The sequence below is a fragment of the Pseudomonas khavaziana genome (assembly GCF_036704165.1).
Classification (GTDB): Bacteria; Pseudomonadota; Gammaproteobacteria; order Pseudomonadales; family Pseudomonadaceae; genus Aquipseudomonas; species Aquipseudomonas khavaziana.
In genome coordinates this window covers 1,511,645-1,569,315 of sequence record NZ_CP129946.1, presented here as the reverse complement: position 1 = coordinate 1,569,315, position 57,671 = coordinate 1,511,645, and the positions used below count along the sequence as shown (strand labels likewise).

Below are 57,671 nucleotides of genomic sequence, written 5' to 3'. Positions count from 1 at the left end.
ACAGAGCCACTGACTGCAAGCCGCCCTCCCCGCCACCGTAGTTAAGCAACAGGCATTGTTCACCCACCGTAGGGATGCGGGTTTCGGTTTGTGCACCGGCACTGGGGTTGAAAAAGCGGATCGCCGGGGTAAGCAAATCACCGTGGCTGACCTTGCAGGTATTGCTGGCAGCATCGACCTGCTGGCAAACGCCAATCCGGCAGAAGCTTTCAGCGCGGCGGTAAAGGTCTTCGAGTTGGGTTTCCATTTCCGCCAGGCGTTCGACGATCGGTCCCAATTGCATGCGTAACAGCGCGTCGAACATGGGCTACTCCGCCAGTGGTTTGTATTGGGCCGGGTCGTCGATATTGGAGACGTCCCAGGTGCAGGCAAACAGCGGCTGGCCTGTAGGATCTTCAAGCAACGGCGGCCCCAGATAGAGGGTTTGGGTGAAGGAGACCGTCCAGGTGTCGTAGTCCGCATCAAGGGTGCTGCGCACAGCCGGAGCGGCAACAATATTTGCGGGCAAATCGCACTGTGCCTGGGGCAGGTTCCAACGGTTATCCAGCACAAGGTCCATGAGTTGGCTGGCCAGGTCGCAGGCATCGAACGGCAATGCACCGGGGGCGACCATGGCCCTGAGTGAAATGCTCAGCACGTGAGCCTTGCGCCCTTCGCGAGAGCGAATGCCCGGGCCATTGCCTTCGACGGTGACCTGCACACCGGTTTTTTCAGCGTCGCCCTGGAAGTCCTGATGGCTGCCGACCTTGAGGTCCGGGAAGGCTGCATGAAGCGCAGCGCCCACGGCCTGGGGCAGTTGGGATGGCTTTTCGATAAGCGTCATTTTGAGTAGCGTCCTTGCAACAATTACTGCGGGTCCTGGCCGGAGCCTTGGTTGATCCCGATGCGCTTGGCCGCCCACCGCTCATAAAGGCCGATGGCCACATCAGCACCGGCCATAGCGGTGAGGCAACCAATGGCGCCGGCGGTCCAGATCGACATGCCGGCCGCGTAGCACAGCATCAGCGCCGAAACCCCGCAGACCATGCAGGCCCCGGAGCGCAGCGCCAGACGACGGATCAACGACCAACCACGGGCGCCTTCTTTGTCGGCGCGCCACATTTCTCCCGACACCCCGCCGATCACGGCCAAGACGATCACCAGCCAGATAGGCATTTCCGCTAACGCTTGCTGTTCATTTGTCATGTCACGCCTCCTGGCTGAGCAATTAATAATCCATATTTCATTTACACATGCGTCGATAGGTAGGCATTCCAAAAAGCCCGGTTGCCCGGGCTTTTCAGTAATGCTGTCCTCGAACTTTCGGCGCTACTGGCGCGGTACGGTCCTTTCCTCAATGTTTTTCCGACCACGATCCCTGTCTGCCGGATAACTGCTTCTGGTGCTTTACGCTGCACACCCGGGTCAGTTGCCAACCCTCTGAACCGTCAAGGCCGGTTCATCGCTGCCTGTTTTTGAAGCGTTGAAACTAAAGAGCGTCGGCATCCTTGCCGGTGTTGCCTGGCATCCCTGCCATCGCTTCGATAGCGTCCTTGCCGATGTTGCGTGCCTTCCTTGTCTTCCTTGGCAGCATCCTTGCCGCCTCCACCAGGCCTTGTTGGCTGGCTTGAGGTGAAGAATATGCATGTATGCATATGCAGTCAATGCACAAATGCATTTATTTTTGCTATGGAAATGCACGGATGCATTCGAAGCCTTGCGGGCTTGGGGTTTGGCGGTTTTCTGCGGGCGAAAAAAAACCCGCTCATGGGCGGGTTTCGTCTTACGCGAGGAGGTTAACGGGCGTACATGCCCCACCAGAAAACATGCCCGAGGATGCTGATCTGCTCATCCTGGATATCCTGGAAACTGTAGTCCTCATCCGGATGCTCATCACGGTTGAAACTGCGCAGGCGGATTCCCGAAGGCAGGCGGTAGAGCTGTTTGACCCGAAGTTGGCCGTTGTGGTTGATGGCATACAGATCACCATCGACGATATCGCCGATACCGCTCTTACCGGCATTCACCCCAACCGTGGCGCCGTCGCGCAGTACCGGCAACATGCTGTTGCCGCGCACCGTCACGCACTTGGCCTGGTCGAACTGCACGCCGTTATGCCGCAGGCTGCGCTTGCCGAACCGCAGGCTGGCCTTCTCGCTTTCCTCGATGACGAATCTTCCTGATCCAGCAGCCAATTCAACCTCGCGCAGAAAGGGGATCGACACCTCGTCATCATTGACGGGAGTGTCATCGTCCCACAGGCTTATATCCTTGAGTTCCGAATGCATCGGGTCGCGCCCGTCATCGCGCAACCCACCCACCGCAGCGCGCCCGCGCAGTTGGTCGGTGCTCACGCGAAAATACTCGGCGATGCGCGAGATGTGTTTATCCGACGGATCAACGATCTTGCCGCTGAGGATCCGGGACAGGGTGGATTGAGGCACGCCAGTGCGCCGATGAAGCTCCGTAGGGGAGATTCGGTCGCGATCCAGCAGCTCTCTTAAGACGATAGAAACGTTGCGTTTTTGCATAACGCGGATAGTGACGGGAGTTTTCGGAGTTGGCAAATGCTAATTTGCATATTTATGCATTAAACAGCCAATTCTGTTTACCATGAAACAAAATACTGTATATGCAAACAGTCAATTACCCACTACTCTTGCGGGCGGGCTGATGTCGAGATGCCACGGATATCAGCGTCCCTTGCTTATCGACAATTCAGGGGCTATGTATAAAACTCGTCAATCACCTAGCCAGCAACGACGGAGGTGCTCATGGCTTATTCAGCGCTAGCTGTTGCTAACGCCTTCATTGAACGCGCGAAGGAAGGCAAGGTTTCGGGCCTGACCCCGATGAAGCTGCAGAAACTGCTGTTCTATACGCAGTCCTGGCACTTGCGCGAACGGGACCAGCCCCTTATGGATGACCACTTCGCCCGCTGGCAATATGGCCCGGTCATCCCGTCGCTTTACCATGAGTTGAAATCCTACGGTAATCGCCCGGTGACATCGCTGCTCAGCAACCTGAAGCCCGACGCCGAAGACATTGTCTTCGTGACACCGAGGGTTCCTGAGAGCGATACCTACACCCACCGCTTGATTGACCGGATCATTAACAAATACGGCAAATGGTCCGGCACCCAACTGTCCAACCTTTCCCACGAGGAGGGCACAGCCTGGGCCCTCAAGGGCGCAGACGGTTCCGCCATCGACTGGGAAGACATGGCAACACTCATTCACCCAAAGAGCCGCATCCGTGAGTGAAGAACTCGACAACCTGGAACTCACCCTGCCCCCCGCAGCAGGGCCTGACCAGGACACCCAAGCCGGTGGCGAGCAAGCCATAGGCACCGACGATGAAAGAAGCCAGAACCTCAAAGACCAGAAGGCCGAAAGGCAACTGCGCAAGAAATATGCGGGGCGTGCGTTTTGGTTCGCTGCCTGCGGGGTGATCTTCTGGGCGGTCTTGCTGGTGTGGAATGGGTGGTCGACGTATTACTCGGGTAAAGCGCCGTTCTCGGACAATGTATTGATTGCCATCACTACGGCGACTTCAATCAATTTGTTTGCGGCGTTCCTTGGGGTGATCAGAGGGTTGTTTCCGGCCAGTGGGCGTAAATCCAAATAATCTGTTCCTTCCCCGATACAACCATCTACTCTTGACCAGCTTGCGTTGGGCTGCGCAGCCATCCCAATTTAATAAGGATTAGATATGCTGCGCAAAAGTCAGATCATCACCATCCCTGCACTGCTCGGAACGATATTTTTGCTCACTGGTTGTCCACCGCCAGCCGAATTCACACAGTGGCAGCGCACGTCCACAACAGTCGATGGCGTAAAGGCTGCGATGGCGGAATGTGGCGACCCTGTAGGCGGTTCACTGACTCGCTACCCCATAAACGAAGAAGTGATCCATTTTCAGTGTATGCAGCGCCTCGGTTTTACCCGTAAAGACGATTTCAAATTCTGTGAAATCATGAAGGACGTTCCGGCCTGTGTAGAAGAAAGAATAGGTCGTCCACTGAGTCTGTCCGAGCTTGAAGCGCTGCCGTTTGGCGATGATGAAGGTTTTTATCCAATAAAACCTGACTCTGGCCGGTACGAGAGTATGCAGATCACCTGGCGAAAAATAGGTGCATCACCGCACTTCTCGGTGCAACTGGCTAACGATAAGGAAGCGCTGCCGGTCATGTACGCCTGCGGATACCCGAAACCGCTGGGGTCAAACCTGGCCGTCGCCAGCATCGGGCGCACAGCCAAGGCGCAACGCTGCATGATTGATCATGGCTTTGAACCCAAGCATGAAATGACGCTGGTTTGCCTGCCTTATCCACAAGTGACGGGCTGCAAAAACAACGCTGAGGCCCCGATCAGCGCTATAAACCGCTGACTTGGGGGTGTTGCTGTCTGAACGGTTAGCGCGACATGAGCCCCCCACCCCGACCTCGCGTGTCAGCCTTGCCGTCATCGCAAAAAATGCTGAGCCAAGCGCCCCGTTTGCCACATCACTTTCAACAAATTTGCCTATTACCCGCTGAGAGAAAACACTGCGTCCTCTCACACCCCCGACGATGCAGCAGTAAGGGCTGGAAGTGGTCTCAGACCAAGAAACGCAAGGGCCACGCCAATTTTCTGTTTAAAACCAAGGCATCGAATAGGATGCTTGAGGGCTCAAGAATCCGCGCAAAAATGGCGTGGTGTTAGACAGATATTTCCCTTAATGATCTGCGGGGAAGGTGCCGGGTTGGGTGTTGACGCATCCTGCCCGGCCGCTCCTTTTACTTCGATGTAGAAACTTCTTTTACGTAATCCTGACAGGCCCGTAAGGCGATCAATCCTTGATCAGCCGAACCTCGCATGGTCGCGGCCCGGCTGCGTTTGTAAGCGACATACGAATCTCGTTGCGGGCCTTGAGCAATTCGTCGGTAGAGCGGTATTCCAATGTGCGGTCGCTGTAGAGCACGGTCTTTTCAGCGCGTGCGATGGAGCTCAATGGCTTCGAGGTGCTCTGGCGTGAAGGGAGTTGAACAATGCTTCTAATAATCCGGGGGAATAACAAAGAGTGCTAAGAATCATAAAAAACTGTCATTTCCGACAGTTACAGATTCTATACAAATCATGCCAACTAACACTCACAACAAAAACCACCAATAAAAAATTCCGCAATATGTGAGGAGATTTAAGATGACCTATGTAGTGACTGACAACTGTATAAACTGCAAATATACCGACTGCGTTATGGTATGCCCGGTAAATTGCTTTCACGAGGGTCAAAATTTTATAGTAATAGATCCTGATGAATGCATTGAGTGCGCTGCGTGCGTACAAGAATGCGCAGCGGGTGCTATTTTCCGCGAAGACGCACTACCTCTTGGAATGGAAAATTTCAAAAAACTCAATGCGGAATTAGCTAGGGACTGGCCCAAAATCACCAGAAACAAACCTGCACATCCAGATGCCAATCGATGGGTATATATGGATAACAAACTTCAACATTTAATACGTTGACATAAGGAAACCCACCTTTCGTCTGCTTATCGTCTATTAAGATCGCCGCTACTGGAGCTACGACGCTGTAAGAGTGAACTTGCGCGTGCAGGCACGGCAACCACAACTGCCTGCACCTGTTGCGACGGACGGTTCAATACTGGCGTAGTTCTTTCGTTATCGTCGACAACGCTCACTCTGACCCGATGACCAAGGAGACGGACCGTTATGCCTGGGCTTCGCATTACTTGCAGGAAATAGTCAAGGCGGTAGTTGATGATGTGGTGAAGGTGTTGGATTCGCCGGTTAATACTCAGTAAGCCGCGAAAATAGAAAAGGCGGGTAACCGCTAACCTCTGGCGCCGCCGCCCCTTTAGTGAATGATATCGGGGCGGCACCGCTTTTGCTTTTTACCTACCCGTTTGCGACCTGCGTCCCCCCGACCTCGCGTGTTAACCTTGCCGCCATCGCAAAAAATGCTGGGCCAAGCGCCCCTTTGCCCCATCACTTTCAACGAATTTGCCTACTACCCAATGAGTAAAAACACTTCAGACCTGTCCTCCCACACCCCGATGATGCAGCAGTACTGGCGCCTGAAAAACCAGCACCCTGATCAGTTGATGTTCTATCGCATGGGCGACTTCTACGAGATCTTCTATGAAGACGCGAAGAAGGCCGCCAAGCTGCTGGACATCACCCTGACCGCGCGCGGGCAGTCGGCGGGGCAGTCGATTCCGATGTGTGGGATACCTTATCACTCCTTGGAAGGCTACCTGGTCAAGCTGGTCAAGCTCGGCGAGTCGGTGGTGATCTGTGAACAGATCGGTGACCCGGCCACCAGCAAAGGGCCGGTGGAACGCCAGGTGGTGCGCATTATTACCCCGGGCACGGTGAGTGATGAGGCGTTGCTGGATGAGCGTCGCGACAACCTGATCGCTGCGGTATTGGGTGATGAACGGCTGTTCGGCCTCTCGGTGCTGGATATCACCAGCGGCAATTTCAGCGTGCTGGAGATCAAGGGCTGGGAGAACCTGCTCGCGGAACTTGAACGTATCAATCCGGTGGAGTTGTTGATCCCGGATGATTGGCCCAAGGACTTGCCAGCCGAAAAGCGTCGTGGGACCAAGCGTCGTGCGCCGTGGGATTTCGAGCGTGATTCGGCGCTGAAGAGTCTGTGCCAGCAGTTCTCGGTGCAAGACCTTAAAGGCTTTGGCTGCGAAACCCTGACATTGGCCATCGGCGCCGCCGGTTGCCTGCTCAGCTACGCCAAGGAAACCCAGCGCACCGCCCTGCCGCACTTGCGCAGCCTGCGTCATGAGCGTCTGGACGATACCGTGGTGCTCGATGGCGCCAGCCGTCGCAACCTGGAATTGGACACCAACCTGGCCGGCGGGCGCGATAACACCCTGCAATCGGTGGTCGACCGTTGCCAGACCGCCATGGGCAGCCGCTTGCTGACCCGTTGGCTGAACCGTCCGCTACGGGACTTGACCGTGCTGCAAGCGCGTCAGACGTCTATTACCTGCCTGCTGGACGGCTATCGCTTTGAAAAGCTGCAGCCACAACTGAAAGAAATCGGCGATATCGAACGTATCCTGGCGCGGATCGGCCTGCGCAATGCGAGGCCCCGCGACTTGGCGCGCCTGCGTGATGCCTTGAGTGCCCTGCCGCAGTTGCAAGTGGCGATGACCGAACTGGACACGCCGCACCTGCAACAGCTGGCGGTGACTGCCGGCACTTACCCGGACCTCGCAGCACTGCTGGAAAAAGCCATCATCGACAACCCGCCCGCGATCATCCGTGATGGCGGCGTGTTGAAAACCGGCTACGACAGTGAGCTGGATGAGCTGCAATCCCTGAGCGAAAACGCCGGGCAGTTCCTTATTGATCTGGAAGCCCGCGAAAAAGCGCGCACCGGCCTGGCGAACCTTAAGGTCGGTTATAACCGGGTGCACGGCTACTTCATCGAGCTGCCGAGCAAGCAAGCCGAGTCGGCGCCTATCGACTATCAACGCCGCCAGACCCTCAAGGGCGCCGAGCGTTTTATTACCCCTGAGCTCAAAGAGTTCGAGGACAAGGCGCTGTCGGCCAAGAGCCGCGCCCTGGCCCGGGAAAAGATGCTCTACGAAGCCTTGCTCGAGGACCTGATCAGCCGCCTGGCGCCATTGCAGGACACTGCCGCCGCCCTGGCGGAGCTGGATGTACTGAGCAACCTCGCCGAACGAGCGCTGAACCTTGACCTGAACTGTCCACGATTTGTCAGCGAGCCCTGCATGCGCATTGTGCAGGGCCGACACCCAGTGGTGGAGCAGGTATTGACCACGCCGTTCGTCGCCAACGACCTGTCGCTGGACGACGATACCCGCATGTTGGTGATCACCGGTCCGAACATGGGCGGTAAATCCACCTACATGCGTCAGACCGCCTTGATTGTGCTGTTGGCGCATATCGGCAGCTTTGTGCCGGCAGCCAGCTGCGAGCTGTCCCTGGTAGACCGCATCTTCACGCGGATCGGTTCCAGCGATGACCTGGCCGGCGGCCGTTCGACCTTCATGGTGGAAATGAGCGAGACCGCCAACATCCTGCACAACGCAACCGAACGTAGCCTGGTGCTGATGGATGAAGTGGGCCGCGGCACCAGCACCTTCGACGGCCTGTCCCTGGCCTGGGCGGCGGCCGAGCGCCTGGCGCATTTGCGCGCCTATACGCTGTTTGCCACCCACTACTTCGAACTGACGGTGTTGCCGGAAAGCGAACCGTTGGTGGCCAACGTGCACCTCAATGCCACTGAGCACAATGAGCGCATCGTGTTCCTGCACCACGTGCTTCCAGGGCCAGCCAGCCAGAGTTACGGCCTGGCCGTGGCGCAGCTGGCCGGTGTGCCGAACGACGTGATCATCCGCGCCCGTGAGCACCTCAGCCGCCTGGAAACCACGGCCCTGCCCCATGAAACGGTGGTCGCCAGCCCGGCCAAGGCCAGCAAGAAACCCGCCGCGCCGCACCAGAGCGATCTGTTCGCCAGCCTGCCCCATCCGGTACTGGATGAGTTGTCCAAGCTTGACCTGGATGACTTGACACCGCGTAAAGCGCTCGAAATGTTATATGCACTGAAGACTCGGATATAACGCAGACGCTTGCAAGCTGGTAGACTCTCGCGCGGTTTGGGATGCTGTGGGCTTTTAGCCTGGCCTGCAGACTATCGCTCCCAAACCTCGCGAGCCCCGCCGGAAGGGGTTTCGCTGCCGCCGCCTGAGGAGAAAATTAGAAATGACCTTCGTCGTCACCGACAACTGCATCAAGTGCAAGTACACCGACTGCGTAGAAGTGTGTCCGGTGGACTGCTTCTACGAAGGCCCGAACTTCCTGGTTATCCACCCGGATGAGTGCATTGACTGCGCCCTGTGTGAGCCGGAATGCCCGGCCGTCGCGATTTTCTCCGAGGACGAAGTCCCGGCGGAGATGCAGGAGTTTATTCAGTTGAACGTGGAGCTGGCGGGAATCTGGCCGAATATCACTGAGAAGAAAGATCCGCTGCCCGATGCCGCGGAGTGGGATGGCAAGAAAGGTAAGATTGCAGACCTCGAGCGCTGATAGCGTCGTCGCCCTCTAAAAGGCCCCTTGCGGGCCTTTTTGCGTTTCTGAAGGACGCGTTTTACTTTTCTGCAGACGAAAAAAGGGGCGGTATGACCCGCCCACATTTTTCCCTAGTCCCTTTATTCCTTTTCATCATCCTGATGAATCGCATCCTGCGACGTTCCTTCAAACCATCGTTCCTTGATGGCCGTGTCAATCCGTGGACACAGGACTGATCTTAGAGGGTTCAATGAGAAGTTCAACGTGATCCAACGTGCGAACTGACACGCGCTTACAGCAAAATTAATATAAATAATTGTTATATTTCAATTAGATAGAAAAAACTCGCACGTATTTGAGACGTACATACCCAGCAAAAAAACCAAACACTTACGAGAAAGTAAGCAAATGCTTACACGCCCAATTGGGTAATGCGCGAAGTAGCGTCCTTGACCTGTGAGCGGGCGAAAAAAAGCCCCGACAATGTCGCAATGCCGTTCAGTTAAGCGTATACCGCCCTCTGTAGGAGCGAGCTTGCTCGCGAAAAACGTCAACGATAACGCGTGCTTCCTGAATGAACGCGGCGCCTATGAGTTTTTCGCGAGCAAGCTCGCTCCTACAAAATGCCTTAACTGAACAGCATTACCGACAATGTCGAGGCTTTTGTCCGTCGACTGGATCAGTCGTCGCTGACCGTAATGGTTGGCATCGCAGGGGCAGCCGCTTCTTGTAGGACAATGCGCGCGCCCACATGACGAGCCAGTTCCTGATAGATCATCGCGACCTGCCCATCGGGCTCGGCCGCTACAGTGGGTTTGCCGCCATCGGCCTGTTCGCGGATATCCATCGACAGCGGCAACGAGGCGAGCAGTTCGACACCGTATTGAGTCGCAAGCTTCTCGCCACCGCCCTCACCAAACAGATGCTCGGCATGACCACAGTTGGAGCAGATGTGTACCGCCATGTTTTCCACAACGCCCAGCACCGGAATATTGACCTTGCGGAACATCTCCACGCCTTTCCTGGCGTCCAGCAGCGCCAGGTCCTGAGGCGTGGTAACGATCACCGCCCCCGCCACCGGGACTTTCTGCGCCAGGGTGAGCTGGATGTCACCAGTGCCTGGCGGCATGTCGATCACCAGGTAGTCGAGGTCGCCCCAGGCCGTCTGCGTGACCAGTTGCAGCAACGCACCGGAGACCATCGGCCCCCGCCAGACCATCGGTGTGTTGTCATCGGTAAGAAAGGCCATGGACATCACTTCCACGCCCAGCGACTCGATGGGCACGAACCATTTCTGGTCCTTGACCTTAGGCCGCGTGCCTTCGGCGATACCGAACATCACGCCTTGGCTCGGCCCATAGATATCGGCATCGAGAATGCCCACCCGTGCACCTTCCCGGGCCAGGGCCAGGGCCAGGTTGGCCGCGGTGGTGGATTTACCCACGCCGCCCTTGCCGGAGGCCACCGCCACCACGTTCTTGACATTGGCCAAGCCTGGGATCTGCGCCTGAGCCTTGTGCGGCGCGATTACACACCGGATGTCGACCTTGGCCGAACTCACGCCGTCCAGGCCCTCGATACCCATTTGCAGCATCTGCGCCCAACCGCTTTTGAACAGGCCGGCGGCATAGCCCAGCTCCAGTTGGACCGACACCTGGTCACCCTGGACCTCGATGGCACGTACGCAACCGGCACTGACCGGGTCCTGGTTCAAATAAGGGTCGGTGTACTGGCGAAGAACGGCTTCCACCGCTGCGCGATTGACGGCGCTCATGGGCTACTCCCGAAAAAAGACTGACTGAAACAGGCGGCTATCCTAACCGTTCCGGCCGCCGAACGGCATGCTTTCTAAGCGGCCGAAAATTCTGAAACAGCCTCACGGGGTGAAATAAATTTCCCGGCGCTTTATAGTGGCCGACCTCCGTTTCATCAAGTAGCCGAGCCCCATGTCCGAGCCACGCAAGATCCTCGTCACCAGCGCCCTGCCCTATGCCAATGGTTCCATCCATCTTGGCCATATGCTTGAGTACATCCAGACCGATATGTGGGTGCGCTTCCAGAAGCATCGCGGCAATCAATGCATTTATGTCTGCGCGGACGACGCCCACGGTTCGGCCATCATGTTGCGCGCCGAAAAGGAAGGCATCACCCCGGAACAACTGATCGCCAACGTGCAGGCTGAACACAGCGCCGACTTTGCCGAGTTCCTGGTGGACTTCGACAACTTCCACTCGACCCATTCCGAAGAAAACCGCGAGCTGTCGAGCCAGATCTACAAGCGCTTGCGTGACGCCGGGCACATTGCCACGCGCTCGATCACCCAGTATTTCGACCCGGACAAGAAAATGTTCCTGGCCGACCGTTTCATCAAGGGCACCTGCCCGAAATGCGGCACCGAAGATCAGTATGGCGACAACTGCGAGAAGTGCGGTGCCACCTACGCGCCGACTGACCTGAAGAATCCGAAATCGGCCATTTCAGGTGCCACCCCGGTGCTCAAGGATTCCCAGCACTTCTTCTTCAAGCTCCCGGATTTCCAGCAGATGCTGCAAACCTGGACCCGCAGCGGCACCCTGCAGGACGCGGTGGCCAACAAGATCGCCGAGTGGCTGGATGCTGGCCTGCAACAGTGGGACATCTCCCGCGATGCGCCTTACTTCGGTTTCGAGATCCCGGACGAGCCGGGCAAATACTTCTATGTGTGGCTGGATGCGCCGATCGGCTACATGGCCAGCTTCAAGAACCTGTGCGACCGCACGCCGGAGCTGGACTTCGACGCGTTCTGGGCCAAGGACTCCACCGCCGAGCTGTACCACTTCATCGGCAAGGACATCGTCAACTTCCACGCGCTGTTCTGGCCGGCGATGCTCGAAGGCTCGGGCTACCGCAAGCCAACCGGCATCGCAGTGCACGGCTACCTCACGGTCAACGGCCAGAAGATGTCCAAGTCTCGCGGCACCTTCATCAAGGCGCGCACCTACCTGGATCACCTGTCGCCGGAATACCTGCGCTATTACTACGCCTCCAAGCTGGGCCGTGGTGTCGACGACCTGGACCTGAACCTGGAAGATTTCGTACAGAAGGTCAACTCGGACCTGGTCGGCAAAGTCGTCAACATTGCCAGCCGTTGCGCCGGGTTTATCCACAAGGGCAACGCCGGAGTAATGGTGGCGGAAAACGCCGCGCCGGAACTGACTGAAGCCTTCCTGGCGGCCGCACCAAGCATTGCCGAGGCCTATGAAGCCCGTGACTTTGCCCGCGCCATGCGCGAGATCATGGGCCTGGCCGACCGTGCCAACGCCTGGATCGCCGACAAAGCGCCCTGGTCGCTGAACAAGCAGGAAGGCAAGGAAGCTGAAGTCCAGGCGATCTGCGCCACTGGCGTCAACCTGTTCCGCCAGCTGGTGATCTTCCTCAAGCCGGTGCTGCCATTATTGGCCGCCGACGCCGAGGCGTTCCTCAATGTGGCTCCCTTGACCTGGGCCGACCATGCCACGTTGCTCAGCAACCATCAGTTGAACGCGTTCAAGCCGCTGATGACCCGTATCGACCCGGTGAAAGTCCAAGCCATGACCGACGCTTCGAAAGAAGACCTGATTGCCAGCCAGACCGATACCGGGCAATCCTCACCTGCGGGCAATGGCGAGCTGGCCAAGGACCCGATTTCCCCGGAAATCGATTTCGACGCCTTTGCCGCCGTGGACCTGCGCGTAGCGTTGATTATCAAGGCCGAAGCCGTGGAAGGTGCCGACAAGTTGCTGCGCCTGACGCTGGACATCGGTGACGAACAGCGCAACGTGTTCTCCGGGATCAAGAGCGCTTATCCGGACCCGTCCAAGCTCGATGGTCGCCTGACCATGATGATCGCCAACCTCAAGCCACGGAAAATGAAGTTTGGCATTTCCGAAGGCATGGTGATGGCGGCCGGCCCCGGCGGCGAGGAAATCTACCTGCTGAGCCCGGACAGCGGCGCCAAGCCGGGTCAACGTATCAAGTAAATCCTGTAAAATGCCCCGCCGTTTCAGCGACGGGGCTTTTCAGCTTGCCCACCTCACAGGGCCGGGCGTCAACGCTATGATCAACGCATGAACCTCATTCAACGTATCGACGCGCTGCTACCGCAGACTCAATGCGGCAAGTGCGGGCACCCGGGGTGCAAGCCTTACGCCGAGGGCATCGCTGAAGGCGAGGCAATCAACAAGTGCCCGCCGGGTGGGCACGAGACCATCGCCGGCCTCGCCCACTTGCTACGCGTGCCGGTGCTGGACCTGGATACCAGCCGCGGGGAAGCCCCGGCCCAGATCGCCTATATCCGCGAAGCCGAATGCATCGGTTGCACCAAGTGCATCCAGGCTTGCCCGGTAGACGCGATCGTTGGCGCCGCCAAATTGATGCATACAGTGATAATCGACGAGTGCACCGGTTGCGACCTGTGCGTTGCACCCTGCCCTGTCGACTGTATTGAAATGCGCCCAGGGGTCGGCGTCATGCCAATAGTGGGTGGCCTGGCGGCCAACGATCTCGAGCGCCATGAACGTGACCTCAAGCGTGATCGGGCACGCAGGCGCTATGAACAACGCAAAGCGCGCCTGCACCGGGAAGAAGAACACAAGCTCGCTGAACGCCTGGCACGGGCCAAGCGCTCGGCGCCGATGGACGCGATACCTGTAGATGACCGTCAGGTTGTTCAGGATGCGGCAATCAAGAAAGCCAAGATCACCGTCGCGATGAGCCGCGCCCAGCTGTACAAATCCTTAAAGGCGTTTGGCCATCCACCGACTTTTGAGCAGCAGTCGCAACTGATCGTCCTGCAACGGCACTTCGAAGCCGCGGAGCAGGCACTGGCTGTGCTTGAGGTTGACAGCCCGCCAGCGATAGCAATATCCAAGGATCCAGCGCTCAAGCGTGCCAAGATCCAACTGGCCACGCGTCGCGCTGAATTGAAAAAGGCGCAGGAACAACGTGCTGACACTCTGCAACTGGCCATATTGAGTGCCGCGCTGACCGCCGCCGAGCACAGCCTGCATGAAGCCGAAGCCGCCTCCGAGCAACCGCGACCGTCTTTGCAGCGTATAGAAAAACGCCCTATCGACAGCCAACTGCGCCGGTTGAAAACCGCGTTGGCCTACGCTCGCGCAGATGTCAGCAGGTTACAACGCCAACCGGCCCTATCTGTAGATGAATTGAACGCCGCACGGCGTAGGCTGGACGAGGCAGAGCGGCAGCTGCAAGCCCATAGACCAGGCTCAGAATGAGTCAGGGGCGGTTGCTAGTCGACATGGCCGCCATCACATTGATACCTGCCAGGTTTAGGCCTGGGCTTTTTAAATGACGTAGACCACCCGCAAGGAATCGCTCTGCCCATGAACGCCGCAAAACGCCTGGAAATTTTCCGCAGGTTTCACGAAGAAAATCCGGAACCCAAAACCGAGCTGGCCTACTCCTCGCCGTTCGAATTACTGATTGCGGTGATCCTGTCGGCCCAATCCACCGACGTTGGCGTCAACAAGGCGACGGCCAAGTTGTACCCGGTGGCGAATACCCCCGCAGCGATCTATGCCCTCGGCGTGGAAGGCTTGTCCGAATATATCAAGACCATTGGCCTGTACAACAGCAAAGCCAAGAACGTGATCGAAACATGCCGCCTGCTGTTGGAGTTGCACGGTGGCGAGGTACCCCAAACGCGGGAAGCCCTTGAGGCCTTGCCGGGCGTAGGGCGTAAGACGGCTAATGTCGTGCTCAATACGGCATTCCGGCAACTGACCATGGCGGTGGACACGCACATTTTCCGCGTCAGTAACCGAACCGGTATTGCACGCGGGAAGAATGTGGTCGAGGTGGAAAAACAACTGATGAAGTTCGTACCCAAGCCGTATCTACTCGACTCCCACCACTGGCTTATCCTGCACGGGCGCTACGTTTGCCAGGCGCGCAAGCCACGCTGCGGCAGCTGTCGTATCGAAGACCTGTGTGAATACAAGGACAAGACGTCCGACGATTGAGCAATCATTAGGTTTCTTGATCAGTCGATTGAAAAAATCTTTTTTACCCACCCGCGGATTATCGCTATAAGGAGCCCCAACGGCAGTCTTAGCCTGGAGTTAACCTTATGAGCACTGGCAAAGAACAACTGGAAGTGGACGACGACCTCGTTGAGTCGGACGACGACGTGGGAGAGGCACCTGTGGCAGAGGTGGCCAAGACCAATTTGAGCAAACGCCGCACTATCGACAATCTTCTGGAAGAGCGACGCTTGCAAAAACAGCTGGCCGATTACGACTTCGATTTCTGATCGAGGCGTCAACGACCGGAAGCCTCCCTGACGGAGGCTTTTTTCTGCCGGTTACACGGGTGTATGAGCGGTGCAATGCCCTCCTAGACCAGTCCGTTGCGCTGGGCCAGTTCGATCAGGTCCACCAGGGAGCGGGCATTGAGCTTGAGTAGTAGGCGAGTCTTGTAGGTACTGACGGTTTTATTGCTGAGGAACATGCCGTCGGCAATTTCCTTGTTCGTTTTGCCACGGGCCAATTGTTGCAGCACCATCATCTCTCGACCTGACAGGCGTTCGACCATATCGGCTTCACTGGCGTTGCCCATGGTTGAGCGCACCGAGTTCAGCGCCTGGTTCGGGAAGTAGCTGTAGCCGGAAAGCACCGCCTTGATGGCACTCAACAGCTCTGTCAGATCCTGCTGCTTGCACACATAGCCCGCCGCCCCCGCCTGCATGCAGCGCATGGAAAAATGGCCGGGAGCCTGTGACGTCAGCACCAGCACCTTGAACGATACAGCCTGCTTGGTTGAAGCCAGCCGGCAAATTACTTCCAGGCCATCGAGCTTGGGAATTCCTATATCCAGTATGACAATGTCCGGCATATGTTCCCGTGCAAGTTGCAATGCATCGACACCGTTATCAGTCTCGGCAACGACCTCATAACCATGACGCTCCATTAGCATGCGCACAGCAAGACGAATGACGGGATGATCATCCACGATCAGCACTTTATTCATGAGAAAGTCCAATTTCGCTGTTCGAATTATTTAGAGCAAGCACAATAGCCTAGTCGATTACTAGTTGGCATAGCATTCACCCCCGAGCAACAGTAGGCAGAGACCCAACCCACAAGAAGATAGGAATTAGCCTACAAAAAATCGCCAGCTTAGAGGTGTGTGGTTTTATGCTTCCTTTCAGAACTTTCTCGGCACATACATATTTTGAGTGAAATATCCTTGCCACAAACCACAAAAGGTAAACGCACCGCACATGACTTTCAGGAAACGCCCCTTGTTTCTCACGAAGGCGCATGCAAAGTGACGCGCACACTCCATTTACGCTAGTTCCATTTAACATATTTACATACACTCAAAATTCCTACAGAAAATTCAACAATCCACATACCATCAGCACTTATATGAGTGAATTTTCTGTCAGAAATAGTTCCTCTTCAGATGTAAAAAATGATTCACCCCAAAAAATAAAAAGACAACAACCGAAATCATCCTTGCAAGTTGCGGAAAAACTTACAAAGGCTAAACGCCAATAAACATCAACACCCACTTTAACGCTTGCCTACCAATATCCAGGCAAAAAAAATGGCCCCTTGAACAAGGGGCCACTTTCACAACACGTCTAACAATCAGAACAACGAGCGGCCCTTGTTGGCAGCAATACGCATGCGCAGTGCGTTCAACTTGATAAAGCCGGCCGCATCCGCCTGGTTGTAGGCCCCGCCGTCTTCTTCGAAGGTGGCGATGTTGGAGTCGAACAGCGACTCATCGGACTTGCGGCCCGTAACAATCACATTGCCCTTGTACAGCTTCAGGCGTACGACGCCATTCACGTGAGCCTGGGAAGCGTCGATCATCTGTTGCAGCATCAAGCGCTCAGGGCTCCACCAGTAGCCGGTGTAGATCAGGCTGGCGTATTTAGGCATCAGCTCGTCTTTGAGGTGGGCCACTTCACGGTCCAGGGTGATGGACTCGATAGCGCGGTGGGCGCGCAGCATGATGGTGCCGCCTGGGGTTTCGTAGCAGCCACGGGACTTCATGCCGACGTAGCGGTTCTCGACGATGTCCAGGCGCCCGATGCCGTGCTGGCCGCCGATCCGGTTCAAGGTTGCCAGTACGGTGGCCGGGGTCATTTCAACGCCGTCCAGCGCCACGATATCGCCGTTACGGTAGGTCAGTTCCAGGTATTGCGGCTTGTCAGGAGCGTTCTCCGGGGAGACGGTCCATTTCCACATATCTTCTTCATGCTCGGTCCAGGTGTCTTCCAGCACACCGCCTTCATAAGAAATGTGCAGCAGGTTGGCATCCATCGAGTACGGCGACTTCTTCTTGCCATGGCGTTCGATCGGAATGCCGTGCTTTTCAGCGTAGTCCATCAGCTTTTCACGGGACAGCAGGTCCCATTCCCGCCACGGCGCAATCACTTTGACCCCTGGTTTGAGTGCGTAGGCACCCAGTTCGAAACGGACCTGGTCGTTGCCCTTGCCGGTGGCGCCATGGGAAATGGCGTCGGCGCCGGTTTCGTTGGCGATCTCGATCAGACGCTTGGCGATCAGCGGACGTGCGATGGAGGTACCCAGCAGGTACTCGCCTTCATAGACAGTGTTGGCGCGAAACATCGGGAAGACGAAATCGCGGACGAACTCTTCGCGCAGGTCGTCAATGTAGATCTCTTTCACGCCCATGGCTTGCGCCTTGGCACGTGCAGGTTCGACCTCTTCGCCCTGACCCAGGTCAGCGGTGAAGGTCACCACTTCACAGTTATAAGTATCCTGCAGCCACTTGAGGATCACCGAAGTGTCCAGGCCGCCGGAATACGCGAGAACGACCTTGTTTACGTCGGCCATGCCATCACTCCACGGGGTTGTACGGAAAGGCGACGATTCTACCGATCAAAACCGTGAAATTACAGGGGCGCGACAGCAAATGAAGATAAAGCGACAGATTATGTTGAGTAGGCGACCGATAGTCGCACCTTATGATGTGGCTGCAGGATTGCTCGGCGCAGTGGCCTGGGATGCCGGTTTCTCGGGGGCCGCTACCCGCTCGAGCTGGATATTCACACGACGGTTGCGGGCGCGGTTGGCCGCATTGGTGTTGGGCGCCAAAGGATAGCTTTCGCCATGGAACCGCAGGGTTATCTGCGATTCTGCGATGCCGTTGGCCTTGAAATAGTCCATCACCGCCAAGGCGCGCCGGCGCGAGACATCGCGATTGGTCAGTCGGTTGCCACTGTTATCCGAATGGCCGTTCAACTCGACGTGATTGACCGTAGGGTCGGCTTTCATGAATGCAAGAATCACCGACAGCTTCTTCTTGGCAGCCGCGTCCAGTTCGATGCCGCCACCAGGAAAGCCGATTTCAGTCTGTTTGACCTGGTCATAATTCATTGGCAGCAGCTTGGTGGTGCACAACTGATAGTCGTTGTAGGCCTTGTTGAACTTCACCGGCAGCAGGCGAATTTCCGAATAACCGTCCTCACGCCCGTAATGCCGTACGGTCGGGCTACGCCCTTCGAGCAGCCCGGTGAACAGACGCCCGGCCTGGGCCTGGGAGCTGTTGAACAATACGTCACCACTGCCGACACGTACGGCGCCGAGATTGATATCCCCTCGACCCGGCTGCCAGGGCGCAGCAGCAGCCAACAAAGTCGCCGAGCCTGCGCCGAACGAACCGTTATAGGCCTTCAAGCGAAACGTCGCCTGTTCACCGGCGCGGCGCACGAATTCGCCGGAGCCGAAATCAGTGATCGGCTGGGTCAGGCGGCACTCGAACTGGTCACCCTCTACCTTCCACTCAATATTCTCCAGGCGGGTCTGGAACGTGAGGGCCATTGCAGGCAGGCTGGCGAACACACTGAGCAGGGCTAGGTAATGCTGGCGCACGGGAGGCTCCACTGGTTTCTACAACACTTCAAAGCGTCATACATCGTTAAGGCATACCCGGGGATATCGGTCGCATCCGGCAAAACTTGATAGCGAGTGCCTGCAAGAGTCTTTTCCGGTAGCATTCCCACCAGATTGACCCGCCTGGAATCCCCAATGTCCGACCGCCTGACCCTGCTGCGTCCCGACGACTGGCATATTCATCTTCGCGATGGTGCTGCGTTACCCCAAACCGTGGCCGATGTGGCGCGCACGTTTGGCCGTGCCATCATCATGCCTAACTTGGTACCTCCGGTCCGCAATGCCGCAGAAGCCGACGCCTATCGCCAGCGCATCCTCGCTGCACGACCGGCCGGCAGCCGCTTTGAACCGTTGATGGTGCTCTACCTGACCGACCGCACCCAGCCTGACGAAATTCGTCAGGCCAAGGCCAGCGGCTTCGTACACGCCGCCAAGCTGTACCCGGCCGGCGCGACTACCAACTCCGATTCCGGCGTGACCAGCATCGACAAGATCATGCCAGCCATTGAAGCCATGGCCGACGTCGGCATGCCATTGTTGATCCACGGGGAAGTCACCCGTGGCGATGTGGATGTGTTCGATCGCGAGAAAATCTTCATCGACGAGCATATGCGTCGTCTGGTCGAGCTTTTCCCGACGCTCAAGGTAGTGTTCGAACACATCACCACCGCCGACGCCGTGCAGTTCGTCACCGAGGCCTCGGCCAACGTTGGCGCGACCATCACTGCCCATCACCTGCTCTACAACCGCAACCACATGCTGGTGGGCGGGATCCGGCCGCATTTCTATTGCCTGCCGATTCTCAAGCGCAATACCCACCAAGTGGCTTTGCTGGATGCCGCCACCAGCGGCAGCCCCAAGTTCTTCCTCGGCACCGACTCCGCTCCCCACGCACAGCACGCCAAGGAAGCCGCGTGCGGGTGCGCCGGTTGCTACACCGCGTTTGCCGCCATCGAGTTGTATGCCGAGGCGTTCGAACAACGTAATGCCTTGGATAAGCTCGAAGGTTTCGCCAGCCTCAATGGCCCGCGTTTCTACGGCCTGCCGGCAAATACCGACCGCATCACCCTGGTTCGTGAAGACTGGACCGCCCCTGCCAGCCTGCCATTCGGCGAGCTGACCGTTATCCCGCTGCGCGCCGGTGAAACACTGCGCTGGCGCCTGCTGGAGGAAAGCAAGTGAGTGAAGACCATTACGACGACGAACAAGAGCACAGTGGCGGGGGTTCCCGTCACCCGATGGCCGAGCGGTTTCGCGGCTATCTGCCAGTTGTCATCGACGTAGAAACCGGTGGTTTCAATTGCGCGACCGACGCCTTGTTGGAAATCGCCGCTACCACTATCGGCATGGATGAACACGGTTTTGTGTTCCCGGAACATACCCACTTCTTCCGCGTCGAGCCATTCGAAGGCGCCAATATCGAAGCGGCAGCCCTGGAGTTTACCGGCATCAAGCTCGACCACCCGCTGCGCATGGCGGTGAGCGAAGAAGCGGCGTTGACTGATATCTTCCGTGGTGTGCGCAAAGCGTTGAAGGCCAATGGCTGCAAACGCGCGATCCTGGTGGGCCACAACAGCAGCTTCGACCTGGGCTTTCTGAATGCTGCCGTGGCGCGACTGGACATGAAGCGCAATCCTTTTCACCCGTTCTCCAGCTTCGACACCGCCACCCTTGCCGGTCTGGCGTATGGCCAGACCGTGTTGGCCAAAGCCTGTCAGGCCGCCGGTATCGACTTCGACGGCCGTGAGGCTCACTCGGCCCGCTACGATACCGAGAAGACTGCCGAGCTGTTCTGCGGCATCGTCAATCGCTGGAAGCAGATGGGCGGCTGGGAAGACTTCAACGATTGAAGTTGAACCCTGCACATAAAAAAACCGGCCCTCTCAGGCCGGTTTTTTTGTACCGTGAAACTGGCGCTTACAGCTTGCCGGCGTTCTCGGTCAGGTAAGCAGCAACACCTTCTGGCGAGGCGTTCATGCCCTTGTCGCCTTTTTTCCAGTTGGCTGGGCAGACTTCGCCGTGCTCTTCGTGGAATTGCAGGGCGTCGACCAAACGAATCAGCTCTTCCATGTTACGACCCAGCGGCAGATCGTTGATGATCTGCGAGCGCACTACGCCCTTGTCGTCAATCAGGAACGCGCCACGGAAGGCTACGCCGCCTTCGGACTCAACGTCGTAGGCCTTGGCGATGTCGTGCTTCATATCGGCAGCCATGGTGTATTTGACTTTGCCAATGCCACCATCATTGATGGCAGTGTTGCGCCAGGCGTTGTGAGTGAAGTGGGAGTCGATGGAAACAGCCACCACTTCAACGTTGCGCGCCTTGAAATCGTCCATGCGGTGATCCAGGGCGATCAGCTCTGAAGGGCAGACGAAGGTGAAGTCCAGCGGGTAGAAGAACACCAGGCCGTATTTGCCTTTGATGGCTTCAGACAGTTTGAAGCTGTCAACGATTTCGCCATTGCCGAGGACGGCGGGGACGTCGAAATCCGGGGCTTGTTTACCGACGAGTACGCTCATTGGATATCTCCTGATGTAGGGATGACGATTGAAGCAAAAGGACCGGTCGAGTCTGCCCGTGGAATCTGACAGAAACATGACCCAATCACGCTTCGTGAAGACCGACCATCATACACTGAAAAAACCGTTCGTCAGCGCATGGGCAATGCTCTGCGGATTGTCGATGAAAGTATTTTGACAATCATTCTCGTTAACATTAAGATCCATCGCACTTAAGCCTTAAACCCGCGACGGTTCTCCCTTATGTATGTCTGCCTCTGCACTGGCGTCACCGACGGACAAATCCGCGAAGCAATCTACGAAGGTTGCTGCAGCTACAAAGAAGTGCGTGAAACCACCGGCGTTGCCAGCCAGTGTGGTAAATGTGCGTGCCTCGCCAAGCAAGTGGTACGGGAAACCCTGACGCAGCTGCAAACAGCCCAGGCCGCGCTCCCCTACTCGACAGAATTTACACACGCCTGAAATGGCTGTTTTAAAGAACCGGACCTAGTGTTCGGTTTTTTTATGTCTGTAATTCAATCAGTTAGCGCCAAGACGCGGAACACAAACATTCTTATTCCGATTAATTTTCATTTATTATTCAATAACTTAGGTTTGACACTAGGATTTCCACCGCTCAGACTCTGCCCTATACACAGCTATTACAGGGCAGGACCCCAGTCATGAAAGGCGACATCTCAGTCATCCAGCAACTCAACAAAATCCTTGCCAATGAACTGGTCGCGATCAATCAGTACTTTCTGCATGCACGCATGTACGACGATTGGGGCCTGGAAAAGCTTGGCAAGCGTGAATACAAAGAATCGATCAAGGCCATGAAGGACGCCGACGCGCTGATCAAGCGCATCCTGTTCCTGGAAGGCCTGCCGAACGTGCAGGACCTGGGCAAGCTGAACATCGGCGAGCATACCCAGGAAATGCTCAGCAGCGACCTGGGCTTTGAGCGCAAGAGCCATAGCGACCTCAAGGCCGCCATCGCCCATTGCGAAACCAAGGGCGACTTCGGCAGCCGTGAACTGCTGGAAGACATCCTGGAAGACCAGGAAGAGCATATCGATTGGCTGGAAACCCAGCTGGGCCTGATCGACAAGGTCAGCCTGGAGAACTACCTGCAATCGCAGATGAGTGAATAACCCCTAGGTACAAAAAAGCCCCGCTCTCGTATTGAGAAGCGGGGCTTTTTATTGCAGGTCAATCAAGCTTCAGTTTTGGCTGCCGCTTTTTCCGCTGCGTCTTTGATCAGCGCTTGCAGCGAACCATCGGCTGCCATTTCAGTGATGATGTCGCTGCCGCCAACCAGCTCACCGGCTACCCACAGTTGCGGAAAAGTCGGCCAATTGGCGTATTTAGGCAAGTTGGCGCGAATTTCCGGATTCTGCAGGATATCCACGTAGGCGAACTTCTCGCCACACGCCATGATGGCCTGGGAGGCTTTTGCGGAAAAACCGCACTGAGGAGCGTTAGGCGCGCCCTTCATGTAGAGCAGAATGGTGTTGTTGGCAATCTGGTCTTTGATCGTTTCGATGATATCCATGGAACACCTCGGCTGGAACTTTGCGACTCACAGGTCGGCACGGTGGCGCATTGTAACGCAAAATCCCAGCGCGGTGCTCGGGCACCTCACGCCGCTGCCACTTGCACCGGCACGCCATTGAGCGCGGCGTTACCCGACAACTCGTCCAACTGCCGCTCGTCGGTCAAGTCATTGGCGCTCGCCCCTGGCTGAGCACTGGCAATGCTCATTTGTACGCCAGGGCGGCCATGCCCCCAGCCATGAGGCAGGCTGACCACGCCCGGCATCATGTCCATGCTGGCCAACACGTCCACTTCGATCATGCCGATGCGCGAACTTACCCGCACCCGTTGACCATCCTTCAACTGTCGCCTGGCGAGGTCGTCAGGATGCATCAGCAATTGATGGCGTGGCTTGCCCTTCACCAACCGATGGTAATTATGCATCCAGGAATTATTGCTGCGCACATGGCGACGGCCAATCAATAGCAGTTCGTCAGCCACCGGCACCGGCTGCGACTTGAAGCGCGCCAAGTCAGCGAGGATCACAGCCGGTGCCGCCTGGACCTTGCCATCGGCAGTCTTCAAACGCGTTGCGAGATTGGCCTTGAGCGGCCCCAGGTCCACACCATGGGGATGATCGGCCAATCTCGCCACCGATAGTTTATAACTGGATGCATCACCGTAGGCGCCTGCGCGCAAACCGAAATCGATCATCTGCGCCGGCGGCAGGGTTGGCTTGAGCGCTACGCCGGTCTGCGCCGCGAATGCCTTGGCCAGGCCGACAAAGATCTCCCAGTCATGCAGCGCACCCTCGGGCTTGGGCAGGATCGCACGGTTGAAGCGGGTGACATTGCGCACCGCGAACATATTGAAGGTGGTGTCGTAGTGATCGTTTTCCAATGCAGAGGTGGATGGCAGGATCAGGTCGGCATAACGCGTGGTCTCGTTGATATAGAGATCGACGCTGACCATGAACTCCAATCCATCCAGCGCCTGCTCCAACTGGCGACCGTTGGGCGTCGACAGCACCGGATTGCCGGCCACTGTCACCAGCGCGCGGATCTGTCCTTCGCCTTCGGTGAGCATTTCTTCGGCCAGGGCCGACACCGGCAACTCTCCGCCGTATTCCGGGCGCCCGGACACACGGCTCTGCCAGCGATTGAAATGGCCGCCACCAGTCGAGGCCACCAGATCGACCGCCGGGCTGGTGCACAGCGCACCGCCCACGCGGTCGAGATTGCCAGTTACCAGGTTGATCAACTGCACCAACCAGTGACACAGGGTGCCGAACGCCTGGGTCGAGACGCCCATTCGGCCGTAGCAAACGGCTTTGTCAGCGCCAGCGAAATCGCGGGCCAACTGCCGAATCTGCTCGGCAGGCACTGCACACTGGCGACTCATGGCCTCGGCGCTGAATCCGGCAATTGCTCGGCGCACGTCTTCCAACCCTTCAACTGGCAAATGGCTTTCGCGGGTCAGCCCCTCAGCGAACAAGGTGTTGAGCACTCCGAATAGCAGCGCTGCATCCCCACCGGGACGCACAAAAAAATGCTGGTCGGCGATGGCGGCTGTCTCGCTGCGCCGAGGGTCGACCACCACCACTTTGCCGCCACGCGCCTGGATGGCCTTGAGGCGTTTTTCCACGTCCGGCACGGTCATGATGCTGCCGTTGGAGGCCAGCGGGTTGCCGCCGAGAATCAACATGAAATCGGTATGGTCGATGTCCGGAATGGGCAGCAACAGGCCATGGCCGTACATGAGGTGGCTGGTGAGGTGATGGGGCAGTTGGTCGACCGAGGTCGCGGAAAAGCGATTGCGCGTCTTCAACAGCCCGAGAAAGTAGTTGCTGTGGGTCATCAACCCATAGTTGTGCACGCTGGGGTTGCCCTGATACACCGCCACCGCGTTCTGCCCGTGCCGGGCCTGGATGCTTGCCAGCCGTTCGGCCACGATGGCAAACGCTTCATCCCATTCGATCGGCTGCCATTCGCTGCCGACCCGCAGCATCGGCTGCTGCAGGCGGTCCGGGTCATTCTGGATATCCTGCAGGGCCACGGCCTTGGGGCAGATGTACCCGCGACTGAAACTGTCCAGGGGGTCGCCCTTGATCGAGGAGATAGCCAGGCTGCCATCGTCAGCCTGGGTGGTTTCCAGGGTCAGGCCGCAGATGGCTTCGCACAGGTGGCAGGCACGGTGATGGAGAGTCTTGGTCATGGCCAGTCTCTTTTATAGGGGGCTTTGGCTTAACTATGGGCGGCGAGCTGCGAGCGCGCCAGCAACCTTCGTGCTGTGAATCGGTGGGCATAGGCCAAGGCATGGCTAAGCATGAGTAAATGTTTCAGAAATCCTCCACCGAGTGGCTAAAACCGACGCTACCTGGCTTGGGCCCGCCTCGGCGCATTGCAAAAGGTCTCGGCGCCAGTGTACAAATGACCCGCTGCTGTCAGGAAATCGTCTTCAAACGCGCGTCAGCGCCCTGCTTGAACACCCCTAAAAACCGTAGCCCTATTGGTAAGACGCGACATTTAATGTCAATATCGCGCCTTCCCCTATTTCGTCGCCCCGTGCGGCTTCCGCCGCAGGTCTCGCCCGTTGTCACAATAAACAAGGCTTTGAGTATCTGCGGTCTGTTGCAAAAAGGTAGTTAATGATGAGCGCAAGGCACTTTCTCTCCCTGATGGATTGCACGCCCGAAGAGCTAGTCAGCGTGATCCGTCGCGGCATTGAGCTTAAAGACCTGCGTAACCGCGGCGTACTGTTTGAGCCTTTGAAAAACCGCGTACTCGGGATGATTTTCGAGAAATCCTCGACGCGTACACGCCTGTCGTTCGAAGCCGGCATGATCCAGCTGGGCGGCCAGGCGATTTTCCTGTCACCGCGTGATACCCAACTGGGCCGTGGTGAGCCGATCAGCGATTGCGCCAGGGTCATGTCACGCATGCTCGACGCGGTGATGATCCGTACCTTCGCCCACAGCAACCTGACTGAATTTGCCGCCAACTCCCGCGTGCCAGTGATCAATGGCCTGTCCGATGACCTGCACCCCTGCCAGTTGTTGGCCGACATGCAAACCTTCCTCGAACATCGAGGCTCGATCCAGGGCAAGACCGTAGCCTGGGTCGGCGACGGCAACAACATGTGCAACAGCTATATAGAAGCGGCGATCCAGTTCGACTTCCACCTGCGTATCGCCTGCCCTGAAGGCTACGAGCCGAGCGCCGAGTTCATGGCCAAGGCCGATGGCCGTGTGCAACTGCTGCGCGATCCAAAAGATGCAGTAGTAGGCGCCCACCTGGTCAGCACCGACGTCTGGACCTCCATGGGCCAGGAAGATGAAACGGCCAAGCGCCTGGCCTTGTTCGCACCATTCCAGGTGACCCGTGCCCTGCTCGATACTGCCGCGCACGACGTGCTGTTCATGCACTGCCTGCCTGCTCACCGCGGCGAAGAAATCAGCCTCGACCTGCTTGACGATCCACGTTCGGTGGCTTGGGACCAGGCCGAAAACCGCCTGCATGCGCAAAAAGCCCTGCTGGAATTTCTCGTCCCACCTTCGTACCACCACGCATGAGCCAGCCACTCCTGCTGAACCTGCGCAATCTGGCATGCGGCTATCAAGATCAACGGGTGGTGCAGAACCTCAACCTGCACCTTAATGCCGGCGACATCGGTTGCCTGCTCGGTTCCTCGGGGTGCGGCAAGACCACCACCTTGCGCGCCATTGCCGGCTTTGAGCCGATACACGAAGGCGAAATCAGCCTGGCGGGTGAAGTCATCTCCAGCGCCGGTTTCACCCTGGCACCCGAGAAACGTCGTATCGGCATGGTGTTCCAGGACTACGCTCTGTTCCCGCACCTGAGCGTGGCCGATAACATCGGCTTCGGTATTCGCAAACATCCGCAAAAGGATCGCGTAGTCGCCGAGTTGCTGGAACTGGTGAATCTGAAGGATTTGGGCAAGCGCTTCCCCCACGAGCTGTCAGGCGGCCAGCAACAACGTGTCGCCCTCGCCCGCGCCTTGGCGCCGGAGCCACAATTGTTGCTGCTGGACGAACCGTTTTCCAACCTGGATGGCGAACTGCGCCGCAAGCTCAGCCACGAAGTGCGCGATATCCTCAAGGCGCGGGGCACCAGTGCGATCCTCGTTACCCATGACCAGGAAGAAGCGTTCGCCGTCAGTGACCATGTCGGCGTGTTCAAGGAAGGTCGCCTTGAACAGTGGGATACGCCCTACAACCTTTATCACGAACCACAGACGCCTTACGTCGCAAGCTTTATCGGCCAGGGTTACTTCATTCGTGGCCGCTTGAACTCGCCGGAATCGGTGAGCACTGAACTGGGTGACCTACGCGGCAACCGCGCTTATACCTGGCCCCCTGGCGGCGCGGTGGACGTATTGCTACGCCCGGATGACATCGTTTATGCACCGGACAGTGCATTGAAAGCCCGGATCGTCGGCAAGACATTCCTGGGGGCATCGACCCTGTATCGCCTGCAGCTGCCTACGGGAGCGCAATTGGAGTCGATTTTCCCCAGCCATGCCGATCATTCCGTTGGTGCGTATGTAGGCATTCGAGTGGCTGCCGAGCACCTGGTGTTGTTCCAGGCGCAAGCAGTTATCTGACGAAACCGGGCAAAAATGTGGGAGGTGGCTTGCCCCCTCCCACATTTGGATCGTTGAAAATCAGGCCCGGCCAATCGGCGCGAATTTAGCCTGGGTATGTTCAGCCAGCACTGCTGCAGATAACTCCACCTCCAGCCCCCTTCTGCCTGCACTCACAAAAATCGTCGCAAAGGGTTGCGCCGTTTCGTCGATAAACGTACGCAAGCGCTTCTTTTGCCCCAGCGGGCTGATGCCGCCCAATAGGTAACCGGTGGAACGCTGAGCCTTCGCCGGATCGGCCATTTCGACTTTTTTCACGCCCGCCGCATGAGCCAGCGCTTTCAAATCAAGACTTCCGACGACCGGCACCACCGCTACCAACAATTCGCCTTTCTCACTGCTCGCCAGCAGCGTCTTGAACACCTGCGCGGGGTCGAGGCCCAATTTTTCCGCGGCCTCCAGGCCATACGAAGCTGTCTTCGGGTCATGTTCATAACTATGGATGCGATGTTCGGCGCGAACTTTTTTCAACAAATCCAGTGCGGGCGTCATGGAGTCTCCGGGCAGGGAAAACAGATGGCCAATTCTAGGCCAAGCGTGAACAAAACGCTCTAGTTCGAGCGCCGCTGGCGCATGGGTAAAGCTAGGCCTGCATGATCATTCACCAGACCAATAGTTAGAAAGTGACTGACGGTTCACTTTCGACCTTTGACAGCGGTCATTCTTGTCTATATTTTTTCGTTTCCGAATGCTGTAGGAATACTCCTCAGTACTCCAGCAGTAAGCCGCGACCCAGGATGGGGATCCTTGTCACGGTGAAAATCGCGCAACCGCCCGCTGAGGCAGTGCGCCAGACAAGAACAACAATCGAGGTTTTCCATGACAACTGCTCTTCAACAGCCTTCACTTTCGAGCCAATGCATGGCCGAATTCCTGGGGACCGCGCTGCTGATCTTCTTCGGTACAGGATGTGTCGCCGCGCTCAAGGTCGCGGGTGCGAGCTTCGGCCTCTGGGAAATCAGTATTATCTGGGGGATCGGCGTGAGCATGGCGATCTACCTGAGCGCCGGCATTTCCGGAGCTCACCTCAACCCGGCGGTCAGTATCGCCCTGTGCATTTTTGCCGATTTTGAAAAACGCAAACTGCCCTTCTATATTCTGGCTCAGGTCGCCGGCGCCTTCTGCTCCGCCGCCTTGGTATATACGCTCTACAGCAACCTGTTTTTCGATTACGAACAAACCCACCATATGGTCCGCGGCTCCCAGGCCAGCCTGGAACTGGCATCCGTGTTCTCCACCTATCCCCATGCACTGCTGAGCACGGCCCAGGCATTCCTGGTGGAAATGGTCATCACCGCGATCCTGATGGGCGTGATCATGGCCCTTACCGATGACAACAATGGCCTGCCACGCGGCCCGCTGGCCCCTCTGCTGATCGGCTTGCTGATCGCCGTAATCGGTAGCGCCATGGGCCCGCTGACCGGCTTTGCGATGAATCCGGCACGGGATTTCGGACCCAAGCTGATGACCTTCTTCGCCGGTTGGGGTGAAATGGCCTTTACTGGTGGCCGCGACATTCCTTATTTCCTGGTGCCGATTTTCGCCCCGATTGTCGGCGCATGCCTCGGCGCCGCAGCCTATCGCGGGCTGATTGCCCGCCACCTGCCAAGCGCCGCACCTGTTATAGCTGAAACACCTGACACGGCTGTCAACGGCAAGACCCGTATTTCCTGAAAGCGCCAGCCTGGCCCCCTGCCCTTCGCGGCCCAGGCTGATTTCTGACTTCCTTATTTCGTAAGGCACCTGACATGACCGACATTCAGAATAAGAACTACATCATTGCCCTTGACCAGGGCACTACCAGTTCCCGGGCGATCATCTTCGATCGTGACGCCAACGTGGTGTGCACCGCCCAGCGTGAATTCACCCAGCATTACCCGCAAGCCGGCTGGGTCGAACATGACCCAATGGAAATCTTTGCCACCCAGAGCGCGGTGATGGTCGAAGCGCTGGCGCAAGCCGGCCTGCACCATGACCAGGTCGCCGCCATTGGCATCACCAACCAGCGCGAGACCACCGTGGTCTGGGACAAGATCACCGGCCGCCCGATCTACAACGCGATCGTCTGGCAGTGCCGCCGCAGCACCGAAATCTGCCAGCAGCTCAAGCGCGATGGCCACGAGCAGTACATCAACGACACCACCGGGCTGGTCACTGACCCCTACTTTTCAGGTACCAAACTCAAGTGGATCCTCGATAACGTCGAAGGCAGCCGCGAGCGTGCACGCAATGGCGAACTGCTGTTCGGCACCATCGATAGCTGGCTGATCTGGAAGTTTACCGGCGGCAAGACCCACGTCACCGACTACACCAACGCCTCGCGCACCATGCTCTTCAACATCCACACCCTGGAGTGGGATGCGAAGATGCTGGAGATTCTGGATGTGCCGCGGGAAATGCTGCCGCAAGTGAAGTCTTCCTCCGAAATCTATGGCCGCACCAAGAGCGGCATCGCCATCGGCGGCATCGCCGGTGACCAACAAGCGGCGCTGTTCGGCCAAATGTGCGTGGAAGCCGGCCAGGCCAAGAACACCTACGGCACCGGCTGCTTCCTGCTGATGAACACCGGCGACAAGGCAGTGAAATCCAAGCACGGCATGCTTACAACTATCGCTTGCGGCCCCCGCGGCGAAGTGGCCTATGCTCTGGAGGGCGCAGTCTTCAACGGCGGTTCCACCGTGCAGTGGCTGCGTGACGAGCTGAAAATCATCAATGACGCCCACGACACCGAATACTTTGCCGGCAAGGTCAAGGACAGCAACGGCGTGTACCTGGTCCCGGCCTTCACCGGCCTGGGCGCGCCCTACTGGGACCCGTATGCCCGTGGCGCGCTGTTCGGCCTGACCCGCGGCGTACGCGTGGACCACATTATTCGCGCAGCCCTGGAGTCGATTGCCTTCCAGACCCGCGATGTACTCGACGCCATGCAACAAGACTCCGGTGAGCGCCTCAAGGCCCTGCGTGTAGATGGTGGTGCGGTTGCCAACAACTTCCTGATGCAATTCCAGGCCGATATCCTCGGCACCCAGGTCGAGCGCCCGCAAATGCGTGAAACCACCGCCCTCGGCGCCGCCTACCTGGCCGGCCTGGCGTGTGGCTTCTGGGGCAGCCTGGACGAACTGCGCGGCAAAGCGGTGATCGAGCGCGAATTCGAACCCCAGTTGGACGAAGCCACCAAAGAAAAGCTCTACGCCGGCTGGCAAAAAGCGGTGAGCCGCACCCGCGACTGGGAACCGCACGAAGGCGCTGAATAAGCCAAGCGCCGGATCCATATAGGGTTGTAACTGGCAGGGAGCGGATTCCTGCGTCATCATGGGCCACTTTTGTATGGCAGCCCAAAGGACGCCCCATGAATCTGCCTCCCCGCCAACAACAAATCCTCGAACTGGTCCGCGAACGCGGCTATGTCAGTATCGAGGAAATGGCGCAGCTGTTCGTTGTCACCCCGCAAACCATCCGCCGCGATATCAACCAGCTGGCGGACGCCAATCTGTTGCGTCGCTACCACGGCGGTGCAGCCTATGATTCGAGTGTCGAGAACACCGCGTACGCCATGCGTGCCGACCAGATGCGCGACGAGAAACAGCGCATCGGCGAAGCCATCGCCGCGCAAATTCCCGATCACGCCTCGCTGTTCATCAATATCGGCACCACCACTGAATCCATCGCCCGTGCGCTGCTCAATCACAACCACCTGAAAATCATCACCAACAACCTCAACGTCGCCACCATGCTCAGTGCCAAGGACGACTTCGATGTGTTGCTCACCGGTGGCAACGTGCGCCGTGATGGCGGTGTGGTCGGCCAGGCCAGTGTCGATTTCATCAACCAGTTCAAGGTCGATTTTGCCCTGGTGGGCATCAGCGGCATCGACGAGGACGGCAGCCTGCTCGACTTCGATTACCAGGAAGTGCGGGTTTCCCAGGCAATCATTGCCAATGCACGCCAGGTGATCCTGGCAGCGGACTCCAGCAAGTTCGGGCGCAATGCCATGATTCGCCTGGGGCCGATCAGTCTGGTGGACTGCCTGGTGACTGATCAGCAGCCAGTGCCGGCGTTGGTGCAAGTGTTGAATGAGCACAAGGTGCGACTGGAAGTCGTGTAGCGCCTGCACTGCCGCCATCGGGAGCAAGCCCCCTCCCACATTTTGAGCTGTGAACACACACCAATGTGGGAGGGGGCTTGCTCCCGATGGCGATCTATCCAGCACTGAACCTGTTGAGTCTTCCCCAGGCTCATGTTCACAAATTTTCCTTTTCCCGCCCTTCGATGAGTTTTTTTAATCGAAGTCGGGTGGCTGTGCGTGCATTTATCAGCTACCATTTTCGCAAATGAACATTTATGTTCGAATTCCAAGACAAAAAGATCGCGAGGCCAGCCGATGAACCCTTCCACCTTGCCTGCCCCACCGCTTGCCGAAGTCTATGACGTTGCCGTAATCGGTGGCGGGATCAATGGCGTCGGCATCGCAGCAGACGCAGCCGGTCGCGGTTTGTCGGTATTCCTTTGCGAAAAGGACGACCTGGCCAGCCACACCTCATCGGCCAGCAGCAAGCTGATCCACGGCGGCTTGCGTTATCTGGAACATTACGAATTCCGTCTGGTGCGCGAAGCCCTCGCCGAACGTGAAGTGCTGCTGGCCAAAGCGCCGCACATCGTCAAGCAGATGCGCTTCGTACTGCCTCACCGCCCGCATTTGCGCCCGGCGTGGATGATTCGTGCCGGCCTGTTCCTTTATGACCATCTAGGCAAACGTGAGAAACTGGCAGGCTCCAAGAGCCTTAAGTTCGGCGCCGACAGCCCGTTGAAAAGCGAAATCACCAAGGGTTTCGAATACTCCGACTGTTGGGTCGATGACGCCCGCCTGGTGGTACTCAACGCCATGGCCGCCCGTGAAAAAGGCGCGCACATCCATACCCAGACCCGTTGCATCAGCGCCCACCGCAGCAACGGCATGTGGGAAATGAACATGGAGCGTGCCGACGGCAGCCTGTTTTCGATCCGCGCCCGCGCGCTGGTGAATGCTGCCGGCCCGTGGGTCGCGAAGTTCATCCGGGACGACCTCAAGCTGGATTCGCCTTACGGCATCCGCCTGATCCAGGGCAGCCACCTGATCGTGCCAAGACTGTACGAAGGCGCCCACGCGCACATCCTGCAGAACGAAGACCAACGCATTGTCTTCACTATTCCGTACCTGAACCACCTGACCATCATTGGCACCACTGATCGCGAATACACCGGCGACCCGGCTGCAGTTGCGATTACCGAAGGTGAAACCGACTACATGCTCAAGGTGGTCAACGCGCACTTCAAGAAACAACTGAGCCGTGACGATATCGTCCACACCTACTCCGGCGTGCGCCCACTGTGCAACGACGAGTCGGACAACCCGTCGGCCATCACCCGCGACTACACCCTGGCGCTGTCCGGCAGCAACGGCGAAGCGCCGATCCTGTCGGTGTTCGGCGGCAAGCTCACCACCTATCGCAAGCTGGCAGAGTCGGCCATGGGGCAACTGGCGCCGTACTTCACCCAGATGCGCCCGAGCTGGACCGCCACGGCCAGCCTGCCAGGCGGTGAAAACATGACCACGCCCGAAGCCCTGGCCGATGCGATCCGCGCCAAGTTCGACTGGATCCCGAGCGAAATCGCCCGTCGCTGGTCCACCACCTACGGCAGCCGCACCTGGCGCCTGCTGGAGGGCGTGCAATCGCTGGCCGACCTGGGTGACCACCTGGGCGGCGGCCTGTACACCCGCGAAGTTGATTACCTGTGCGCCGAAGAATGGGTGACGCAACCGCAGGACGTACTGTGGCGCCGTACCAAGCTTGGCCTGTTCACCACGCCGCAGGAGCAGGAAAACGTGCAACGCTACCTGGCAAAGGTCGAACAGAGCCGTAGCAAGATCGAAGCGGCCTGATAACCATCCTTAAACTGCAGGAGCGAGCTTGCTCGCGAGAAACCTGAGAGCGCCGCGTTTATTCAGAATAAACGCGGCGCTTTTGCGTTTTTCGCGAGCAAGCTCGCTCCTACAGGTCACTTGGGCGCATTCGGTTTTCCGAACGCAACTTGCCGCCCTATTCGGTTTGCCGGACCCGGCAGCGAAAACCGCGTCGCAACATAAAGTTAATCTCGATATAAATCATGCAGTTAACCTTTTATATTCGGTATGGCACGACTCATGCTCTACACTCTTTGACGATTACCTGAGGCGCCTTAGGAGCCGTCACGGGCATTCGCTGTACAAAAGAGCCGTTTAGCTGGCTTCATAAAAAAAACAAATGTCGAGGAAGTATTGATGCGCATCGTTCCCCATATCCTGGGCGCAGCTATTGCTGCAGCTCTGATCAGCACTCCAGTTTTCGCCGCCGAACTCACCGGCACACTGAAGAAAATCAACGACTCCGGCACCATCACTCTCGCTCACCGCGACAGCTCTATTCCGTTTTCCTACATCGCGGATGGTTCGGGCAAACCAGTGGGCTATTCCCACGACATTCAGCTGGCCGTCGTTGAAGCCCTGAAAAAAGACCTGAACAAGCCCGACCTGAAGGTCAAGTACAACCTGGTGACTTCGCAAACCCGTATTCCGCTGATCCAGAACGGCACCGCGGACCTCGAATGCGGCTCCACCACCAACAACGCCGAACGCGCCCAGCAAGTCGATTTCTCGACCAACATCTTCGAAATCGGCACCCGCCTGCTGGTCAAGAAAGACAAGGAAGGCAAGCCGTCCTACTCTGACTTTGCCGACCTCAAGGGCAAGAACGTCGTGACCACCGCTGGCACTACGTCCGAGCGCATCATCAAGGCGATGAACGCTGACAAGCAGATGGGCATGAACGTCATCTCCGCCAAAGACCACGGCGAATCCTTCCAGATGCTCGAAAGCGGCCGTGCCGTTGCGTTCATGATGGATGACGCCCTGCTCGCCGGTGAAGAAGCCAAGGCCAAGAAGCCGGACGACTGGGTCATCACCGGTACTCCGCAGTCTTTTGAAGCCTATGCCTGCATGGTGCGCAAAGGCGACCCGGCCTTCAAGAAAGCCGTGGATGACGCCATCGTCGGCCTGTTCAAATCCGGCGAAATCAACAAGATCTACGCCAAATGGTTCGAGAGCCCGATTCCACCAAAAGGCTTGAACCTCAACTTCCCGATGAGCGAAAAGGTCAAGGAACTGATCGCGAATCCGACCGACAAGCCGGCACCGGAAGTAAAGATCTGAAAACCTGACTAACCTTATCGCCTGGGGGGCTCACTCCCCCCAGGCATCTGTTACTACCTGCTGGCTTTAATTTGGAACACTCGACCTGGCGGTTTCCGAGCCGATCGTGTGTGCCTGGCGTTCATTGCCAGGCGGGAAAGGATCTTCCCCAAGCGGGTGCTTGTACATTGATCGATCTCGAGGGGAGACCCTAATGAATTACAACTGGGACTGGGGCGTGTTCTTCAAGTCCACTGGCGTTGGCAGCGAGACGTATCTCGACTGGTACATCGCCGGCCTGGGCTGGACCATCGCCATCGCTGTCGTGGCATGGATCATCGCCTTGCTGCTGGGCTCCATTCTGGGGGTCATGCGCACCGTGCCAAACCGCCTCGTATCGGGCATTGCGACCTGCTACGTGGAACTGTTTCGTAACGTGCCGCTGCTGGTTCAGCTGTTTATCTGGTACTTCCTGGTGCCCGACCTGCTGCCGCAGAACCTGCAGGACTGGTACAAGCAAGACCTGAACCCGACCACCTCGGCCTACCTGAGCGTTGTCGTGTGCCTGGGCCTGTTCACCGCCGCCCGTGTGTGTGAACAAGTGCGCACCGGCATCCAGGCGCTGCCACGTGGCCAGGAGTCCGCGGCACGCGCCATGGGCTTCAAGCTGCCGCAGATCTACTGGAACGTGCTGCTGCCCCAGGCCTATCGCATCATCATTCCACCGCTTACCTCGGAATTCCTCAACGTGTTCAAGAACTCCTCAGTGGCGTCCTTGATCGGCTTGATGGAACTGCTGGCGCAAACCAAGCAGACCGCCGAGTTCTCGGCCAACCTGTTCGAAGCCTTCACCTTGGCCACGCTGATCTATTTCACCCTGAACATGAGCCTGATGTTGCTGATGCGCATGGTAGAGAAGAAAGTCGCGGTGCCCGGCCTGATCTCCGTGGGGGGTAAATAATGGAATTCGATTTCAGCGGCATCATCCCCGCCATTCCGGGCTTGTGGAACGGCATGGTCATGACCCTGCAGTTGATGGTCATGGGCGTGGTCGGCGGCATCATCCTGGGTACGATCCTCGCGCTGATGCGCCTGTCGTCCAGCAAACTGCTGTCGCGTCTGGCTGGCGCCTATGTGAACTACTTCCGCTCGATCCCGCTGCTGCTGGTGATCACCTGGTTCTACCTGGCGGTGCCGTTCGTGCTGCGCTGGATCACCGGCGAAGACACACCCATCGGTGCGTTCACCTCCTGCGTCGTAGCGTTCATGATGTTCGAGGCCGCGTATTTCTGCGAAATCGTGCGAGCCGGCGTGCAGTCGATTCCCAAGGGCCAGATGGCCGCGGCACAAGCCATGGGCATGACCTACGGGCAGACCATGCGCCTGATCATCCTGCCCCAGGCGTTCCGCAAGATGACGCCATTGCTGCTGCAACAGTCGATCATCCTGTTCCAGGACACTTCGCTGGTCTACACCGTGGGCCTGGTGGACTTCCTCAACTCCGCCCGCTCCAACGGCGACATCATCGGCCGCTCCAATGAGTTCCTGATCTTTGCCGGTGTCGTCTACTTCATCATCAGCTTTTCCGCCTCGCTGCTGGTCAAGCGTCTGCAAAAAAGGTTTGCCGTATGATCTCTATCAAGAACATCAACAAGTGGTATGGCGACTTCCAGGTGCTGACCGATTGCAGCACCGAGGTTAAAAAAGGCGAAGTGATCGTGGTGTGCGGGCCGTCCGGCTCGGGCAAATCCACCCTGATCAAGTGCGTTAACGCTTTGGAACCGTTCCAGAAAGGCGACGTAGTGGTCGATGGCACCTCCATTGCAGACCCGAAGACCAACCTGCCGAAACTGCGTTCGCGGGTGGGCATGGTGTTCCAGCACTTCGAGCTGTTCCCGCACCTGACCATCACCGAAAACCTGACCATCGCGCAGATCAAGGTGCTGGGCCGCAGCAAGGAAGAGGCGACCAAGAAAGGCCTGCAACTGCTCGATCGCGTGGGCTTGTCGGCACACGCCCACAAACACCCAGGCCAGCTCTCCGGTGGCCAGCAGCAACGTGTGGCAATTGCCCGCGCCCTGGCCATGGACCCGATCGTCATGCTGTTCGACGAACCAACCTCGGCGCTGGACCCGGAAATGGTCAACGAAGTACTCGACGTGATGGTGCAACTGGCCCACGAGGGCATGACCATGATGTGCGTGACCCACGAAATGGGCTTTGCGCGCAAAGTGGCCGACCGCGTGATCTTCATGGACGCCGGCAAGATCATCGAGGACTGCCCGAAGGAAGAGTTCTTCGGCGACATCAGCGCCCGCTCTGAACGCGCGCAGCACTTCCTTGAGAAAATCCTGCAGCATTAAGTACTACTTAGCTAAGTACACAGCTCCTACTGTAGAAACCGGGCCAATGTGGGAGGGGACTTGCCCCCGATAGCGGTGGATCAGTGAAAGGTATACCGACTGACACACTGCTATCGGGGGCAAGCCCCCTCCCACACTGGACCACACAGGCTGGCAGCTCTGGTTGACCCAAGGCATCTGTGATGAAATGCGACCCCAATCAATATCGCGCCGCGCCGCCATCACTTGCCGTGAAGCCTCGTCTGATACGCCAACTGTTCCTGCCGCCGTTGATCATCGCCCTGATGGTCGGCCTGGGTTATATCGGCTTCTGGGTCAGTGAGTACTATGGCATCCGCACCCTCAGCGACAACGGCGAACGCCAGTTGGAGCTGCACGCCCGCACCGTCGAAAGCGAACTGAGCAAATACACCTACCTGCCCAGCCTGCTGGAGCTGGAGTCTAGCGTTTCGCGGTTGCTGGCCGACCCGAACCAGGAAACCCGCACCACGGTCAATGCTTACCTCGAGGGTCTGAACCGCCGCAGTCGCAGCCGGGCCATCTACGTGATGGACACCACCGGCCGCGTGCTGGCCACCAGTAACTGGCGCGATGCCGACAGTTACCAGGGCGAAGACCTGTCCTTCCGCGCCTATTTCCAGAATGCCGTACGCGGCCAGCCAGGCCGTTTCTATGGCATCGGCAGCACCAACGGCGAACCCGGCTATTACCTGGCCCATGGCCTGGAAGAGCATGGCAAGATCATCGGCGTCGCGGTGGTCAAGGTCCGCCTCGAAGCCCTGGAAGAGCGCTGGCAGCGCGCCCGCCTCGAAGCCTTCGTAAGCGACGAGAACGGCATCATCATCCTCTCCAGCGACCCGGCCCGCCGCCTCAAGGCCGTACGCCCGTTGAGCGAAGACATTAAGGAACGCCTGGCCCACAGCCTGCAATATTACTGGGCAACACTCAACGAACTGCAGCCCCTGGCCCGTGAACGCCTGAACGAAGGCACCGAGAAACTGACCTTCCCGGCCAACAGCGAAGTCGTCAACGACGAACACGCCGTCAGCTACCTGGCGCAAACCCGCCCGCTCAACGACACACCGTGGCATTTCACCCTGCTCACCCCGCTCAACGACCTGCGCCGCGCCGCGATCAACCAGGGCATTCTGGTAGCCGTGGCCTTTGGCCTGGTGGCCTTCTTGCTGATTGCCTGGAATGAACGGCGCAAAGTCATTGCCACCCGCCTCGCCGCCCGGGAAGCCCTGCAGGAAGCCAACAGCCAACTGGAACGGCGGATTGCCGAACGCACCGCCGACCTGCGCGCCAGCAACGAACGGCTCAAGGGGCAGATCCGCGAACGGCGCCAGGCCGAAGAAACCCTTCGCCACGCCCAGGACGAACTGGTGCAGGCCGGCAAACTCGCGGCTATCGGCCAGATGTCCACCAGCATCGCTCACGAATTGAACCAGCCGCTGGCGGCCCTGCGCACGCTGTCCGGCAATACCGTGCGTTTCCTCGAGCGCGGCGCCCTGGACACCGCCAGTACCAACCTCAAGACCATCAACGAATTGATCGACCGCATGGGTCGCATCACCGCCAGCCTGCGCTCCTTTGCCCGACGCGGTGACGACCAGGGCGAAGCCAACCTCGGCAAGGCCGTGGACGCCGCGTTCCAGGTACTTGGCCCGCGACTCGATGGCCTGCCGTTGACCTTGCACCGAGACTTCAGCAACGCCCAATTGCAGATCGACCAGACGCGCCTGGAGCAGATCCTGGTCAACCTGATCGGTAACGCCCTTGATGCGATGCAGGTGCAACCGGCACCGCAACTGTGGCTGGAAGGTCAGGTCATCGATGGCAAGTTCCGCCTGCGGGTGCGTGACAACGGCCATGGTATCGACCCAGAAACGCGCAAGCATTTGTTCGAACCGTTCTTCACCACCAAGCCTGGCGAGCAGGGCCTGGGCCTGGGGCTGACGCTCTCGGCCAGCCTCGCGGCGGCTACCGGCGGCAACCTCGCCGTGGAGCATCCGGCCGGTGGTGGTACTGCCTTTGTCCTGAGCCTGCCGCTGGTGGGCGCTCAACAAGCCGAGTCGACATGAATACAGACACTACAACTGCGACCGACGACCTCACCGTGCTGATCGTCGAGGACGACCCCCATGTGCTGCTCGGCTGCCAGCAAGCCCTGGCGCTTGAAGACATTCCCAGCATCGGCGTCGGCAGTGCCGAAGAGGCGCTGCATCGCATTGGCGAAAACTTCGCCGGCATCGTCATCAGCGATATCCGCCTGCCGGGCATCGACGGCCTGGAACTGCTGACCCGCCTCAAGGCCCTGGATAAAAGCCTGCCGGTGGTATTGATCACCGGGCACGGCGACATCTCCATGGCGGTGGGTGCCATGCGCAATGGCGCCTACGACTTCATGGAAAAGCCCTTCTCCCCCGAACGCCTGGTGGAAGTCGCCCGCCGCGCCCTGGAGCAGCGCGGGCTGGCACGGGAAGTCTGGTCGTTGCGTCGCCAACTGGCCGAGCGCGACTCGTTGGAAGGCCGCATTATCGGTCGCTCGCCGGCGATGCAAAACCTGCGCGAACTGATCGCCAACGTCGCCGACACCTCGGCCAACGTGCTGATCGAAGGCGAGACCGGCACCGGCAAGGAGTTGGTCGCGCGCTGCCTGCATGATTTCAGCCGGCGCCATTCCCACCAGTTCGTCGCCTTGAACTGCGGGGGCTTGCCGGAGAACCTGTTCGAAAGCGAAATTTTCGGCCACGAAGCCAACGCCTTTACCGGCGCCGGCAAGCGCCGCATTGGCAAGATCGAGCACGCCCACCAAGGCACTCTCTTCCTCGATGAAGTGGAAAGCATGCCGATCAACCTGCAGATCAAACTGCTGCGTGTCTTGCAGGAACGCACCCTGGAACGCCTGGGTTCGAACCAGAGCGTGGCGGTGGATTGCCGGGTGATCGCCGCCACCAAGTCCGACCTCGACGAGCTGAGCCGTGCCAGTCAATTTCGCAGCGACCTGTACTACCGCCTCAATGTGGTGACCCTGGAACTGCCGCCCCTGCGCGAGCGGCGCGAAGACATCCTGCAGCTGTTCGAACACTTCCTGCAGCAATCGTCACTGCGCTTCGACCGCAGCGTCCCGGACCTCGACAACCAGACACTGTCCAGCCTGATGAGCCACGACTGGCCGGGCAACGTGCGGGAACTACGCAACGTCGCCGAACGCTTCGCCCTCGGCCTGCCCGCCTTTAAGAAAAGCGGCGCCGGCAGCGGTAACCAGGGCCTGGCCTTTACCGAGGCAGTGGAAGCCTTTGAGCGCAACCTGCTCAGCGACGCCCTGCAACGCAGCGGCGGCAACCTGACCCAGGCCAGCCAGGAACTGGGAATGGCCAAGACCACGTTGTTCGACAAGGTCAAGAAATACGGGTTGAGCCACTGATGGACCTGTTTTTGAAGGCCGCCCTTGGCGCGGCGGTGGTATTGATCCTGGCGGCGCTGGCCAAGACCAGGAACTATTACATCGCGGGGCTGGTGCCGCTGTTTCCGACCTTTGCGTTGATTGCCCATTACATCGTCGGCAAGGGCCGTTCGGTGGAAGATTTGAAGACCACCATCGTGTTTGGAATGTGGTCGATCATTCCGTATTTTGTGTATTTGGCGACCTTGTATGTGATGGTGGATCGGATGCGGCTGGAAGCGTCACTCGCTGTGGCGGCCGTAGCGTGGTTGATAGCGGCGACGGTGCTGGTCAGCGTGTGGGTACGCCTCCATACCTGACTCAACTCGGTCAAAAATGTGGGAGGGGGCTTGCCCCCGATAGCGGTGTGTCAGTCACCTAGTCTTCAACTGACCCACTGCCATCGGGGGCAAGCCCCCTCCCACATTTTTGGACCACAGTGTGTCAGCGAACGATCTTGTCGACTTGGATGCCGAGCTTTTTCAGGCGATACCAGAAGCTCCTCTCGGAAATCCCGATGCGCTGTGCCGCTGCGGCCTGAACGCCATTACTCTCCTGCAACGCCGCGAGGATGTAGGCCTTCTCCACCTCCGCCAACGCCGCATCCAGGTCCCGCGGCACGCCCGGCCCGTCGCTGAGGATAGCTGTCACCCCGTCCTCGCTCGGCTTGGAAGCAAACAGATACCCGGGCAAATCAATATCTTCGATCACCGGCGACGCCGCCACGATGGTCGCGCGCTCGACGCAGTTCTGCAGCTCGCGAATATTACCCGGCCAGTGATACGCCGCCATGGCCTGCAATGCCTCGGGGCTGAATCCGGTGATGCGTTTGCCGGCAGTAGCGCTCAATGTCTGGGCAAAGTGCCGGGCCAGGGGCGCGATATCTTCCACGCGCTCGCGCAGGGCCGGCAACGGGATCGGGAACACATTGAGGCGGTAATACAGGTCTTCGCGAAACTCTTTGTTTGCCACAGCGTCCAGCAGGTTCTTGTTGGTGGCCGCGATCACCCGCACGTCGACCTTGCGCTCCCGAGGGTCGCCCACCGGCTCAATGACCCGCTCTTGCAAGGCACGCAGGATTTTGGCCTGCAACGCCAGGGGCATATCCCCGACTTCGTCGAGAAACAGCGTGCCTTTGTCCGCCTGCATGAAGCGCCCGACACGGTCGGCCACGGCGCCGGTGAAGGCGCCTTTGCGATGCCCGAACATCTCGCTTTCCAGCAAGCCTTCGGGAATCGCCGCGCAGTTGACCGCAACAAAGGGCTTGTCGGCGCGGCTGCCATGCTTGTGGATGGCGCGGGCGACCATTTCCTTGCCGGTGCCGCTTTCGCCGGTCAGCAGGATGGTCGCGCTGCTGTCACGCACCGAATCCACGGCCTGCAATACCTTGCGAAACGCCGGGCTGTCGCCGACCAGGCTGTCAAACTGTGCATGCTCGTCCAGCTCGGCGCGCATGCGTGCGTTATCGCGCATGATGTCGCGAAATTGCAGGGCCTTGGCCACGGTGATGTCCAGCTCGTCGATATCGAACGGCTTGGCGATGTAGTCATAGGCGCCGTTGCGCATCGACTGCACGGCATTTTTCACCGTGCTGTAGGCGGTCATCACGATCACCGGCACCTGGGGGTAGCGCAGCTTGATCTCGGCAAGCAGCGCCGGCCCGTCCATGCCCGGCATGCGCCAGTCGCTGATGACCAGGTCGATGTCCTCGTCCCCCAGCACCTTGAGGGCATGCAGGCCATTGCCCGCGCTGAACACCTGGATGCCGTTCTGGCTCAGGGCGGACGACAACAGGTCACACAGCTTGGGCTCGTCATCCACCACTAATACGTTATGCGTCATGCCCATCCTCATCTTCGCCGTCGTCTTCGCCGTTAGCGGGAATGTACAGGCTGAACGTGGCGCCGGCATCTTTCTCGCTGGCGCATTCGATGCTGCCGTCATGACTTTCCATGATCGAATAGACTTTGGCCAGGCCCAGCCCGGTGCCAGACGCCTTGGTGGTGACGAATGGCGTGAAGATGCGCTCGACCATATCCGCGGCAATGCCCTGGCCGGTGTCGGCGATGCTGATCACTGTGTTGTCGCCGACGCTGCGGATCCCCAGAGTCAGGCGCCCGCCTTCGGGCATCGCATCGATAGCATTGAGAATCAGGTTGAGGCAGGCCTGCTTGAGCTGCTTGGCGTCGGCGTAGATGGTGGCCTCGGGTGCCTGGTCGTCAATCTGGGCATCGATGTTGTGGCTGCTCAGCTCGGGGCTGCAGAAACCGAGGATCTCTTCCACCAAGGCGCGGGCCGGCTGCAACACGCGGATCGGCGGGTTGGGCTTGGCAAAGTCGAGGAACTCGGTGATCAGGTCGTTGATGCGGCTGACCTCGCTGATCACATATTCCAGATGGCGCTTGTCGGTGTCCGCCAGGTCAGCACGCCGGTGCAGCAGTTGGGTGGCGGTCTTGATGATGCCCAGCGGGTTGCGGATTTCGTGGGCCAGGCCCATGGCGACTTCACCCAGGGCATGCAGGCGATCACGTCGACGCAGTTGGGCCTCGAGGTGATGCAATTCACCCAGGCGCTCGGTCATGTGGTTAAAGGTGCTGCTCAATTGCGCCAGTTCGTCGCCACCGCTGACCACCACACGGTGGGCGTAACTGCCAGAAATCACTGCATCCACGCCCTGGGACAAGTCCCGCAGCGGCTTGGTCAGCCGCCGCGACACCAGCAACCCGGCCGCCAGCGACAGGGCCGAGCTGAGCAGGAAGATCAGCACGAACAGGTTGCTCTGGTTCACCAGCCCCACCAGGCTGGTGTGACGCAGCAGACCACTGAAGATCACCCCTTGCAGCTCGCCGGCATCGTTGAAGATCGGCCAATACAAACCGCTGTACTGGTTGGTGAATTGCTCGCTGGGCTGCTTGGTACTGCGCAGTGCAGCCTCGACGTTTTTCGGGATGCGCGAGGGGTGATTCTCGAAGCGCTGGGTGGAAAATATTTCGGAAAAGCCTGCCGGGTTGGCGAGGTAAAGACGCAGGTCGAGGGAGTGCACATCGGCCACACTGGTCAGGAAACTGCTATCGAGGTAGGTAGCCACCAGCAGCAGGTAGTCAACGCCGTCACGGCTGGTTTCGAAGGTCGACACCACCAGCCCTGTGCTCACCCCGCCGACTTGCACGGTCTGCAGCACCGCATTGCTGGTCAGGCTGATCTGCCTGACGATGTCATCGGCGGCCGTGCTGAACACCACTTTATGGTCACTGGTGCGAATCAGCGCCACCACGTCGATATCGGTGGCATCGGCGATATCGGCGGTGAGCCGGTCATGCTTGGCGGCTTGTTTGGACGAGGGCGGGCTGGTGTAACGCAGGAACAGCTTGGCCATGCGCGCGTTGTCATGAAGGATGTCGCCGATCTCGTCCTTGACGATCTTGGTCGACTCTTGCAGCCAGATGCGTACGTTGCTGTCGAAAATCTGCGACAGCGTGGTCGCGGCCAGCTCGGCCGCGATCATGGTCGGAATAACGCTGACCAGCCAGAACGCCAGCACCAGCTTGCGCTGGACGCTCCAACGCGAAATGGCAAAGGGGCGGGCTTTCTGGCGGGTCTTGGTGATCATCAGGTTTCGCTTATCGCAGCAGCCATGGCAGGGTCGGAACGATCCGGTCGAATAAACAGTTTTACAAGCTTGAGCAGGCCGTTGACCAGCCGGTTGCGGTGACGGAAGAACAGGCTGTTGCCCTGGAACTCGCACCCCAGGCGCAGTTTACTGGCATACCCGGCCTGGCCGCACTCGTACACCGGTATATCATGCTCAATACAGTAGTCGACATTGGTCAACCAACTGCGAAAGTACAGGTTGTATTCACGACTGAATTCGATGTCGTGGCCAAAGAACTTGTCCACCAGCCGATGCTCGTCCAGCAGGATCAGGTTGAACGCCACCAAGTGTTCGCCCACCCAGTAAAGAACACAGACCGCCCGCTCGTGAAGGTGTTCGAGCACTTGCGTGAAGTAACCGGCGGGCAGGCGTTCGAACTGCAAGTCCGCGCGCGCAAGCGTCGCTTCATACAGGCGCATGACCTCGGGCAGCACATCATCGATATTGTGACGCCACTCGACCCGCGGCCCCGGTGCGCGCAGTTTGCGGCGCAGGTCCTTGCGAGTGGATTTGCCCAGCGAACCCAAGTAAGCGTCTACCGAACCGTAGGGCAGCGGTAACACACCCGTAGGCAAGCTCGGCATGTTTTGAAAACCTGCGGCCCGGCAGCTTTCAGCCCAATGCGGGTCGTTGGTCGGCGCGTCCTTGACCGCCACCAGCCCGATACCGAATTGATCGGCGTCGGCACGCGCAGCCGCCAGCAACTGTTGCAGCAACAACGGGCGCCGTGCCTCGGGCACATCGCTTGCGACACCCGCATCACAACGTTCAGCCACGGGCGAACCGATGGCGTATAACGCCAGTTGCAAAACACCCGGCCACAGCCGCTCCAGGCACTCGGTCAAGCGCTTGCCGGCCCCCGACACTGTGGTGTCGAGGCGATAATGGGTGATGAACGCGGCAGCCACAGCCACCAGCGTCTGATCGTCGTAGACCGCCAGGTAACGCCACTGAAAGTCATCGATCGCGGCATTTTCCACGGCCAGGTAATAGTCCCAATCCTCCAGGGCACCGGGAAAACAGTCGTTCCAGGCATCGCGCTGGATGGCGCGGATGGTCGGGAAGGCTTGGGTGGTTAGCACAGTTTTTCCTTATCAACACCGCTCTACTGTAGGAGCGAGCTTGCTCGCGAAAACCGAACAGACACCGCGTTCAAACTGGCAGTACGCGTTATCGTTAACGACCTTCGCGAGCAAGCTCGCTCCTACAAGTAACTAATCACGCCACACGATTGAGTTGCACCGCGTGCTGCCCGATAAACTCGGCACTCAACTCGATCACCCGCCGGTATTGCAGGTCGACGGTGATCATGTGGTAGCAGTTATCCAGCAGGATCTTGGTCACCGGGCCGCCAAGGTGGCGCTCCACGTAGTCGGCGTTCCAGCGGCTGGTGATGTCATCCTCGATGGAGTGCAGCACCAGCGCCGGCACCTTGAGCTGGGGCATGCGTTTCTTGACCACGGCGTTCATACGGTGCAACTCGCGCACGGTGATGCCTTCCATGGTCAGCAACCCTGCCTCGCTGCTCTCCCCTTCCTTCATCTGCCGCTCGACGATGGCCCGCAGGCGCTCGTTCTTGATGCCATAGGGCGGCTTTTCCTCAAAGCGACAGATGTGCACGCCGAACGGAATCTTCATCAGCAACGGCGTGAGGAACGCCAGCTTGTTAATGCTCCAGCCGTCGTACTTCAAGGTGGTGGAATACATCAGCAGCCCGGCGACTTGCCCTGGGTGTTCGGACGCCACATACATCGACATCACCGCGCCCATGGACAAGCCGCCGACAAACACCTGCTCGTGGCGTTGCCTGACCTGTACGAAGGTCTTGCGCACCCCTTCGTACCAGTCCAGCCAACCGGTGGCTTGCAGGTCGCTGTTGTCGCCGCAGTGCCCGGCCAACGTCGGCACGTACACCGTGCAGTTACCCGCCTTGGCCAGGCCCTTGGCGACCTGGCGCAATTCCGTCGGGGTGCCGGTCAGGCCGTGGATCAACAGGATCCCGACCGGACCGTCACCGAGAACGAAACCGGCATCGCCTTCCCCGAGGTCAATACCGTGCGCGCTCACCGCTGGGTCGCTCGCACCAGCAGTTGCTCGAGCAGCTTGAGGCCCAGGTCGATTTCCGGGTAGCTGATTTCCAGGGACGGGGCCAGGGTGATTACGTTCTTGTAGTAACCGCCTACGTCGAGGATCAACCCGAGTTTCTGGCCGTCTACGACCATGTCGCCTTTCATGCCTTCTTCGACCATGTAGTCCAGGGTCGCCTTGTCCGGAGTGAAGCCGTCCGGTCCGCAGATTTCGCAGCGCAGCGCCAGGCCCAGGCCATCGACGTCGCCGATGATCGGGAAGCGTTTCTGCAGGTCTTGCAAGCCTTCCAGGAAGTATTTGCCCTTGGCCATGACCATGGCGCCGTAGTCGACTTCGCTGGTCATCTTGAACATCTCCAGGCCCACCGCCGTACCCAACGGGTTGGAGGCGAAGGTGGAGTGGGTTGAACCTGGCGGGAAGATCTTCGGGTTGATCAACTCTTCACGGGCCCAGATGCCGCCCAGTGGATTGAGGCCATTGGTCAATGCCTTGCCGAACACGATCACGTCCGGTTGTACGTCGAAGTGTTCGATCGACCACAGCTTGCCGGTGCGATAGAAGCCCATCTGGATTTCGTCGGACACCATCAGGATGCCATGCTGGTCCAGCACGTGCTTGAGTTCGCGGTAGAAGTTCATCGGCGGAATCACGTAGCCGCCGGTGCCCTGGATCGGCTCGACGTAGAACGCAGCGTATTCGCTCTGGCCGACTTTCGGGTCCCACACGCCGTTGTATTCGGTCTCGAACAGACGGGCGAATTGCTGCACGCAGTGGCTGCCGTACTCTTCCTTGGTCATGCCTTTCGGGCCACGGAAGTGATAAGGGAAGGGGATGAATTGCGCACGCTCGCCGAAGTGGCCGTAGCGACGACGGTAGCGGTAGCTGGAGGTGATCGACGACGCACCGAGGGTACGCCCGTGGTAGCCGCCTTCGAAGGCGAACATCAGGCTCTTGCCGTTGGTGGCGTTACGTACCACTTTCAGGGAGTCTTCGATGGACTGCGAACCGCCGACGTTGAAGTGCACGCGACCGTCGAGGCCGAACTTGTTCTTGGCGTCGACCGCGATCATTTCCGACAGCTCGATCTTGCCTTTGTGCAGGTACTGGCTGGCGATTTGCGGCAGGGTGTCGATCTGCTTTTTCAGCGCATTATTCAAGCGCGGGTTGGCGTAGCCGAAGTTGACCGCCGAGTACCACATTTGCAGGTCGAGGTAGGCCTGGTCTTCGGTGTCCCACACATAGGAGCCTTCGCAGCGGCTGAAAATGCGCGGCGGCTCGATGTAGTGAACGGTGTCGCCGTAGGAGCAGTACTTGGCTTCTTTATCCAGCAGAACCTGGTCTTCGGCGGTAGCGATACGGATGTCAGACATGATGGAAGAGTTCCTGATTGTCAGCAGAGGTATTGAAGGTGGTGGCGTTGGCGGCGATGCCTTGTGGCAGCTTGGCCAGCAATGCAGGCACTTCGGCGAAGGTGTCGAAGCGCGCGTGAGGAATCTGGTTGGCGACGCAATAATCGGCGAGGCTGCCTTTGGCGAACACGAAGTCGGCGGTGGAGGCCACGCACATGTCCGACTTGCCGTCGCCGATCACCAGCACGCGCCTGTTGCGCGGGGTGGATTTGCACTTGCAGTTGCCTGACGCGGCGCGGCAGGCATCGCTGGCATAGGGGAAGTCGATGCGCCAGCTGTTGTGGTCGACCTGGCGCAGGCGGTTGGCCAGGATCGGCAACAGGGTCACGTAGTGGCGCGACAGGATGCGGGCGATGCCCTGCTCAATGCCGTCGCTGACTACTTCGATAGACGCACCCAAGTCCATGACGTGATCGACGAAATCCGGAAAGTCCGGATCGATCTCGACGCTGTCGAAATATGCCAACAGCTCGGCCGGGCTCGCCTTGATCAGTGCCAGTTGGCGGCTCAGGCATTCGCGTGAACCGATGTGCCCATCCAGCCATTGCTGTTCGATGGTTTCCCACTCGGGGCCGGCGAAGCGTTGGAGGACGTTGTCGATGACATCCGTGGGGGTAATGGTCCCATCGAAGTCACACACGATATGCCAGTGGATCATCTGCCTTTCCTTTAGGTAAAGGGCCTTGGAGAGTGCGCTGTATGCGCTTGCCAAGGGATAGAGCAGGGACTGTGCCAACTGACCAAAGCCCAGCGGGGCTGGGGGCTTTGCAGGATTTTCAGAGGAAAATGTGTCTTGGGAGCTACAATTTTTGTAGCTTGCTACAAACAAGATGAGTGCTTGCGCAGAGGCGAGGGTTTGCGCGTTCATGCGCGCCTGTCCACCTTAGGAAAACGCACCATGTCCAAGCTCACATCTGCTGTATTCACCGGTCTACTTGGGCTGTGCAGCGCTTCCAGTACCGCGTGGGCGGACGGCATCAGCGGCGACGTGGGCGCGGGCCTGAGCTATCAGCCCCATGACCCCAGCGGCAGCCGCTACGAAACCCGGCCCGTGCCCTACCTGGATCTGGACTGGGGAGACGTCAGCCTGAGTACCGATGACGGCCTGACCTGGAGCGCGCTGAACAGCCACGGCCTCACGGCCGGCCCCTATATCAACTACCTGGCGGGGCGTACTTCCAACGGCGAGTTACAGGGTTTGCGCAACGTGTCGGACATGGCCGAGGTCGGCGGTTTTATCCAATACGCCCCGGCCAATTTCTGGCGCGTCTACGCGCAACTGGGCCAGGCCGTGGGCGGTGGGCATTCCCAGAGCGGTGCCCTGGGTAAAATTGGCGGTGAACTGGGCTACCCGCTGGGTGGCGGGATCATCGGCAGCAGTGGCCTGGTTGCGCATTTTGCCGATGCGCGCCAGGCCAATACGTTCTTCGGCGTCGACAGCAACGAAGCCGCCGCCACCGGCTTTCGGCCCTACAACGCCAGCGGCGGTTTCCAGAACGTGACACTGAGCCAAAGCTTCGCTTTCCCCCTGGCGCCCCATTGGTCCCTGCTGACCAGCGCCAGCTGGGTACACCTGGTGGGTTCGGCGGCCAAGAGCAGCATCGTCAAGCAGGCTGGCGACGTGAGCCAGGGCCAGGTGCAGACGGCGATCAGCTACACCTTCGATTAAAGCCAGAGCAAAAAGCAGGTATAGATCAGCCCGATGTAAGAAAAACAAAATGTGGGAGTCCCCACCACATCTTCGATGTGACGCTGTCGCGCAGCAAACTAGGGAGCTTGCTCCCGTGGCGGCCTGACAGCCGAGCAGGATGTTGGTTTTCGTCCTGGGTACATATCCGTTATTTGGGCAACGGCCACTTATGGTTCCGCTTTTACAGCGGCTCACTTTTGAAAAGCCGGAATGCCGGCCCAGGCAAAAGTAAGCAAAACGCTCTTGCCCCACCACTCGGCACCTCGCCCGGGCTCGGTGTGCCCGTAATCCGACAGGGATTTGGTGGGCCGCCGCCACGCGCCATCCATGGCGCGGGGCGGCTAAACCGGCATCCCTGCCGGTTTACCCCCCAAATCCCCGTCGAATTCCGGCCAGCGTGGTTTAACGGGGCGCCTGAGATCAAAAACACAGCGAGGCGGCCTTATAGCCGACCTGATCGTTGAAGCGTGCGCGTACCCCTGTGGGAGCGGGCTTGCCCGCGAAGGTCGTTAACGATGACGCGGGAAACCAGACAGAACGCGGCGTTCTCAAGTTTTTCGCGAGCAAGCTCGCTCCTACGAGAGAAGCAGAAGCGCCGCCAGCGTATCTGCGATGCGCAGCGAGTCGCTTTTGATCTCAGGCGCCCCGTTAAACCACGCTGGCCGAACGCAGGCTTGAATCCGTGGGTAACCCGGCAGGACGCCGGGTTAGCCGTCCTGGGCCAAGGATGGCCCATGACGGCGGCCCACGGATTCAAGCCGGAGTGAGGGCACACCGAGCCCGGGCGAGGTGCCGAGTGGTGGGGCAAGAGCGTTTTGCTTACTTTGCCGCTTTTGCAAAGTGAGCCGCCGTAAGGGCGGAACCTATAGTGGCCGTTACCTAAGCAACGGATATGTACTCGCTCCAACAACCCAACAACCCGGTCACATCGTCGACGTGGCGCCGTCGCGCAGCATCCCGGGCCGCCGCCAAAATATCCGGCGTTAAGACTAAATTTTAACTCTTTAAAATCAGTAGCTTATTTGAAGTTTGATAAGAGGGGGCTGGCTCCCGATAGCGGTGGGTCAGTCAATCAATCAGTTGACTGACACCCTGGCATCGGGGGCAAGCCCCCTCCCACATTTTGAACTGAGTCCGACATACCAGCCCACTCAGCTCTCCTCCCCCTCCGCCAACAACACAATCCCCGCAACAATCACCACCACACCCACCCAATGCAACAGGCTGATGTGCTCCCCCAACCCCAGCCACGAGCCGAGCAACACTGCCACGAACACCAGCGAACTCAAGGGAAATGCCAAGGACAAACTGCTGCGCCGCAGGATCAGCATCCACACAAAAAACGCGCCGAGATAACTGGCAATCGCCGCCAGGATCCCCGGATTGCGCGCCACGTCAGCCAGCCATTGCCAGGTGAAGTCCATCTGGCCCAATTGATTACCGGCCACCTTGGTAAATAATTGACCGGCGCTTTCGGTCGCGATCAACAGCGCCCATAGCATCAGGGTGCCCAGACGCCCATGTAACCAACCGGTGTCGACTGTTTGCGTCGTCATGCCTGGCTCCCCGCAATCGCTACCAACATTACGCCCAAGGTAATCACCAGCGTGCCCACCCAACGACGAGGGCTGACGGTTTCCTTGAGCACCACCCTGCCCGCCAGTACCACCAGGCAATACGCCAATGCCGCCAATGGAAACAACAGGCTCAATGGCGCACGGGACAAGGCCTCGAGCCAGACAAAAAACTCGATGACATAAGCCCCGACGCCGGCCCAAAGCAGCGGTGCATTGAACACCTGGCCCCAGAACGCGCGCAGCCGAAAGCCGCCATCGAGTTGCGGCAAACGGTCCACGCCCAGTTTGAAACACAATTGACCAATCACATCGAGGACGATGGAAAAGGCCAGCAACAGCACCACGGTCAGGGTCATGGGAACAGCTCCTCAAACAGGTCGATCAAAGCTTCATTGGTCGCGGCATTGCGCTGCAGATCCTGCGCACTCCAGCGCTCCGGTGGGGGCTGGTCGGACTTGGCTTCCCAGCGCTTGAACGCGTTGCTGAATGCCGGCACAGCGAACTCACCGCACACGTCGATACCAATGATGCGTTTATGCGCCGCCAACGCCCGCAGGGCCTGGAGCAAGTGGGTCAGGCGCATGCCGCCCTGGTCCCAGTTGGTGGCAGCGTCTTCACTGGCCAGCACATCTTTGTCGATGGTGATCCAGACCGCTTCGGTGGGCAGGCTGGCGATCATCTGGTCGAGGAAGGCTGCCCAATCCAGGTCCGCGAGGTTGCGCCAGTGCAGGTGGTTTTCCTGTTGCTGGTGGCCGGCACCGTCGCCGACCCGGCCCCAGACTTTCGACGGTGGGTGCTGCCAGGGAAACAACTGCAAGTGCCCGCGCTTGAGGGCGCCGAGGTTGCCGCCGCGCAGTTGCGGATTGTGCAGGTCATCACTGCACGGGCCGAGGGTAACGATGCGTTTGATCGCAGGCATCTTCAGCGCACGGTTGACCCACGAACCACAGTGGCGCTTGGGCGCAAAGCGCACCCAGTCGGGGTGGTTGTCAAAGTGGATCAGGCTGATGGGTTCTTTCAGGTCGGCCAAAAAGGCCGGCGTGAGATGGTGATAGTCGCCGGAGCCGACAAACAGGATCTCCGGACGCGCATCCAGGGGCCTTGGCCGTTGGGCCAGGCGTGCGACAAAGCGCTTCCAGGTTTTTTCGGTGGCCCACAAACGCAGTTTCGGGCCCAGGTCCAGCAGATCAAGGCGCGTGGCCCGGCCGCTGGCCAACCGACGGGCGATGGGGGCCTGGCCGGTGAGGCTGTGGTCGAGGTCAAGGATATTCAAGGTAATGTTTCACCCCTAATGGCAGCGCCCAACCGCAGGCCGGCTGGGCTTTAGGGGGTTAATGCAAGGGCCGGGCCAGGGCTATGAGACCTGCACAGATCAAAATGTGGGAAGGGGCAAGCCCCCTCCCACATTTTGATCTGTGCTCGGCTTTGGCTTTAGTTTTTGGCTTCTTCGATGATCTGGCGAATCGCACCAACGAAGGCTTCGGCTGGCTGCCCGCCGCTGACGGCATATTGGTCGTTGAACACAATGGTCGGCACCGAGGTCACCCCACGGGAGACCCACAGTTGCTCCTGTTCGCGAACTTCGGCGGCATATTCATCAGAGGCAAGAATCTCAGCGGCGCGCTTGAGGTCCAGACCGACGCTTTCGGCAATGAGTGCCAGGGTTGCGTGGTCTGAAGGGTCGCGGCCATCGGTGAAATAAGCCTTGAACAGCGCTTCCTTGAGGTTGTATTGCAAGCCCTCCAGCCCGGCCCAATGCAGCAGGCGGTGCGCGTCGAAGGTATTGTAGATGCGGCTCTGGCCATCGGTACGGAAAGCAAAGCCCAACGCCGCGCCCATGTCACGGATACGCTCGCGGTTGGCCTGGGATTGTTCAGGCGTGGAGCCGTATTTCTCAGTGATGTGTTCGACGATGTTTTGACCGATGGCGGGCATGTCCGGGTTCAGTTCGAACGGCTGGAAATGAATCTCGGCCTGCACCTCGCTGCCCAACTGGTCAAGGGCTTCGGTCAGGCCACGCAAGCCGATGATGCACCAGGGGCAGGACACGTCACTGACGAAATCGATTTTCAGGGGAGTACTCATGGTAGGCAACCTCGCTGGCATTAATGCGCCGCAAAAGCCACACGATACACCACCTTTACAGCAGCTTCGAAGGCTCGCCCTGGTCAATCTGCGCCCAGTGCGCGGCATCTTCGCGATGGGCTTGCAGGTAAGGCAGCACCGCCGCCAGTAACGGCGCCTTGAATGCCTCCTGAAAACGGTGGGCCAAGCCTGGAATCAATTTCAACTGGCTGCCCCGGATATGCGCGGCCAGATGAACGCCATGCATCACCGGCAACAACGGGTCAGCGGTGCCATGGACCACCAGGGTCGGCACCCTCAGTTGATTGAGCAACGGCACACGGCTGGGCTCGGCGAGGATCGCCATGATCTGGCGTTTGACGCCCTCGGGGTTGAAGGCGCGGTCGTAGGACAGCGCCGCCTGCTGCAACAGTGCTTGGCGATCATCCTGCACCTGCGGGCTGCCGAGGGCAGCGAGCAAATCCGCCTGTTGTTCCAGCGCCACCTCACGATTGGGCGCACTGCGCCGTGACAGCAATTGCACCAGCGCCGCGTTCGGCGCCGGCAGGCCCTCGGCACCGGAACTGGTCATGATCAGCGTGAGGCTTTCCACCCGCTGCGGCGCCATGGCTGCCAGATGCTGGGCGATCATGCCGCCCATGCTCGCGCCCAGTACATGGAATTGGCGAACCTGCAACGCATCCATCAAGCCCAGGGCATCGTCGGCCATATCCGTCAGCGTGTAGGGCGCCGCCACCGGCAGGCCAAGCTTGTAGCGCAACACTTCGAAGGTCAGGTTGGCGCTGGCCGGGGCCTGGCGCCAAGTGGACAGGCCCACGTCACGATTGTCATAGCGGATAACCCGAAACCCCTGTTCGCACAGGGCCACGACCACTTCATCCGGCCAGTGGATCAATTGCCCGCCCAGCCCCATCACCAGCAGCAAGGCCGGGTCGGAGGCACGGCCGATGCTCTGGTAGGCGATGCTCACCTTTTCCAGGTCGACCGTTTGGGTCGGGACGTTGACATCACATCGAGACGCCGCATAAGACGGCAGGCCGAACAACAGAGCGGCCAGTAAACACAACACGCGCATGAAAAACACCGAAACGCAGAACCCCAGTAGAGCGCGAGTCTGATGAAGTTTGTTCGAGCGCGCTGCCACAGTTGCATGACAGTTTAATGAAGATCGCTCAACGGTCGTGTCGATAGCTATATGCCGCCGGCCGCCCGCGATGCCGCCCTTTAATGGGGGCATTGAAACCATAGAGCGAACCAGCACCATGACCGACCCCACATTCGCCCCGCAGGCGCGACCGCTGCTGCAGCGCAATATCGACGAAACCCTGCTGTGGGATGCCACACAACGTTGGCAGGATTGCCACCGCGAGATGCTCGCGCTGATGGCGGGTATCCCGAGCGTGCGCAACTCCATCAATCGATTGCTCAGGGACCAACTGCAACTGGACGGTGAGCAGGTGGTACTGGAGTTTGCCGCCACAGAGCAGCGTGGCCGCAGCCGTATCTCCTTGACCGAAGCCTGCCTGTACATGCAGCAACACCCAGGCATGGATACCGCCCAGGTGCCCCAGGGCAAACTCCTTTATTTGCCGGCACAGCACACACTGGCACAGTACAGCGTCGCCCAATGGCTGGATGAATTGAAAGGCCTGGACCTGGAACAGGCCATCGATGATAACTGGCTGCGGTATTGGCGCACGGAGCGCGCGCCCTATGCGCCGGTGACGTGCCTCAAGCGTGCATTCGAACTGTACCGGGCTCACTTCGAGGCCAGCGCTGAACGATTGCTGGCCGAGGGCAAGATCAATGCCGAAGTCCTCGCACCGCTGTTCTCGCTGCTTCACCCGGTTGGGGCCGCAGCACCGGCCCTCTATGTCGAACAGGTGCTGCTCAAGCCCGCCGACAGCCGCGCCATTACTCTGCCCGGCGCCTGGGTACTGACCGTGGACAACGAGCAGCCGGTCAACCAACTGTTGTACCTGCCGACCCACGCACCGCTCTGGCACCCCTTCACCCAACGCACGGACATGGAACGCTGGTTGCTCGACCGGCAACAAGAATTGTTCTCCACCCGCGCAAGCGATCCCCTGGCGACTATTGAGTACAAGCTCAACACCAAGCCGCTCGAGGCGGGCATCAGCCTCTGGCTCACCCAACTGACCAAGGAGCAGTACCAGAACGCGATCAGGCCCTTGGCCGACGTCACGATCGACAATGCCTTCCTGGCACGCCTGCATATCGACCAGCTCGATGCCCAGCGCCCTCCACCGTTTTGCGTGGCACCACCGCTACCAGAGTCGGATGCCAGCAAACTTGCGCAGCAGGATTTCCCCCAATTCGGCCAGTTGCATAACGCGGTGGACGCCGGCCAGCGCATGGCCCTGGTGCTGCACCATCGCAACGCCCTCGAAAGCCTGTTTGCCGACGAAATGTCCAGCGGCCCAAACGGCACCCGTTGGCAATCGTTCAAGCAACAACTGGACGCCTTGAAGGTGCAGCAACAGGCCGCAGAGCAAGCGGCCCGTGCCATGTTGAAACGGCGCCCGCTGGACCTCACTACGCTCAACATCCAATACACCGCGCTGTACCAGGCACGCCTGCAGGGAATACGGATCGAAGCCCGGATTCAACGAAACCTTGAACAGATCAGCGCTGAAGACCTGCAACAAATCGAAAGCGCCTTGGACACACCCGAACCGAACATCGTGGCATTGGCGCTCTCCATCACCCAGTCCGGCACCTCCAAAAATACTGAACTCAAAGGCCCGCTGGTCATCCTGCCGCCATCAGGCCCGCAGGCACCTACGCGCCGCGACGGCACGCATTTCATCTACTGGCCCGGCAGCGACGGCGCCTTGCAGCGCTTTGCCTCGAGGCAAGCCCTGGAAGAAGGCCTGTTCAGGATCCAGCCCGAGGATGAGGTGCTGGCCCTGCACTTCGTCACACTGGCCGAAGACCCGTTCGACTACAGCCTGCGTGCCCAGCAAAGCGCCTTTGAAGAGCAGGCCGCGCAGTTGCGCCAGACCTGGTCCGCCCCTGAGCACGCGGCACGGCTGACCGGCGAACTGGAAAACCTCTACGAACAGACCCTACCGACCCTGTTGATACCCGATCACTCGGCCCGTGAAGCGGCGTTTCTACAACTGGTGGAGCAGTACAACAGCCGCTGGCTGACGGAACAACTGCCGCCTTGGTTACTCAATCAACCCCCGCAAGACCAAGCGGCGCTCAAGACGCTGCTCGACGCCTACATCCACGCCCTGAAGCACGCCCAGGCGCTGCAGGATCGCTCGCTGCTGCCCCGCGACGTGTTTGTGCGCCAGCAAATCGATGCGCGGCTGCGCAAGGATTTCGCCCTCGACAAAGGCTTCACCGTACAACTGGAGTTACCCGATTCGGTCACGCAAAAGCGCGACATCATTGCCGGTGCCGCGCCGGGTACGCCGGTAAAGACCATTGATATACCCAGCGCCAAGCGCAGCAAGATATCGCTGGAGGAACTGGCCCTGCGCAACATCGGCAGCGACATCAACCTGCGCCTGGGCTTCATGAGTACCGAGGTGACGGCCGACGACCCCGCTGAACGGGCCACCCTCCAGACTGGCGTCACCGCAGTCTACCTGACGGGCATGGTGCCTGATCTTAACCTGGCCAAGCGCTATGAAGACCTGATCCTTGAGACATTCAGGGGCGTCACGCGAGAGTCCGCACATCAGAAAAACTACCGCCGCGAATGCCTGATCGAGCCCTGGCGCTTGACGCTCAAGGCTCAGGGCCTGCTGGCGCGCATGCAAAACCACATCAACGCTGACGAACTGCGCCTGCTGAACATCGCGATTGATGCCGACACGCATGCGGCCTGGAATATCGACGCAAAACACATCAGCCTGCTGCCGGCAACCCTGAGTGCAGGCGGCAAGGACACCCAGGAACAAAGCCCGATCACACTGTCCGGCATCACTTTCATCGAGGAAAAGATCTCCGGCAAGACGTTGCTCTACCTGCCTGAGGCACCCGACCAGCGTTGCCTGCGCAGCTACGCCAGCCTCAACCAGGCGCGCATTGCCCTGTTTGAACTGTGCCGCCTCGACAGCATGGTGGAATATGTGGCGGGCCGTGCGATCAAGGGCAACGTGCGGGCACACATCGGGCGTATCGACCAGGCCACCGTCAAAGGCTACGACGCAATTATCCAGGCTGGCTTCCCTTGGCCGGCCACCACCTCGTTGGCCGCCCACCAGTTGAATGCCTATATGGGCCGGCTGATTGAAGCCCATCGCAATGACGCCCGTTCCAACGCAGACCTGGCCCATGAAAAATACGCACTCAAAAGTGGCCAGTTATTCAATGGCATCAAGATAGCCCTGAATTTCGTGCCCTTTATCGGCACCGCCCTGTCCCTCGCCGACGCGACCACCAGCCTGTATCAAGCGGTAGCGGCCTTCCAGCGTGGCGAAACCGCCCACGGCATCGATCAATTGGCCTCGGTATTCGACTGCCTGGTGTATG

Annotated in this window: 53 protein-coding genes and 1 pseudogene (2 of these 54 running past the window's edge); 30 read left to right on the top strand and 24 right to left on the bottom strand. The window is 58.9% G+C overall.

Annotated features, from left to right (window positions below; translation table 11 throughout):
* The 4 genes from QYQ93_RS06790 to QYQ93_RS06775 form a co-directional block, all read right to left on the bottom strand.
* Positions 1-304, bottom strand: the 5' end (the start) of a protein-coding gene (locus QYQ93_RS06790; protein ID WP_043048847.1) for a phage baseplate assembly protein V. It extends 308 nt beyond the left edge of the window; 304 of the gene's 612 nt are visible here — the first part of the coding sequence; it begins with the start codon at positions 302-304; its stop codon lies off the left edge, out of view.
* Between the two features lie 3 nt (positions 305-307).
* Positions 308-823: a hypothetical protein gene (locus tag QYQ93_RS06785; RefSeq protein ID WP_338476590.1), complete on the bottom strand. Its 516-nt coding sequence runs from the start codon at positions 821-823 to the stop codon at positions 308-310.
* A gap of 23 nt (positions 824-846) precedes the next feature.
* Positions 847-1,185 (bottom strand): phage holin family protein, encoded by a 339-nt coding sequence (locus tag QYQ93_RS06780; RefSeq protein WP_043048845.1) that lies wholly within the window; start codon positions 1,183-1,185, stop codon positions 847-849.
* 590 nt (positions 1,186-1,775) lie between these two features.
* Positions 1,776-2,519: a LexA family transcriptional regulator gene (locus tag QYQ93_RS06775; RefSeq protein WP_172833446.1), complete on the bottom strand. Its 744-nt coding sequence runs from the start codon at positions 2,517-2,519 to the stop codon at positions 1,776-1,778.
* Positions 2,520-2,753: 234 nt separating this feature from the next.
* Between QYQ93_RS06775 and QYQ93_RS06770 the strand changes: the two genes are divergently transcribed.
* From QYQ93_RS06770 to QYQ93_RS06760, 3 genes are all read left to right on the top strand, one after another.
* Positions 2,754-3,242: a Panacea domain-containing protein gene (locus QYQ93_RS06770; RefSeq protein ID WP_043048841.1), complete on the top strand. Its 489-nt coding sequence runs from the start codon at positions 2,754-2,756 to the stop codon at positions 3,240-3,242.
* On the top strand, positions 3,235-3,606 hold the full coding sequence (locus tag QYQ93_RS06765; protein ID WP_043048839.1) for a hypothetical protein: 372 nt from the start codon (positions 3,235-3,237) through the stop codon (positions 3,604-3,606). Before QYQ93_RS06770 ends, QYQ93_RS06765 begins: the two co-directional genes overlap by 8 nt.
* An 84-nt stretch (positions 3,607-3,690) precedes the next feature.
* A complete protein-coding gene (locus QYQ93_RS06760; protein ID WP_338476588.1) occupies positions 3,691-4,368 on the top strand; it encodes a hypothetical protein in 678 nt (225 codons plus the stop codon).
* A gap of 441 nt (positions 4,369-4,809) precedes the next feature.
* Here the strand turns inward: QYQ93_RS06760 and QYQ93_RS28525 are convergent, their stop codons facing one another.
* A complete protein-coding gene (locus QYQ93_RS28525) occupies positions 4,810-4,941 on the bottom strand; it encodes a phage head-tail joining protein (protein ID WP_419178675.1) in 132 nt (43 codons plus the stop codon).
* Between the two features lie 221 nt (positions 4,942-5,162).
* Between QYQ93_RS28525 and fdxA (QYQ93_RS06755) the strand changes: the two genes are divergently transcribed.
* The 4 genes and pseudogenes from fdxA (QYQ93_RS06755) to fdxA (QYQ93_RS06740) all read left to right on the top strand — a co-directional run bounded on the left by fdxA (QYQ93_RS06755) (position 5,163) and on the right by fdxA (QYQ93_RS06740) (position 9,056).
* Positions 5,163-5,486: a ferredoxin FdxA gene (fdxA, locus tag QYQ93_RS06755; protein WP_080889058.1), complete on the top strand. Its 324-nt coding sequence runs from the start codon at positions 5,163-5,165 to the stop codon at positions 5,484-5,486.
* Between the two features lie 170 nt (positions 5,487-5,656).
* Positions 5,657-5,785, top strand: a pseudogene (locus tag QYQ93_RS06750) (DUF3077 domain-containing protein); the annotation flags it as partial.
* 213 nt (positions 5,786-5,998) lie between these two features.
* Complete coding sequence (gene mutS, locus QYQ93_RS06745; protein WP_043048909.1) at positions 5,999-8,590, top strand: DNA mismatch repair protein MutS; 2,592 nt, start codon at positions 5,999-6,001, stop codon at positions 8,588-8,590.
* A gap of 142 nt (positions 8,591-8,732) precedes the next feature.
* The gene (gene fdxA, locus QYQ93_RS06740) at positions 8,733-9,056 is read left to right on the top strand and encodes a ferredoxin FdxA (RefSeq protein WP_043048836.1); all 324 of its coding nucleotides are present in this window, start codon (positions 8,733-8,735) and stop codon (positions 9,054-9,056) included.
* Positions 9,057-9,717: 661 nt separating this feature from the next.
* On the opposite strand, the gene apbC is transcribed toward fdxA (QYQ93_RS06740), so the two are convergent.
* Positions 9,718-10,812 (bottom strand): iron-sulfur cluster carrier protein ApbC, encoded by a 1,095-nt coding sequence (gene apbC, locus QYQ93_RS06735; protein WP_043048835.1) that lies wholly within the window; start codon positions 10,810-10,812, stop codon positions 9,718-9,720.
* Between the two features lie 172 nt (positions 10,813-10,984).
* Here apbC and metG point away from each other — a divergent pair, with 172 nt between their 5' ends.
* From metG to QYQ93_RS06715, 4 genes are all read left to right on the top strand, one after another.
* Positions 10,985-13,036 carry a methionine--tRNA ligase gene (metG, locus tag QYQ93_RS06730; RefSeq protein ID WP_124411635.1) on the top strand — a complete coding sequence of 684 codons (2,052 nt, stop codon included), beginning with the start codon at positions 10,985-10,987 and terminating at the stop codon, positions 13,034-13,036.
* 87 nt (positions 13,037-13,123) lie between these two features.
* Positions 13,124-14,293 (top strand): electron transport complex subunit RsxB, encoded by a 1,170-nt coding sequence (gene rsxB / locus QYQ93_RS06725; RefSeq protein ID WP_338476586.1) that lies wholly within the window; start codon positions 13,124-13,126, stop codon positions 14,291-14,293.
* Between the two features lie 108 nt (positions 14,294-14,401).
* Positions 14,402-15,040: an endonuclease III gene (nth, locus tag QYQ93_RS06720; protein ID WP_338476585.1), complete on the top strand. Its 639-nt coding sequence runs from the start codon at positions 14,402-14,404 to the stop codon at positions 15,038-15,040.
* Positions 15,041-15,147: 107 nt separating this feature from the next.
* On the top strand, positions 15,148-15,330 hold the full coding sequence (locus QYQ93_RS06715) for a PA3496 family putative envelope integrity protein (protein WP_043048831.1): 183 nt from the start codon (positions 15,148-15,150) through the stop codon (positions 15,328-15,330).
* An 83-nt stretch (positions 15,331-15,413) separates the two neighbouring features.
* Here QYQ93_RS06715 and QYQ93_RS06710 read toward each other — a convergent pair whose 3' ends face one another.
* The 3 genes from QYQ93_RS06710 to QYQ93_RS06700 form a co-directional block, all read right to left on the bottom strand.
* Positions 15,414-16,046, bottom strand: a complete 633-nt coding sequence (locus QYQ93_RS06710; protein ID WP_003188986.1) for a response regulator transcription factor — start codon at positions 16,044-16,046, stop codon at positions 15,414-15,416.
* A 626-nt stretch (positions 16,047-16,672) separates the two neighbouring features.
* Positions 16,673-17,890, bottom strand: a complete 1,218-nt coding sequence (locus tag QYQ93_RS06705; protein WP_034118348.1) for an argininosuccinate synthase — start codon at positions 17,888-17,890, stop codon at positions 16,673-16,675.
* A gap of 129 nt (positions 17,891-18,019) precedes the next feature.
* Complete coding sequence (locus tag QYQ93_RS06700; RefSeq protein WP_338476584.1) at positions 18,020-18,928, bottom strand: flagellar protein MotY; 909 nt, start codon at positions 18,926-18,928, stop codon at positions 18,020-18,022.
* A 156-nt stretch (positions 18,929-19,084) separates the two neighbouring features.
* Here QYQ93_RS06700 and pyrC point away from each other — a divergent pair, with 156 nt between their 5' ends.
* Positions 19,085-20,131, top strand: coding sequence for a dihydroorotase (gene pyrC, locus QYQ93_RS06695; RefSeq protein WP_043048829.1), 1,047 nt, complete (start codon positions 19,085-19,087; stop codon positions 20,129-20,131).
* A complete protein-coding gene (gene rnt / locus QYQ93_RS06690; RefSeq protein ID WP_043048828.1) occupies positions 20,128-20,799 on the top strand; it encodes a ribonuclease T in 672 nt (223 codons plus the stop codon). The genes pyrC and rnt overlap by 4 nt, the downstream gene beginning before the upstream one ends.
* 67 nt (positions 20,800-20,866) lie before the next feature.
* Here rnt and QYQ93_RS06685 read toward each other — a convergent pair whose 3' ends face one another.
* Positions 20,867-21,469, bottom strand: a complete 603-nt coding sequence (locus QYQ93_RS06685) for a peroxiredoxin (protein ID WP_003172097.1) — start codon at positions 21,467-21,469, stop codon at positions 20,867-20,869.
* Between the two features lie 243 nt (positions 21,470-21,712).
* Here QYQ93_RS06685 and QYQ93_RS06680 point away from each other — a divergent pair, with 243 nt between their 5' ends.
* Together QYQ93_RS06680 and bfr are read left to right on the top strand one after the other, a co-directional pair.
* A complete protein-coding gene (locus QYQ93_RS06680) occupies positions 21,713-21,931 on the top strand; it encodes a bacterioferritin-associated ferredoxin (RefSeq protein ID WP_017526354.1) in 219 nt (72 codons plus the stop codon).
* Between the two features lie 200 nt (positions 21,932-22,131).
* Complete coding sequence (gene bfr / locus QYQ93_RS06675; protein ID WP_338476583.1) at positions 22,132-22,602, top strand: bacterioferritin; 471 nt, start codon at positions 22,132-22,134, stop codon at positions 22,600-22,602.
* Between the two features lie 62 nt (positions 22,603-22,664).
* Here bfr and grxD read toward each other — a convergent pair whose 3' ends face one another.
* Together grxD and QYQ93_RS06665 are read right to left on the bottom strand one after the other, a co-directional pair.
* Entirely contained in the window at positions 22,665-23,003 is a 339-nt protein-coding gene (grxD, locus tag QYQ93_RS06670; RefSeq protein WP_005785264.1) for a Grx4 family monothiol glutaredoxin, read from the bottom strand.
* A gap of 86 nt (positions 23,004-23,089) precedes the next feature.
* A complete protein-coding gene (locus tag QYQ93_RS06665) occupies positions 23,090-25,198 on the bottom strand; it encodes a molybdopterin oxidoreductase family protein (RefSeq protein WP_338476582.1) in 2,109 nt (702 codons plus the stop codon).
* A gap of 436 nt (positions 25,199-25,634) precedes the next feature.
* On the opposite strand from QYQ93_RS06665, the gene argF reads away from it, so the two are divergent.
* Positions 25,635-26,555, top strand: a complete 921-nt coding sequence (gene argF, locus QYQ93_RS06660; protein WP_338476581.1) for an ornithine carbamoyltransferase — start codon at positions 25,635-25,637, stop codon at positions 26,553-26,555.
* Complete coding sequence (locus QYQ93_RS06655; RefSeq protein WP_338476580.1) at positions 26,552-27,607, top strand: ABC transporter ATP-binding protein; 1,056 nt, start codon at positions 26,552-26,554, stop codon at positions 27,605-27,607. Before argF ends, QYQ93_RS06655 begins: the two co-directional genes overlap by 4 nt.
* 60 nt (positions 27,608-27,667) lie before the next feature.
* Here QYQ93_RS06655 and ybaK read toward each other — a convergent pair whose 3' ends face one another.
* Entirely contained in the window at positions 27,668-28,138 is a 471-nt protein-coding gene (ybaK, locus tag QYQ93_RS06650; protein ID WP_338476579.1) for a Cys-tRNA(Pro) deacylase, read from the bottom strand.
* A gap of 327 nt (positions 28,139-28,465) precedes the next feature.
* Here ybaK and QYQ93_RS06645 point away from each other — a divergent pair, with 327 nt between their 5' ends.
* The 11 genes from QYQ93_RS06645 to QYQ93_RS06595 all read left to right on the top strand — a co-directional run bounded on the left by QYQ93_RS06645 (position 28,466) and on the right by QYQ93_RS06595 (position 40,981).
* Complete coding sequence (locus QYQ93_RS06645; RefSeq protein ID WP_043048818.1) at positions 28,466-29,320, top strand: MIP/aquaporin family protein; 855 nt, start codon at positions 28,466-28,468, stop codon at positions 29,318-29,320.
* Between the two features lie 74 nt (positions 29,321-29,394).
* Positions 29,395-30,900, top strand: a complete 1,506-nt coding sequence (glpK, locus tag QYQ93_RS06640) for a glycerol kinase GlpK (protein WP_338476578.1) — start codon at positions 29,395-29,397, stop codon at positions 30,898-30,900.
* 95 nt (positions 30,901-30,995) lie between these two features.
* Positions 30,996-31,751 (top strand): DeoR/GlpR family transcriptional regulator, encoded by a 756-nt coding sequence (locus QYQ93_RS06635; RefSeq protein WP_014717134.1) that lies wholly within the window; start codon positions 30,996-30,998, stop codon positions 31,749-31,751.
* 276 nt (positions 31,752-32,027) lie between these two features.
* Positions 32,028-33,566: a glycerol-3-phosphate dehydrogenase gene (gene glpD / locus QYQ93_RS06630; protein WP_043048815.1), complete on the top strand. Its 1,539-nt coding sequence runs from the start codon at positions 32,028-32,030 to the stop codon at positions 33,564-33,566.
* 378 nt (positions 33,567-33,944) lie between these two features.
* A complete protein-coding gene (locus QYQ93_RS06625) occupies positions 33,945-34,871 on the top strand; it encodes a glutamate/aspartate ABC transporter substrate-binding protein (protein ID WP_043048814.1) in 927 nt (308 codons plus the stop codon).
* A 193-nt stretch (positions 34,872-35,064) separates the two neighbouring features.
* Positions 35,065-35,811, top strand: a complete 747-nt coding sequence (locus QYQ93_RS06620; protein WP_007963952.1) for an amino acid ABC transporter permease — start codon at positions 35,065-35,067, stop codon at positions 35,809-35,811.
* Complete coding sequence (locus QYQ93_RS06615; RefSeq protein ID WP_043048812.1) at positions 35,811-36,482, top strand: ABC transporter permease subunit; 672 nt, start codon at positions 35,811-35,813, stop codon at positions 36,480-36,482. The genes QYQ93_RS06620 and QYQ93_RS06615 overlap by 1 nt, the downstream gene beginning before the upstream one ends.
* Positions 36,479-37,213 (top strand): amino acid ABC transporter ATP-binding protein, encoded by a 735-nt coding sequence (locus tag QYQ93_RS06610; RefSeq protein ID WP_033896404.1) that lies wholly within the window; start codon positions 36,479-36,481, stop codon positions 37,211-37,213. Before QYQ93_RS06615 ends, QYQ93_RS06610 begins: the two co-directional genes overlap by 4 nt.
* A gap of 182 nt (positions 37,214-37,395) precedes the next feature.
* Positions 37,396-39,297 (top strand): sensor histidine kinase, encoded by a 1,902-nt coding sequence (locus tag QYQ93_RS06605; protein WP_338476577.1) that lies wholly within the window; start codon positions 37,396-37,398, stop codon positions 39,295-39,297.
* Positions 39,294-40,643, top strand: a complete 1,350-nt coding sequence (locus QYQ93_RS06600) for a sigma-54-dependent transcriptional regulator (protein ID WP_043048810.1) — start codon at positions 39,294-39,296, stop codon at positions 40,641-40,643. The genes QYQ93_RS06605 and QYQ93_RS06600 overlap by 4 nt, the downstream gene beginning before the upstream one ends.
* Complete coding sequence (locus tag QYQ93_RS06595; RefSeq protein WP_043048808.1) at positions 40,643-40,981, top strand: GlpM family protein; 339 nt, start codon at positions 40,643-40,645, stop codon at positions 40,979-40,981. The genes QYQ93_RS06600 and QYQ93_RS06595 overlap by 1 nt, the downstream gene beginning before the upstream one ends.
* Before the next feature lie 124 nt (positions 40,982-41,105).
* On the opposite strand, the gene QYQ93_RS06590 is transcribed toward QYQ93_RS06595, so the two are convergent.
* The 6 genes from QYQ93_RS06590 to QYQ93_RS06565 form a co-directional block, all read right to left on the bottom strand.
* Positions 41,106-42,503: a sigma-54 dependent transcriptional regulator gene (locus QYQ93_RS06590; RefSeq protein ID WP_338476576.1), complete on the bottom strand. Its 1,398-nt coding sequence runs from the start codon at positions 42,501-42,503 to the stop codon at positions 41,106-41,108.
* Positions 42,493-44,271: a sensor histidine kinase gene (locus QYQ93_RS06585; protein WP_338476575.1), complete on the bottom strand. Its 1,779-nt coding sequence runs from the start codon at positions 44,269-44,271 to the stop codon at positions 42,493-42,495. The genes QYQ93_RS06590 and QYQ93_RS06585 overlap by 11 nt, the downstream gene beginning before the upstream one ends.
* The gene (locus QYQ93_RS06580; protein WP_043048804.1) at positions 44,271-45,395 is read right to left on the bottom strand and encodes a GNAT family N-acetyltransferase; all 1,125 of its coding nucleotides are present in this window, start codon (positions 45,393-45,395) and stop codon (positions 44,271-44,273) included. The genes QYQ93_RS06585 and QYQ93_RS06580 overlap by 1 nt, the downstream gene beginning before the upstream one ends.
* A gap of 136 nt (positions 45,396-45,531) precedes the next feature.
* Positions 45,532-46,380: an alpha/beta hydrolase gene (locus QYQ93_RS06575; protein WP_217880218.1), complete on the bottom strand. Its 849-nt coding sequence runs from the start codon at positions 46,378-46,380 to the stop codon at positions 45,532-45,534.
* Positions 46,377-47,771: an aspartate aminotransferase family protein gene (locus QYQ93_RS06570; RefSeq protein WP_046071135.1), complete on the bottom strand. Its 1,395-nt coding sequence runs from the start codon at positions 47,769-47,771 to the stop codon at positions 46,377-46,379. Before QYQ93_RS06570 ends, QYQ93_RS06575 begins: the two co-directional genes overlap by 4 nt.
* Positions 47,764-48,468, bottom strand: a complete 705-nt coding sequence (locus tag QYQ93_RS06565; protein ID WP_043048799.1) for an MtnX-like HAD-IB family phosphatase — start codon at positions 48,466-48,468, stop codon at positions 47,764-47,766. The genes QYQ93_RS06570 and QYQ93_RS06565 overlap by 8 nt, the downstream gene beginning before the upstream one ends.
* 240 nt (positions 48,469-48,708) lie before the next feature.
* On the opposite strand from QYQ93_RS06565, the gene QYQ93_RS06560 reads away from it, so the two are divergent.
* Positions 48,709-49,479 carry a MipA/OmpV family protein gene (locus QYQ93_RS06560; protein WP_043048798.1) on the top strand — a complete coding sequence of 257 codons (771 nt, stop codon included), beginning with the start codon at positions 48,709-48,711 and terminating at the stop codon, positions 49,477-49,479.
* Positions 49,480-50,651: 1,172 nt separating this feature from the next.
* Here the strand turns inward: QYQ93_RS06560 and QYQ93_RS06550 are convergent.
* The 5 genes from QYQ93_RS06550 to QYQ93_RS06530 all read right to left on the bottom strand — a co-directional run bounded on the left by QYQ93_RS06550 (position 50,652) and on the right by QYQ93_RS06530 (position 54,237).
* Positions 50,652-51,056 (bottom strand): EamA family transporter, encoded by a 405-nt coding sequence (locus QYQ93_RS06550; protein ID WP_043051676.1) that lies wholly within the window; start codon positions 51,054-51,056, stop codon positions 50,652-50,654.
* Positions 51,053-51,433: an EamA family transporter gene (locus tag QYQ93_RS06545; protein ID WP_043051675.1), complete on the bottom strand. Its 381-nt coding sequence runs from the start codon at positions 51,431-51,433 to the stop codon at positions 51,053-51,055. The genes QYQ93_RS06550 and QYQ93_RS06545 overlap by 4 nt, the downstream gene beginning before the upstream one ends.
* Positions 51,430-52,350: an arginase gene (locus QYQ93_RS06540; protein WP_338476572.1), complete on the bottom strand. Its 921-nt coding sequence runs from the start codon at positions 52,348-52,350 to the stop codon at positions 51,430-51,432. The genes QYQ93_RS06545 and QYQ93_RS06540 overlap by 4 nt, the downstream gene beginning before the upstream one ends.
* A 158-nt stretch (positions 52,351-52,508) precedes the next feature.
* Positions 52,509-53,162, bottom strand: coding sequence for a DsbA family oxidoreductase (locus QYQ93_RS06535; RefSeq protein WP_043051673.1), 654 nt, complete (start codon positions 53,160-53,162; stop codon positions 52,509-52,511).
* A gap of 55 nt (positions 53,163-53,217) precedes the next feature.
* Entirely contained in the window at positions 53,218-54,237 is a 1,020-nt protein-coding gene (locus QYQ93_RS06530; RefSeq protein ID WP_043051672.1) for an alpha/beta fold hydrolase, read from the bottom strand.
* Positions 54,238-54,424: 187 nt separating this feature from the next.
* Here QYQ93_RS06530 and QYQ93_RS06525 point away from each other — a divergent pair, with 187 nt between their 5' ends.
* Positions 54,425-57,671: the 5' portion of a dermonecrotic toxin domain-containing protein gene (locus QYQ93_RS06525; protein ID WP_338476571.1), read on the top strand. It continues 2,312 nt past the right edge of the window; only the first 3,247 of its 5,559 coding nucleotides appear in the window; the start codon lies at positions 54,425-54,427; the stop codon falls past the right edge of the window.

Bases quoted from the DNA above. Each gene is read 5' to 3' on its own strand.
- QYQ93_RS06530 (WP_043051672.1), bottom strand. From the start codon at position 54,237: ATGCGCGTGTTGTGTTTACTGGCCGCTCTGTTGTTCGGCCTGCCGTCT.
- QYQ93_RS06565 (WP_043048799.1), bottom strand. From the start codon at position 48,468: ATGATCCACTGGCATATCGTGTGTGACTTCGATGGGACCATTACCCCC.
- QYQ93_RS06545 (WP_043051675.1), bottom strand. From the start codon at position 51,433: ATGACCCTGACCGTGGTGCTGTTGCTGGCCTTTTCCATCGTCCTCGAT.
- glpD (WP_043048815.1), top strand. From the start codon at position 32,028: ATGAACCCTTCCACCTTGCCTGCCCCACCGCTTGCCGAAGTCTATGAC.
- QYQ93_RS06715 (WP_043048831.1), top strand. From the start codon at position 15,148: ATGAGCACTGGCAAAGAACAACTGGAAGTGGACGACGACCTCGTTGAG.
- bfr (WP_338476583.1), top strand. From the start codon at position 22,132: ATGAAAGGCGACATCTCAGTCATCCAGCAACTCAACAAAATCCTTGCC.
- QYQ93_RS06595 (WP_043048808.1), top strand. From the start codon at position 40,643: ATGGACCTGTTTTTGAAGGCCGCCCTTGGCGCGGCGGTGGTATTGATC.
- QYQ93_RS06610 (WP_033896404.1), top strand. From the start codon at position 36,479: ATGATCTCTATCAAGAACATCAACAAGTGGTATGGCGACTTCCAGGTG.
- QYQ93_RS06635 (WP_014717134.1), top strand. From the start codon at position 30,996: ATGAATCTGCCTCCCCGCCAACAACAAATCCTCGAACTGGTCCGCGAA.
- QYQ93_RS06535 (WP_043051673.1), bottom strand. From the start codon at position 53,162: ATGAGTACTCCCCTGAAAATCGATTTCGTCAGTGACGTGTCCTGCCCC.
- QYQ93_RS06560 (WP_043048798.1), top strand. From the start codon at position 48,709: ATGTCCAAGCTCACATCTGCTGTATTCACCGGTCTACTTGGGCTGTGC.
- QYQ93_RS06760 (WP_338476588.1), top strand. From the start codon at position 3,691: ATGCTGCGCAAAAGTCAGATCATCACCATCCCTGCACTGCTCGGAACG.
- QYQ93_RS06685 (WP_003172097.1), bottom strand. From the start codon at position 21,469: ATGAGCGTACTCGTCGGTAAACAAGCCCCGGATTTCGACGTCCCCGCC.
- QYQ93_RS06620 (WP_007963952.1), top strand. From the start codon at position 35,065: ATGAATTACAACTGGGACTGGGGCGTGTTCTTCAAGTCCACTGGCGTT.
- ybaK (WP_338476579.1), bottom strand. From the start codon at position 28,138: ATGACGCCCGCACTGGATTTGTTGAAAAAAGTTCGCGCCGAACATCGC.
- nth (WP_338476585.1), top strand. From the start codon at position 14,402: ATGAACGCCGCAAAACGCCTGGAAATTTTCCGCAGGTTTCACGAAGAA.
- apbC (WP_043048835.1), bottom strand. From the start codon at position 10,812: ATGAGCGCCGTCAATCGCGCAGCGGTGGAAGCCGTTCTTCGCCAGTAC.
- QYQ93_RS06665 (WP_338476582.1), bottom strand. From the start codon at position 25,198: ATGACCAAGACTCTCCATCACCGTGCCTGCCACCTGTGCGAAGCCATC.
- QYQ93_RS06780 (WP_043048845.1), bottom strand. From the start codon at position 1,185: ATGACAAATGAACAGCAAGCGTTAGCGGAAATGCCTATCTGGCTGGTG.
- grxD (WP_005785264.1), bottom strand. From the start codon at position 23,003: ATGGATATCATCGAAACGATCAAAGACCAGATTGCCAACAACACCATT.
- QYQ93_RS06615 (WP_043048812.1), top strand. From the start codon at position 35,811: ATGGAATTCGATTTCAGCGGCATCATCCCCGCCATTCCGGGCTTGTGG.
- mutS (WP_043048909.1), top strand. From the start codon at position 5,999: ATGAGTAAAAACACTTCAGACCTGTCCTCCCACACCCCGATGATGCAG.
- QYQ93_RS06645 (WP_043048818.1), top strand. From the start codon at position 28,466: ATGACAACTGCTCTTCAACAGCCTTCACTTTCGAGCCAATGCATGGCC.
- QYQ93_RS06585 (WP_338476575.1), bottom strand. From the start codon at position 44,271: ATGATCACCAAGACCCGCCAGAAAGCCCGCCCCTTTGCCATTTCGCGT.
- QYQ93_RS06705 (WP_034118348.1), bottom strand. From the start codon at position 17,890: ATGGCCGACGTAAACAAGGTCGTTCTCGCGTATTCCGGCGGCCTGGAC.
- fdxA (WP_043048836.1), top strand. From the start codon at position 8,733: ATGACCTTCGTCGTCACCGACAACTGCATCAAGTGCAAGTACACCGAC.
- QYQ93_RS06680 (WP_017526354.1), top strand. From the start codon at position 21,713: ATGTATGTCTGCCTCTGCACTGGCGTCACCGACGGACAAATCCGCGAA.
- QYQ93_RS06605 (WP_338476577.1), top strand. From the start codon at position 37,396: ATGAAATGCGACCCCAATCAATATCGCGCCGCGCCGCCATCACTTGCC.
- QYQ93_RS06655 (WP_338476580.1), top strand. From the start codon at position 26,552: ATGAGCCAGCCACTCCTGCTGAACCTGCGCAATCTGGCATGCGGCTAT.
- QYQ93_RS06600 (WP_043048810.1), top strand. From the start codon at position 39,294: ATGAATACAGACACTACAACTGCGACCGACGACCTCACCGTGCTGATC.
- argF (WP_338476581.1), top strand. From the start codon at position 25,635: ATGAGCGCAAGGCACTTTCTCTCCCTGATGGATTGCACGCCCGAAGAG.
- QYQ93_RS06785 (WP_338476590.1), bottom strand. From the start codon at position 823: ATGACGCTTATCGAAAAGCCATCCCAACTGCCCCAGGCCGTGGGCGCT.
- QYQ93_RS06590 (WP_338476576.1), bottom strand. From the start codon at position 42,503: ATGACGCATAACGTATTAGTGGTGGATGACGAGCCCAAGCTGTGTGAC.
- QYQ93_RS06550 (WP_043051676.1), bottom strand. From the start codon at position 51,056: ATGACGACGCAAACAGTCGACACCGGTTGGTTACATGGGCGTCTGGGC.
- rsxB (WP_338476586.1), top strand. From the start codon at position 13,124: ATGAACCTCATTCAACGTATCGACGCGCTGCTACCGCAGACTCAATGC.
- QYQ93_RS06625 (WP_043048814.1), top strand. From the start codon at position 33,945: ATGCGCATCGTTCCCCATATCCTGGGCGCAGCTATTGCTGCAGCTCTG.
- metG (WP_124411635.1), top strand. From the start codon at position 10,985: ATGTCCGAGCCACGCAAGATCCTCGTCACCAGCGCCCTGCCCTATGCC.
- QYQ93_RS06570 (WP_046071135.1), bottom strand. From the start codon at position 47,771: ATGTCTGACATCCGTATCGCTACCGCCGAAGACCAGGTTCTGCTGGAT.
- QYQ93_RS06710 (WP_003188986.1), bottom strand. From the start codon at position 16,046: ATGAATAAAGTGCTGATCGTGGATGATCATCCCGTCATTCGTCTTGCT.
- QYQ93_RS06770 (WP_043048841.1), top strand. From the start codon at position 2,754: ATGGCTTATTCAGCGCTAGCTGTTGCTAACGCCTTCATTGAACGCGCG.
- glpK (WP_338476578.1), top strand. From the start codon at position 29,395: ATGACCGACATTCAGAATAAGAACTACATCATTGCCCTTGACCAGGGC.
- pyrC (WP_043048829.1), top strand. From the start codon at position 19,085: ATGTCCGACCGCCTGACCCTGCTGCGTCCCGACGACTGGCATATTCAT.
- fdxA (WP_080889058.1), top strand. From the start codon at position 5,163: ATGACCTATGTAGTGACTGACAACTGTATAAACTGCAAATATACCGAC.